Genomic DNA, 57,671 nt, shown 5'->3' with positions numbered 1-57,671 from the left:
GCGCTGATTCAATTTCAGCGGTACCCATACGGTGACCCGACACGTTTAGTACGTCATCAACACGGCCAGTGATCCAGTAGTAGCCGTCTTCGTCACGACGCGCACCATCACTGGTGAAGTACATCCCCTTAAAGGTTGAGAAGTAGGTCTGTTCAAAGCGCTCATGGTCGCCGTAAACCGTGCGCATCTGGCCTGGCCAAGAATCAAGGATAACCAAGTTACCTTCAGCAACGGTATCTTCAAGAATGTTGCCCATATTATCGACAAGAGCAGGCTGGACGCCGAAGAATGGGCGAGTCGCAGAGCCTGGTTTTAGATCGGTTGCCCCTGGTAGTGGCGCAATCAAGATGCCGCCAGTTTCCGTTTGCCACCAAGTATCGACGATAGGTGAGTTCTCGTTACCAATCGTTTTGTAGTACCACTCCCACGCCTCTGGGTTGATTGGTTCGCCCACTGAGCCCATGATGCGCAGGCTTGAACGAGATGTGCCTGCAACCGCTTCATCACCTTTTGCCATTAGCGCACGAATCGCGGTTGGGGCGGTGTATAGAATGTTGACTTGGTGTTTATCAACCACTTCGCTCATACGGCTTGTGCTTGGGTAGTTTGGTACACCTTCGAATAAGATGGTCTTCGCCCCATTTGCAAGTGGACCGTAGATTAGGTAAGTGTGACCGGTAATCCAACCCACGTCCGCGGTACACCAGAAGGTTTCGCCTGGTTGGTAATCGAACACATATTTGAAGGTCATCGCCGCGTAGACGAGGTAACCACCAGTCGTGTGTAGTACACCTTTAGGTTTGCCTGTTGAACCTGAAGTGTAAAGGATGAAGAGCGGATCTTCGGCTTTCATCTCTTCTGGTGGGCAAACGTCAGAAACGTTAGCTGTTGCTTCGTGCCACCAAACATCACGGTGTTCATGCCATTCGACATCACCACCTGTACGTTTAAGCACCAACACTTTATTGATGGTTTTTACGTCTGGGTTAGTTAGTGCTTCGTCCACGTTCTTTTTCAGTGGAACGGCACGCCCGCCGCGCACGCCTTCATCAGCGGTGATCACGACTTTAGCGTCAGAGTCGATGATACGGCCAGAGAGTGCTTCTGGTGAGAAACCGCCAAATACAACGGTATGAACCGCACCGATGCGGGTACAAGCGAGCATAGCCACTGCGGCTTCTGGCACCATTGGCATGTAGAGACAAACCACGTCGCCTTTACGTACGCCTTGCTCTTTCAATGCGTTGGAGAACTTACATACTTCTTTGTGCAGTTCGTTGAAAGTGAGTGTTTTGTCGTCGGCTGGATCATCGCCTTCCCAGATGATTGCGACGTCATCCCCGTGTTCTGCGAGATGACGGTCAATACAGTTCGCCGAGACGTTCAGTGTGCCGTCTTCAAACCAACGAATGTCGACATGACCAGTATCGAAAGAGGTGCTTTTTACTTTGGTGAAAGGTTTGATCCAATCAACGATTTTGCCGTGTTCGTTCCAGAAGCCCTCTGGATCGGTTACCGACTGCTGATACATGGCTAAGTAAGTATCATTATCCGCGTGTGTATGAGTTTTAATATTTTCTTTTACCGGATAAACGTGGGCTTCGCTCATGGCTTCTCTCCTTGTGCCTTATTTCTCGGCCTTACACCAATCTAGATAAGATTTTGAATATGTTTTTGTAGGGCTGTTTTTTGGTTCTAAATAACTTGGTCGTGGTAATGACGACGTTGTGCTTATAACTGTCAGTCACTGCGCGTATTTCCACAATTAGACTTTAGGATGAGAGTGAAGGAAGCGCCGTGAAATCGCTGAAACAAAAGTATTTCTGGGAGCTAGGTCAACTGATTTTTATGTATACGGCGCGGTTAGGTTGGGCAAATCGCCTTTCGTTAAGCGAACAAAGACCAAAGCGGCAGAAATCGCATCTTGTAAAGCGTCGTGTTTATCTTGGATAGGAAGTTCGAGGTGTTTACAAATCGCATCCAGACTTAAGTCGAAATAGGCATTCGGCAAATGTCTTTCCAGCTTGTCGTGATAAATCTGACTGACCTCGATGAGCGGGTTAGGAAGTGGAAAGCCAAGTTGCCTCAGACAAGCAAGATCTAAGATCTTTTTATCGTAACGAATGTGATAGCCGACAAGTGGTCGGTTGCCGATAAAGTCGAGTAGCTCGAGCAGCGCCTCTTTTTCGCTAATCCCGTCGACTAAGTCTTGGTGGCGAATTCGATGAATTTTGACTGAGCCAGAATCGAGCGATTGCGGCGCGCGTAAGCGGACTTCAAATGGCTGGCTAGTGATGATGCGGTTGTCGATGATCTTCGTGGCCGCAATGGTCACCAACTCGGCACGATTTGGATCAAGGCTGGTGGTTTCGCAGTCGAGAGAAACGTATTCTGTTTTATCGGGCGTGCAAAAAAGCGACTGATAAGGAGAGCCTTTCAGTTTGTAGTGCCAGTATTTGCGTTGTAACCAGTTCATTGCTTACGCCTCTGTATGATTTATGAAAATCATGGTTAATCACGAATTTGATAGTGGAAGCCTAAAAATTGCTTAAATTTTTTCACGACATGTAAGCTGTGGCGAAGTAAATCACGCTCGGTTCTATCCAGTTGTTTAATATCAATGTTATTTAATGCTTCTTGCTTTTTGAGTTGTTGATTAAGGCGAACCTTAAAGAACAATTTCAGTGCTTCGTTGAGGTTATCTGCCGTATCAGGCTCTAAGATGCGCTTATTTCTCAGTGCTTCAATGCGCTCAAACGTGTTCTTCTCCTCAATGGCATATTCCAAAGACAAGGTGCGAATGCCGTGCACAATTGGGAAAATACCTCCGCGTTTAATATCTAATCCGTCCTTAGCACTTTTTACGTTGCCAAACAGAGTTAGGGGCACAGAAAACTGCAAGGCAGGGCGAGTAAAATCAGACAGTATCAACATGCGATCTTTCATTGTGTCGCGAAGGTGGGCCGCGATTGGAGCCAGCAGCTCGCGATTCCCCGCAACAGCATGGGCGTCACTGAAAATGGCTAAGTCCATGATTTGTTGTGGTTCGGCTTTGGCTATCCAGCGGTCTAAGGTGTTTATCCACTCTTGCTGCGTTTTGACCCATTTCGGGTTGTTGACCATGACTTTACCCGGGCAGAGTGGGTAGCCGAGCTGTTGTAGAGTGTGCGTGAAGGATTGCATCACTTGTTCGCAATGAGGCCATTCCAAACCATCTTGAATAATTAGAGCATTGTCTTGGTCTGTCTTGAGAATTTGTTCTCCTCGACCTTCTGAGCCGAGCACGATTAAGCAGCAATGATCGTGCAAGGCTGGTGGAACCACTAACTCGAACGCTTTTTCGATAATTTGCTCGTTCACGGCGGAAATCAGCTCCATGATAAAGCGAGTGCGGATGCCGTTTCTCAATAAGCTCTCGACCAATTGACGTTGGCGGTTTGAGGCTAATGCGAGCTCTTCCACACTGCTTGCTCTGGCAATACTGAGCGTTAACACGTGAGAGTGGGTGGAGAACGCGCTGAGAATTTGGGTCATATCCAGCATGCCGACGGCTTGGTTGCCATCACATACCATGAGACGTTTCATTCGATTTCGGGTCATGGTGATCATGGCGTTGAATAAAAAATCACCATCATCAACGTGATAGACAGGAAAGGTGGCGATATCACCAACAGGGGTATTGAGTGCGCTGCCATCTAACATCACGGAGTGCAGCATGTTGGTTCGCGTCACGATGGCGTATGGATGAGACGAGGGCCATTTTTCTAATCGCGGATCGTCATCATTGAGTTTGACAAGTGCTGCATCGATCCCATTTGCTTTTAGGGTGTGCGTCACCTCGTTAATCGGCGTATTTGGCTCAAGGATCATCGGTGGGTGATAAATGCTGCGGTCAACTTTGGTGAGGATAAACTCTGCCAAGTTTTGTTGTTGGTGAGCGGCTTCGATGAGTTCTTGTCGCTTTGATAAATTGTTATCGAAATAGGCCGCAAACTGACCATTCTCGTTGTAAAGCGCCAGAAAGACGTCTTTCGGTAGCAGATAGGAGAGCGTGTCTTCAAGTGCGATGTATTGATGACGTACGTTGTCTTCAAGTAACGAGCGCACATCAAACATATCGTCGTTGGCATAATGCGCGAACACTTCCTGCTGATCTTGGGAGCGCTCTTCTACCGCGCCTTTGATCAGAATATGCAAGTGAGGATTCTTCTGTCCGCAAGATAAAATTACATCTCGAGCTCGATAGTAGGCAACGTCCAGAGACGAGCGCAGTCGTGTCTGTTGTGCTTCGGTTAAGCGGTCGAACGGTGGAGATTGCATGTTAAATTTGTCAGGCATGAGAACACCCAATGATGGAAGGAACACTCTCTAAGTCTGACAAATTTCCTACCGGAAGCCAGACGACTTTGGTCTAAATCACGATGATTTCGCTTTAAGATGGCCAATGTCGCAAAGTTAGTATTCCATCGAGGAAACGATAAGTTGCCTATTCTTCCCTTTTTATAATACGCATAGCGATCCATAATTCCCGGTTCGAACGTTGATGTTCCCGTTTTAGGATATTAGTAATGTTGAAACCTTCTCCGTATGGCTGGATTTCCCAGTACTTTCTCGGATTCTTCTTTGCGTATGGCGTATATCTGCCATTTTGGTCACTTTGGTTTAAGGAGCAAGGTGTCTCTTCGACCGACATCGGTTTGCTAGTTGGGTTAGGTCTTGCGACACGTTGTGTCGCCAATATCGTGATCACCCCACGAGTGCACAAAGTTGAACACCTTATGCCTGCTTTACGTTGGTTGAGTTTCGCTGCCCTCCTTTTTGTTGGATTTCACTTTTTTACAGGTGGCAGTTTTTGGTTAATGGCGTTAGCGACGGTGCTATTTAACCTCTGTTGTGGACCGATTGTTCCATTATCGGATGCGATGGCAAACTACTACGCTCGTCTGAAAATGCTCGATTATGGCCGTACGCGCTTATGGGGCTCGATCGCCTTTATCGCGGGTTCGACGGCCGTGGGTTATCTGGTGGCTGAATTTGGCTCTGATATGATCTTGTACACGGCGATGGCCGGGGTATTAGTTTCGTTGCTATTTTCAATGCGTATGACTAACCCGATGCCCGTTACGCTTGGTGGGCAAAGCGCGGAGCGTCCAAAACTGAGTGCTCTTTTGACTGACAAGCCGATACTTAAATTCTTAGTGTTGGTGTCATTAATTCAGGGCAGTCATGCGGCTTACTACGGTTTTAGCGCTATTCACTGGAAAGCCGCAGGTCATTCGGAAGATGTGATTGGCTATCTGTGGAGCTTGGGTGTTGCAGCCGAAGTGGCAGTGTTTGCGCTGAGCAAGCGTTTATTTGTCGGTTGGTCAATGCGCGCGTTATTTGTTGTTGCTGCCGTTGGTGTGATGATGCGTTGGGGCATTACGGCATCGACAACGTCGATTGTTGCTTTGGTGATTGTTCAATTATTGCATGGCGTGACATTCGCAACGGCACACATTGCTGCGATTCAATATATCCAAAACTCGGAAGAGAATAAGATAGTGGCGCTGCAAGCATTGTATAACGCGATTCCTCTAGGCGCATTCATCGCACTGATGACCGTGTTGAGCGGTTGGGGTTATGAGCACTGGGGACCACTTGTGTTCTGGGGCATGGCCGCGATGGGGTTATTGGCATTGTTCATCAAGCTCGAACCACAAGAGCCACATCATGTGGTCGATGTATCAGACAAGTCACTGGAAACACAGAATTAGACTTCTGTGACAAAGGTTAAAAACTAAGCTTTGTCTCCGTTGTGAAAGCAGTGTTAAATGAAACCTCTCCCTAATGGAGAGGTTTTTTTATTCTCTTGCTTTAAAACGGCAAGACAGGCAAGAAAGGATATCGGATGCAAGGATGGCTGGTGGTTCCCGTTTCTTTGGCGTATTTGGGAGCCTTATTTATCATCGCGTGGTACGGCGACATTCAGAAAAGGTGGTTAGCACGCTGGCGGCCGTGGATTTATAGCCTTTCCATTGCGGTGTACTGTACATCGTGGACCTTCTACGGCACGGTCGGGCAGGCCAGCAGTAACCCTTGGTCTTTCTTGCCCATCTATATTGCCCCCATTTTAGTGTTTACCATCGGATGGCGCGTTTTAGCTCGGCTTATTTTGATTGCTAAACGGGAACACATCACGTCGATTGCTGATTTTATCGGAGCTCGTTACGGCAAATCTCAAGGTTTGGCCGTAGTTGTTACACTCATTGCGGTTGCGGGAATTTTGCCGTACATCGCTTTGCAGTTGCGTGGTATCACCATGGGGCTAGAAATCATTGCCCCAGAACTGGCTACCGATTTTGGTTATCAAAACGATAGCGTGTCGTGGTTTGTCGTGGTCGCACTGGCAATTTTTACCATGCTATTTGGTACCCGGCACATTGATAACACGGAACACCATCGTGGGATGATGATGGCGATTGCCTTCGAATCGATTATCAAACTGTTGGCGTTTTTAGTAGTCGGTGTATTCATTGTTTGGTTGGCGATGAACACCGAGAATTTGAGCTTAGTTGATGTTGCCGCACAGACGTATCAGTCACCAAACATCCCTACCATATTGATTCATACCGTACTCACGATGCTGGCGATTGTTTGTCTTCCACGACAATTCCATACGATGGTGGTGGAGAACGAACGCGCGCAAGATTTGCATGTTGCTCGTTGGTTGTTTCCCATTTATCTGATCTTGATGGGGATTTTTGTTTTACCTATTGCGTGGGTAGGGCAAGGTTTGTTGAGTGGTGCTTCGCCTGATACTTATGTGATCAGTGTGCCGATGTCGGTAGGGGCGAGTGAAATCGCTTTGCTTGCATTTTTAGGCGGCACTTCGGCGGCCAGTGGCATGGTTATCGTGTCGACGATTGCCTTAGCGATCATGGTATCGAACGACTTGGTTATGCCACTACTGTTGCGTCGCATGCGATTGACGCAGCGTAACCATCATCACTTCTCTGAATTATTACTGCGGATCCGCCGTGGTCTGATTTTAGTCCTACTAATTGGCGCTTGGGGTTTTTATCAAGCGTTAGATACCATTCACTCACTCTCAGCGATCGGCTTTCTCTCATTTGCGGCGATCACGCAATTCGCGCCTGCGCTGGTGGGCGGTATGTACTGGCGTCAAGGGAATAAGAAAGGTGTGTATGTTGGCTTGGCGGTAGGCTTTACCATTTGGCTGATTACGTTAATGAGCCAAACGGACATGCTTGCCGGGAATGCCAGTAACAACTTTTTGATTTGGTTGATCACCCCACCAGAGGTATTGGCTGGCTTTGACATTGCGATTTCAGATTGGGGGATGATCCTCAGCGTGGTCGCCAATGCAGTGTGTTTTGTCGTGGTTTCTATGACTACACGACCAAGCCTAAGTGAGCGCTTACAATCGGCGTCATTCGTTGGTACGCCACTGCCTGAAAGCGAAAACATGAGCCTGTACCAGAGTCGTGTTACGGTTGCGGAACTAGAAATGTTAGCGTCTAGGTTTGTTGGGCGAACGCGAGTAAAAGCGGCTTTTCAAGCGTATTGGAGCCAGCAACGAGAAGAGCTAATGCCGAATCAGCAAGCGCCATCTTCTCTGATTCGACATACCGAACGTGTATTAGCCGGGGTATTCGGTGCTTCTTCTGCTAAGTTAGTACTTACTTCTGCCCTGCAGGGAAGAAACATGCAGCTTGAAGAGGTGGCGACTATCGTCGATGAAGCCTCTGAACTGTACGATTTTAGCCGAGGCCTACTTCAAGGGGCGATTGAACATATCGGCCAAGGTATTGCGGTGGTCGATAAGCAACTACGCTTGGTAGCGTGGAACCAACGCTACTTAGAACTCTTTGAATTTCCGCCAGGCCTGATTCAAGTAGGTCGACCGATTGCGGATGTGATTCGGCACAATGCAGAGCAAGGGTTGTGTGGCCCTGGTGACCCTGATGACCACGTCCGTCGCCGTGTTTATCACCTTGAGCAAGGGACTCGGCACACCTCTTCTCGGGTTCGTCCCGATGGTCGCGTGATTGAGGTACAAGGTAACCCAATGCCAGGTGGTGGCTTTGTGATGAGCTTTACCGACATCACCGTATTCCGTGATGCAGAGCAAGCACTGAAAGACGCCAACGAGACATTGGAAGAAAGGGTACGTCTGCGGACTCGAGAATTAGAACAACTTAACAAGCAGCTGGTGGAAGCGACGCAGCGCTCCGATTTGGAATCGAAGTCCAAATCACGGTTCTTGGCGGCAGTAAGCCATGACTTGATGCAGCCACTCAACGCGGCGCGTCTATTCGCCTCTTCACTATCGGAAGTAGCCAAAGACAGCGAAGCTAAAAAGCTGTCGGCTCACATTGAGAGTGCTTTAGAGGCGGCCGAAGACCTGATAGGAGATTTGCTGGATATTTCGCGCTTGGAGTCGGGCAAGCTGGAAGTCAATGTGCACGGTTTTGCGTTAAACGATGTGTTGTCGAATTTGAATGCGGAGTTCAGCGCATTAGCCAAGCAACAAGGTATAGCATTCACCATGATTCCATCCTCACTCATGGTGAAATCGGATCCCAAACTGCTGCGCCGTGTGGTGCAAAACTTCCTGACCAATGCGTTTCGTTATAACCCGAATGGCAAAGTGGCGCTTGGTGTTCGCCGGGTAAAAGGGCGAGTGCGTATTGATGTGTGGGACAACGGTGTAGGTATTGAAGAAGAGAAGCAGCAAGAGATCTTTGAAGAGTTTAATCGCGGAACTCAAGTTCGTTCCGACCAAGGTCTCGGGCTTGGTTTGGCGATTTCCAAGGGAATTGCTCAAGTGCTCGGGCATGAAATTTCGATGCGTTCTTGGGTTGGTAAAGGCAGTGTCTTTTCCATCACGCTTGATAAAGCCGATCATGTGCAGCCGCCCCCAGTTCAAGTCACGACAAGTAACCAATCTGAACTTGGTCATCTAAGAATTCTATGTGTCGATAATGAGCCTGACATTCTAGTCGGCATGGAAAACTTACTGTCTCGATGGGGCTGCGATACGCGAGTGGCGACCGATTTGGTAGAAAGTCTACAAGCTCTCGAGGATGGTTGGATTCCGGACGTGATTTTTTCCGATTACCGACTTGATGATGGTCGTACTGGTTTAGAAGTGCTACAGCAATGCCGCCTGAGATTAGGCCACAGCTTTGAAGGCGTCATCATTAGTGCAGATCGCACCGATGATATGCTTGATGGCATCAAGGCAAATGGGTTCAGCTTTATTGCGAAGCCAGTTAAGCCGCTTAAATTGCGTTCGGTGCTCAACCGCGTCGCATAGATTTAGAGTGTTTTAGCGTTGCTATAAAAGAGACCTCCGAATGGAGGTCTCTGTGTTTGTAATCTTATTTTGGTTTGTAGGCTGAGTTTGCCGCTTATTCCGCAACACCACCTTGGGTGAGTTTTGCGGGATTAAGCAATCGTTCTAGCGTGGCTCTATCTAAATCGGTTTCTTCTTCTGCGACATCAATAATCGCACGACCCTGCTTATAGGCTTTCTTCGCGATTTCTGCCGCTTTCAGGTAGCCAATGACCGGGTTGAGGGCCGTGACCAAAATTGGGTTTTTGGCGAGCGCTACATCCAAGTTATCTTGACGAACTTCGAATGTTGCAATGGCCTTATCGGATAAAGCGGTTGCGCTGTTAGCGAGCAACTCGATGCTCTCCAATATATTATGAGCAATGACAGGTAGCATGACGTTTAGTTGGAAGTTACCAGCTTGGCCCGCGACGGTAATCGTGGTGTCATTACCAATGACTTGCGCTGAGGCCATAGCTGCGGCTTCTGGGATCACAGGGTTTACTTTGCCAGGCATGATGGAAGAACCCGGTTGCAAGCCTTGTAATTCAATCTCACCTAAACCAGCCAATGGGCCTGAATTCATCCAACGAAGATCGTTTGCGATCTTCATGATCGCAACTGCTGCTGTTTTGAGCTGTCCCGACAGAGCGACGATCGCATCTTGACTGCTTAAATTGAAAAAGAAGTTATCACTGGCCGTGAACTGAATACGAGTTGACTGGGTTAGGTTGCTAGCGAATAAGTCTGCAAAGCGTGGATCGGCATTGATCCCCGTGCCAACCGCTGTACCACCTTGGGCTAAGGCTTTTACCGCAGGAAGTGCTTGTTCAATCGCTTGTTTTACGTGCTCGATTTGGAACTGCCAACCGCCAAGCTCTTGAGCAAAGGTAATTGGCATCGCGTCCATTAAGTGGGTGCGACCGGTTTTTACAACATCTTTCAATGCTTGTTGCTTAAACTCTAGTGTTTGGATGAGGTGTGACAGGGCCGGGAAGAGCTGTTTTTCAATGGCTAATGCTGCGCTAACTTGAATTGCGGTTGGCACCACATCGTTGCTGCTTTGTCCCATGTTGACGTGATCATTAGGACTGACGGTACCGCCTAGATGCTGGGAGGCCAGTGTTGCAATCACTTCATTCGCATTCATATTTGAGCTGGTGCCTGATCCGGTTTGAAATACGTCAATTGGAAATTGCTCAATATGATTGCCCTCGATAATCGCCTGAGCTGCGTCAGCAATCGCATTAGCGATATCACCTTCAAGCAGCCCCAATTGTGCGTTGGTGAGTGCCGCAGTCTGCTTGATGTGTGCCAACGCTTGGATGAAGCCAGATGGCATCTTATATTGACTGAATGAGAAGTTATCGACGGCGCGCTGAGTTTGGGCTTGGTAGAGTGCATCTGCTGGGACTTTCACTTCGCCCATACTGTCAGTTTCTATGCGGAATTCGGTGCTCATGGTAGGGATCCTTTTGGTTAATCGAGTGAGATTTGAATCAGGCGTAATTGTTGTTGTAATGCGAGAAATTTCACGTCGCCTTGTTCAAACTGATAGTAATAGCGTTTGAGACAGAATAATGGCGTATGGATAGAATCGAGACAGACACGACGGAAGATGCGACTGCGAGTGGAGTCTTGAATTGCGTCTAGTAGATGGAAATAAACCTGACGCAAAAACAGCTCACACAACAATAGATTTTCTTCATCGGCACCGTGTTCATAGCAGGAAGACAACACCATTCCCCAATGAATATAGTCATGAATTACGTCTGGCTCAAAGCCGTGTGGTGCGGCGAGAAGGAATCTATCTTGTGCTTTAAAAAATGCGTTGAAGATGTCCCGTTTGTTGTCCATAACCACCTCTCGTTTAATGTAATGATAATTATTATCAATTAAGTGGTGGGTTGGCAACCCTTTTTAGAGTAAGAGGTTGTTGAAGAAAGACTTACGGAAACAAAAGCCGACGTAAAAGCGTCGGCAGAGAGGGAATTATTTAGTCCTGAGGTGACAATGAGGTATCGACGTTTTGGATATCGGTGTCTTTATCTGTGGCCATTACTCTGTAAATAAGGTTTCGTACTTCACAAACGCGGTTTGTGTTTCGCCGTAATAAAGTGTGCCTCCAGATTGAATGACGACTCTTAACCAACTTTCTGCGGATGCTGGTCTTGGTAAGGTAATGTACCAACTTTTTCCAGCCTGATCGGCGGGCTTCATATCAATCGGCTGAGCATTTTTCTCTTCGTCATTAACGATCGAAACTTTGACCCCTTCGAGTGGATAGGCGGCATTGAGTGACAATTCTAAGCCATTTTTCGTGAGCTGTTCTGAGCGAAACTTCACTTTAAAGTCGCCATTTTCCATGTCACACAGTCCACTGGTGTAACGACAGTTAGACTTACTCGCGAGTTTGTAAGTTTCCCCTTCTTGTGCCGCGTGGGGTTTCTCGCTGAGTGCCATATCGGTGCCGAAGTAGGCGATCAAAGAAAGAATCGGCGCAATCAGCAGTGCGAGAATAAAGTGCTTGTTTTTGAACATAAAATACTAATTCCATCAATTATCTGTTCATTTTTACTGGCTAAAATCACTAATAACTTCGTTAATGATTTTGAAGGTAGAGCAATTAGCTTGCTGCAATCTTTGCCTTGTTCTAAACGATTGTTTCTGCGGCGTTCCCCGAACATATAACCAATGCCATTCGTGTGCTTCCTTGCTACGGCTCAGGGAATCTAATTATTAGAATAAGTTAGGTGAATAAAAAAGCCCCAAGTGGGGCTTTTGTGGCTTGCGTTATATTTTAGTGATCCACGGCATCGCCTGCACCAACAGGGACACGAACGTGTTCAACAAGATCTTTAACTTCTTGAGGTGTTTCCGCTGTAACTTTCGATACCGCGAATGCCACGATGAAGTTAAATAGGGCGCCGATAGCACCAAACGCGTTTGGCTCAATACCTAGGAACCAGTTGGTTCCCCAGCTTTCTAGATATTTCCAGTCAGCAACGAATAGGATGCCTTTGTGCTGGAATACGTAGAACAGTGTGATACTGATACCGGCAATCATACCGGCGATTGCGCCTTCTTTATTGATGCCTTTGCTGAAGATACCCATCATCAACGCAGGGAAGATGGATGATGCAGCAAGACCAAAGGCGAGCGCCACCGTACCAGCTGCAAAGCCTGGAGGATTCAATCCGAGATAGCCTGCGGCTGCGATTGCTACCGCCATCGAGATTCGGCTGGCAAGCAGCTCCTTCTTCTCGGATATGTTCGGATTTATAACCCCTTTAATTAAGTCATGGGAAATCGCCGACGAAATAGCAAGCAACAGACCCGCTGCTGTGGATAGTGCTGCAGCGAGACCACCAGCGGCTACGAGTGCAATGACCCAGTTTGGTAGCTTAGCGATTTCTGGGTTTGCTAGTACCATGATGTCACGGTCAACTCGCAATTCATTGGTGTCAGGGTTTGAGGTGTACTCGATCAGGCCATCGCCATTCTTATCATCAAAGCCTAATAGACCTGTTGTTTCCCAGTTTTTGAACCAATCAGGGCGCTCATCATACGCAAGGTGCTGACCAGGCGCAGGGTTAACGGTATCCATTAGGTTTAGACGAGCCATTGCTGAAACTGCTGGCGCTGTTGTGTATAGAATAGCGATGAACACAAGTGCCCAGCCTGCAGAAGTACGCGCATCACGTACCTTAGGTACCGTAAAGAAACGGATGATAACGTGTGGTAGACCCGCAGTACCGATCATCAATGACATGGTGTAAACGAACATGTTTAGTGTGCTACCGCGAACCTGCGTAGTGTACTCACTAAAGCCTAGTTCGGTCACCACTTGGTCGAGCCTATCGAGCAGATAAACATCGGTGCCTTGAATGGTACTCCCGAGGCCAATCTGAGGTAGCGGGTTACCTGTAAGTTGCAGAGAGATAAAGATTGCAGGGATAGTGTAAGCAAGAATGAGTACGCAATATTGAGCAATCTGCGTGTATGTGATGCCTTTCATGCCGCCAAGTACGGCGTACATGAATACGATACACATACCAATCAGTAGGCCTGTTGAGTAATCAACTTCTAGGAAGCGACCGAAGGCAACGCCAACGCCTTTCATCTGGCCGATAACATAAGTGACCGATGCGATGATAAGACAGATAACCGCCACGATACGTGCCGTGTTCGAGTAGAAGCGTTCACCAACAAACTCTGGCACCGTAAACTTACCAAACTTACGTAGATAAGGGGCGAGTAACAGTGCAAGCAGTACGTAACCACCCGTCCAACCCATTAGGAATACGGAGCCGCCGTAACCCATAAAGGCAATCAGACCCGCCATTGAGATGAACGATGCCGCCGACATCCAGTCAGCAGCGGTTGCCATACCGTTAGCGATTGGGTTGACCCCGCCACCTGCCACATAGAACTCTTTGGTTGACCCCGCACGCGCCCAGATCGCAATACCGATGTAGAGGACGAAGGTTGCACCAACAACCAGGTAGGTAATAGTTTTCAAATCCATCTGAGTTACTCCTTACTCATCTACGCCGAATTCACGATCGATTTGGCGCATCTTCCATGCGTAATAGAAAATAATACCTAGGAAGGTGTAGATGGAGCCTTGCTGAGCAAACCAGAAACCAAGTTTGTATCCACCTAATTGAAATTGATTAAGTACGTCGACAAATAAAATGCCGCAGCCGAAAGACACTACGAACCAGATGACCATAAGGCCAATCATGAGCTTCACGTTTTTGTCCCAATAGGCTTTGGCTCTTTCTTCGCTTTCAAATGCCATTGCCGTCTCCTTACGATTGGTATTGTTGTTAAAAAAATGTTTCAACATGTACATTAGCAAGGTGTTGGCAAGAACTCTTTTCAACTTTAGTCGGGGTATGAAAAATAAAAAACTCCCGTGATATGGGCGCTTAGAGAAGAGTTAGGGTTATTTGTTAATGTTAAAAAGCTGTTAAATTAGCCAAAGGTCTAAGGAGAGAAATGATAAAAAGCACGAATAAGAGACGTGATTAATTTTTTCTTCATTGATTTTAGCGATCCTTAACAGAAACATTCTGCGTTCTTCTTTTTATCAATCAGCGAAAAAACTGGCGTGAAAACTTCACAAGTAATTTATTTACATAAAGTTTTCGTACCAAATCACCGTTTTAGCGCACAATAAAGTAATATAACTGAGTCATTCTCGTACAACCTCGCGCTTTGGGACGGTTTAAGGAGGAGGCAGATTAAGGCATTAACTTATTAACGAAGTCGCCTTAGCTCATCACAAGCATATCGTTTTTCATTAAGGGAGGGTGAGAATGGACGCAGACACCATTAACAGTTTTTTTCTTATAGGTGCGTTGTTAATCGCACTTAGCGTTCTTTTAAGCCCAGTTTCCTCTAAGTTGGGAATCCCAATTCTTTTGGTATTTTTAGCCGTTGGAATGCTGGCGGGGGAAGACGGTTTAGGCGGTATTTTATTTGATAATTTTTCGATCGCTTACTTGGTCAGTAACCTCGCATTAGCCATCATTTTGCTTGATGGTGGTATGAGAACACGGGTTGCCAGCTTTAGGGTGGCGTTATGGCCTTCGGTGTCTTTAGCAACGTTTGGGGTTGCAATCACCACTATTTTGACCGGGCTGATGGCAACGTGGTTATTCGACTTAGACTTGCTGCAAGGTATATTAGTTGGTGCGATTGTCGGCTCCACTGATGCCGCCGCGGTTTTTTCTCTACTCAAAGGTCGTAGTCTTAACGAACGTGTTGGCTCAACGCTGGAAATTGAATCTGGCACCAATGACCCTATGGCGGTGTTTCTGACTGTTACTCTGATTGCTATTTTAGCGAACCCAGATGCAGATTTGAGTGTGGGCTTTTTGGCGCTCAGTTTTCTTAAGCAGTTTGGTATTGGTGCTTTACTCGGTTTTGCTGGTGGCTGGATTTTGTGGAAGGTCATCAATCGTAATCAACTGCCGGATGGCTTATATTCGATTTTAACCGTCAGTGGTGGCTTGCTGATTTTCGCTTTATCTAATGCATTAGGTGGCAGCGGTATTCTGTCAATTTATCTGGTTGGTTTACTGTTAGGTAATCGTCCAACACGTAGCCGCCATTCCATTCTTCATGTTCTAGATGGCATGACGTGGCTAGCTCAAATCGGTATGTTCCTCGTGCTTGGTTTATTGGTTACGCCTTCCAACTTGCTTTCTATTGCGTTGCCTGGTTTGGCGTTGGCCTTTGGGATGATTTTATTTGCCCGTCCAATCTCGGTTTGGATCGGTTTACTGCCATTCAAGAGTTTCACACCACGTGAAAAGTGGTTTGTTTCTTGGGTGGGCTTGCGCGGTGCTGTCCCAATTATTCTGGCGGTATTTCCAATGATGGCAGGATTGCCAGATGCGCAGTTGTACTTCAATTTGGCGTTTTTCGTGGTAATGGTCTCTTTGATTGTACAAGGTGGCACATTGACTAAAGCGATGTCTCTGGCGAAGGTAGAGCTGCCTTCTAAACCTGAGCCAATTTCACGCACTGGTGTGGAGATTTACCCAACTAGTGAGTGGGAACTGTTTATCTATAAGCTTAAAGCGGATAAATGGTGTATTGGTGAACCATTGCGTAGTCTTTCGATGCCGGATGGAACGCGCATCGCCGCAGTATTTCGCAATAAAGCGTTATTGCATCCGTCAGGTAGTACGCGCCTCGAAGAAGACGATACCTTGTGTGTGTTGGCGCAAGAAAAGGATTTGGATGCTCTGAGCTTGCTATTCAGTGAAGCGCCTGAGAAAGCGTCATTGGCACGATTCTTTGGTGATTTCTTCCTAGATATTGAAGTGAACCTTGCCGATATTGCGATGATGTATGGCCTGAACTTGGGCGATGAGTCACTCGATAAAAGCTTAAGAAACCTTGTAGAAGAACAACTGGGGACTACACCAGTGTTAGGGGACCAATTCGAGTGGCAAGGCTTGCAATGGATCATTGCCGATGTCGTTGACCAACAAGTCACCAAAGTAGGTATCCGTTTGCCAAGCGAGCAAAGCCTGCTCGCTGACGAGGAGTGAACCTAGTCGTTCATCTCCGTTAGCATGATGACGGCTTGTGTGCGGTTTTTTACGCCGAGCTTGCGGAAAATCGCCGTCATGTGCGCTTTGATGGTGGCTTCTGAAACATTCAATTCGTAGGCGATTTGTTTGTTCAGTAAGCCATCTGACAACATCCCCAACACCTTATATTGCTGCGGCGTTAGCGCGGCAATCTTCTCCGCTAAGTCATTACATGCCGCGTTATTGGTGATCAGCCCTTCAGGAAAATACGGGTCGCCATTGAGCACTTGATTGAGCGCATTCACCAATTCGCGCATGTCGCTCGATTTAGGAATAAAACCAAACGCACCATGGCTTTTCACTTGTGTCACGATCGCTGGCTCTTCACTAGCCGAGACGACGACGATTGGTAAGTCTGGGTGTTCTGCTCGCAAGTGAATCAAGCCAGACATACCATTTGCTCCTGGCATTTTGAGATCCAATAGCACCAAATCTGGCTCTTCTTCTCGCTCTAACAAAGCCAGTAGTGCGTCGAGTGAGTCCGCTTCAAGCAAATTTGCCCCACTGATTGCCATGTGGATAGATTGAAACAAGGCATTACGGAAGAGTGGGTGATCATCTGCAATGATGATGGTGTAGGTCGAATCCATGACGTTAAACACTTTTGACTATTTCGTTAAATTTATTATTGTCCAGCTTTGAGATAGTGGACAATATTTATTCGCTAAAAGTCTGAACCAAATCGACTTTTATTAGGAAAATTGCATATAAGCGCAATTTTCTCATTCAAATCTGGGTAATAAAAAACGCCAGTGGTCATCACTGGCGTTTGAATATCTGATGATCAGAATTGTTGGATGTGCTCTAAGAAAGGCTCGGCTTGCATAAAGCCGGTTAAACGCGCGTTTGAAATGTGTTCGCCATTCGCATCCCAGAACTCGATGGTTGGCAAGCCAAGCACGTTCATGTGTTTGAGTAACTCAATATCTTGCACTTGGTTCTTGGTTACATCAGCTTGCAGAAGAACAAAGTCTTTTAGCTTGGCTTCGACGCTTGGATCATGGAAGGTGTACTTCTCAAACTCTTTACACGCCACACACCAATCGGCGTAGAAGTCGAGCATCACAGGTTTGCCAGCTGCTTTGGCTAGCGCTAGTTGTTCTTCCAACTCTGCAACATTGGCAATGCGTGTAAAGCTTACGGAAGTTTGTTGAGCTTGCGTTGCGTTATTACCAAACCAGTAATTTAATACTGGCTGTGCTGACGCGAGCAAACCCAATACGGCGATGATGCCAACGGCGCTTTGTTTCCAGCCACCAAACTCCAAGCTGTTTTTCACATGATACAGCCAACCAAAGGCAGCGATGCCCAGTGTTGACCACAGAATTGTTGACCACATTTCTGGCATGATGCGTTCCAACAAGAAGATAGGCGCAGCAAGCAGAATAAAGCCGAACAGCGTTTTCACGCGGTCCATCCAACCGCCGGCTTTTGGTAGCAACTTGTTGCCAAATACCGCCACAAGGATCAACGGAATCCCCATGCCCATCGCCAGCGCGTAAAGGGCGACTCCACCAGTGAGTAAGTCGCCACTTTGTGCGACGTAAAGCAGCGCACCAGAGAGTGGGGCGGTAGTACACGGAGAACAAACCAAGCCAGATATTGCCCCCATTGCAAACACGCCAGCACTGCTACCACCTTGCTGCTTGTTACTTAAGTTATTCAGCCACGTTTGCACGCTGCTTGGTAACTGCAATGAGTACAGACCAAACATCGACATAGCTAATGCGATGAACAGTACACTCAAACCAATCAGCACATAAGGGTGTTGCATCGCCGCTTGGAACTGCATGCCCGCAGACGCCACTACAAGGCCGAGCAGCGTGTAAGTCAGCGCCATGCCTTGTACGTAAACAAATGACAAACCAAGCGCACGACGTTGGCTCAGCTTGCCACTGCCAAGCACGATGCTGGTCAAAATTGGGTACATCGGCAGTACACAAGGGGTAAATGCTAGACCCACACCAAGTGCCAAAAACAACAACGGCGTCCACCACTTGTCGGCTAGATTCGCGGCTAAGCTATCTTGCTCACTGACTGGTACTGAAGTGGTGGTTGGTTTTGTTGCTGGCTGTGCTTTTTCTGTCGTCGGTGCCTTGGCAGTCGGTGCTACGGTGTCGGAATTGGATGAAGAAAACGCGCTGATTGGAATCTCACGCGTTTCTGGTGGGTAGCAGAAGCCCGCTTTCGCACAGCCTTGATATTGCACAATGACACGTGCGCCCTCTTGCCAATTACTCATTGGGATATTGACAAATAGTGGTGTGGTATAGATATGCACATCACCAAAGAATTCATCTTTATGTGGCGTGCCGTTTTCCATTTGCAGTTCGCCCAGTGAGATGTTCTCACCAGACACAGATAAACGCTCTTGATACAGGTAATAACCATCGCGTACCTGCCAATCGAGCATCAATTTGTCGTCTTGCTGGTAGAAATTAAACGGAAATGCCTGATCGACCGGAACAAAGCTGTCGCTGCTGCTACCAAAACTGTTGTTCTGGCTATTGGTAAACTGGTCTTTGCCAAATAAAGCTAAAGACGGAGTGGAAAAGGTAATGAGCCCTAAGAGTAAAACGGAAAGTAATGCGCGCATAAAAGAGTCAATTCATCTTAGATAATTGCCGTTAGTGTAACTCAATCAGACCCGGAGGCGAGTCAATAAGTTTCATGAAAATGAAGATTTATTGAGCATAAATCAAGACAACAGGCAATAAAAAAGGGAGCCGAAGCTCCCCGAGTAAGACTCTGTTTCTACTAGATCAGTAGACCACCGAATGCGAAGCCAAGTGCTACCGCAGAAGCAATGGTTACCACACCAGGTACAAAGAATGGGTGGTTGAATACGTACTTACCGATACGCGTTGAACCCGTGTCGTCCATCTCAACCGCTGCTAGAAGCGTTGGGTAAGTTGGCAGTACGAATAGCGCACTTACTGCTGCGAAAGATGCAACTGCGGTAAGTGGTGCCACACCGATAGCAAGTGCTGCTGGCATCAGCGCAACCGTGGTTGCACCTTGCGAGTAAAGCAGCATAGACGCGAAGAATAGAACAAGCGCTAGCATCCATGGGTAGTCTGCTAGTAGTGCTCCAGCGACTTCTTTGATGCCGTCAACGTGCGCGTTAACGAACGTAGAACCTAACCATGCCACACCAAGAACACACACACACGCTGTCATACCAGAGCGGAATGTTGCTGCGGCTGGAATTTTGCCAGCGTCGATTTTACAGCTCATTACGATAGCTGCCGCGGCTGCTAGCATTACCGTCATGATAGCTTCGTTACGACCTAGAGCAGGGTTCTCGATAAGGCCAACAGAGCCAGAAATTGCTGCTGCGTAACACACTACGAATGCGATTGCGCCTAGGAAGATGAACGTCGCTTTCTTCGCTGTTGGTAGGATTTCGCGTTTTGCTTCTGTATTTAGCTTGATTAAGCCTTTTTCTAGACGCTCTTGGTATTCAGCATCGTCTTTTAGCTCACAGCCCATGAAGTTCGCCACGAACGCACCGATCATGCACGCGATGAACGTCGTTGGGATACAGATTGCTAGTAGTGTTAGGTAGTCAACGCCAAATGGGTGCAGCATTGCCGCAAACGCGACAACAGCCGCTGAGATTGGTGATGCAGTGATCGCGATTTGCGATGCCACTACTGCGATAGACAGTGGACGAGAAGGACGCACGCCTTGGCCTTTCGCGACTTCTGCAATCACTGGCAACGTAGAGAATGCCGTGTGGCCAGTACCGGCCATCAGCGTCATTAGGTAAGTTACGATAGGCGCATAAAAGGTGATGCGCTCAGGATGCTTGCGCAAAAAGTTTTCAGCAACTTGCACCATCCAGTCTAAACCACCTGCCACTTGCATTGCTGCGATAGCCGTGATGACAGACATGATGATCAAAATTACGTCAACTGGGATGTAAGCTTGGCTTGTTGGCACACCTAAGATCAAAGACAACGCAATGACCCCAGCACCACCAGCAAAACCAATGCCGATACCGCCGATTCTAGCCCCCAAATAGATGAAGAGCAGAACCACGAAGAGTTCGACCATGACCATATTGATACCTCTTTAGTTTTTTATTGATTCTGATTTTTTGAACACTCAGGAACAGGAGTAAATGCTCAGAGAATTAGAACCCAGTGGCCTAATGGCAATAAAAGCATATAAAAAATGTGGTTAACCGTATGAGAGCCTAAAAAAGGGGCCTGAGTGGCCCCCTTCGAATTAGTTATTACTCGTAGCGTTTCGCTTTGTAAGTTGGATGCATGAAGTTTTCTACTGACAAGATTTCATCAAGCTCTTCTGCGGTTAGCAGGCCGCGCTCTAGCACAACTTCGCGAACACTCTTACCGGTTTCCGCACAAATCTTACCTACGATGTCACCTTCGTGGTGGCCGATGTATGGGTTTAGGTAAGTGACGATACCGATTGAGTTGTAAACGTAGTTTTCACAAGTCTCTTTATTGACTGTGATGCCGTCGATACATTTATCACGTAGGTTCACACACGCATTGTGTAGTAGAGAGATAGACTCAAACATGCTTTGTGCGATAACTGGTTCCATTACGTTTAGCTGTAGCTGACCGCCTTCTGCTGCGAAAGAAACCGTGTTGTCGTTACCTAGAACTTTAAAGCAAACTTGGTTTACTACTTCTGGGATAACTGGGTTTACTTTTGCTGGCATGATTGAAGAACCTGCTTGCATTTCAGGTAGGTTCAATTCATTTAGACCAGCGCGTGGGCCAGAAGAAAGTAGACGAAGGTCGTTACAGATCTTCGATAGTTTCACCGCTAGACGTTTTAGTGCACTGTGCGTCATTACGTATGCGCCACAGTCAGAAGTCGCTTCGATAAGGTCTTCTGCCGCAACAACGTCAAGACCTGTTACTTCCGCTAGGTGTTTTACTGCAAGCGCTTGGTAGCCAGTCGGTGTATTTAGACCTGTACCGATTGCGGTTGCGCCTAGGTTGATTTCTAGGAGTAGTTTAGAGGTGTAATCTAGAGCACGAATCTCTTCGTTTAGTGTTACTGCCCAAGCGTGGAACTCTTGACCTACAGTCATTGGTACCGCGTCTTGTAGCTGAGTACGACCCATTTTCAGTACATCTTTAAACTCAATTGCTTTAAGTTCGAATGCGCCTTTTAGGTACTCAATTGCTTCCATTAGTTTGTGTACGCTGTTGTAAACCGCGATACGGAAACCTGTTGGGTACGCACAGTTGGTTGATTGGCTCTTGTTTACGTGGTCATTTGGGTTAACAAATTCGTATTGACCTTTCTCTTTACCCATTAGCTCAAGCGCAACGTTTGCGATCACTTCGTTTGTGTTCATGTTCACGGAAGTGCCCGCACCACCTTGGAATACGTCTGATGGGAACTGATCCATGCACTTGCCAGTTTCTAGGATCAAATCACACGCTTCGATGATGTAGTTTGCAACGTCTTTTGGAATCGCACCAAGTTCTTTGTTTGCCAACGCCGCTGCTTTTTTGGTCATTACCATACCGCGTACAAATTCTGGTACGTCAGAGATGGTCATATTAGAGATGTTGAAGTTCTCGATCGCACGTAGCGTATGAATACCGTAGTACGCATCTGCAGGGACATGACGTTGACCTAATAGATCTTCTTCAATACGAGTGGCTGGGTTTGCTGTTTTTGGAGCATCAGATAGGGTAGCCATAGCAGGATCCTTAGATGATAATTCTGATAATAAAGTTATTTATTAGCCATTTCTGCAATCTAGAATCCATTCATCAGAATTTTTGGCTGGAAAATCCGTCCTGACTTATGTGGCACATGATACTGCACCTAGCGCATAAAAATAGTAACTAGATCACCTTTTTCGTTTTTCATGAGTCAATAATTTGCAAAGTATGAACGGGTTATTAATAACCCTTTATGGGTACTCGATTTTCCTCGACAAACATGGGTTTTTAGAGTTCGAAATTAGCACTTTAAAAGCACGAAAAAATCGGTATGCAATTGAATGAAACACTCCACTACCACTTTTTCTGAGTAGGAAGAGACCAGTATGAACACGCTTTTTTACAACGATTCGTTTGAGCTTAGTCCGCTTTTACCATTACACTGAATTAAACAAAGGAGGGCGTGTGTTTCCTATCTTATTATTGGCATTTATTTTTGTCCCGATCATTGAAATCGGCTTATTTATTCAGGTGGGCGGCTTTTTAGGTTTGTGGCCGACTATCGCATTAGTATTAATCACGGCATTTGTCGGTGCATCGTTGGTGCGCAGCCAAGGCATCCAAACTCTGATGTCTGTGCAGGGGCGTCTGGAACAAGGTGAAATTCCAGCCCAGCAAATTTTTGAAGGCGTAATGCTAGCGGTGGCTGGCGTGCTGCTGTTAACACCGGGCTTTATGACCGATGCTCTTGGTATGCTGGTGTTGCTTCCTGCGCCACGCGCCGCGATTGCCAAATACTTGATGAGTAAAATGGTGGTGAAAACCATGCATGGTGGTGGCTTCCAAGGTGGTTTCTCTAACCAAGGGCCATTTGAGCAAGACCCGTTCCGCCGTGACCCATTTGATTCCCAGTCAGACGATGGCAATACCTTTGAAGGGGAATACGAGCGTAAAGACGATGATGATCGCAACAAGCTCAACTGATTGAGTCAGAGAGTAAAGAAAACAAAAGGGCGCACGAGCGCCCTTTTTTGTGTCTGAAAATCGTGGTGCTTACAACGCGCCTTCAAACCCCATTTGACGCCATGCTTCAAAAGCAATGATCGCAACGGCGTTCGAAAGGTTTAGGCTGCGCGCATCTGGCATCATTGGAATGCGGATACGCTGCTCCATTGGCAAACTATCGATGATTTCAGCAGGCAAGCCACGAGTTTCTGGACCAAACATCAATACGTCACCTGCTTGGTATTGTGCATCAACGTGGTGACCTGTGGTTTTGGTGGTGCAGGCAAACAATCGGTAGTTACCTTGTTTCTCTTTCTCTAAATATTCTAAGAATGCTTGATAGTTCTTATGACGCGTTACGCGAGCTAAATCATGGTAATCCAAACCAGCGCGGCGGACTTTCTTCTCTTCAAGATCGAAACCCAGAGGTTCAATTAAGTGAAGGTTTGCACCGCAGTTGGCACAAAGTCGAATGATGTTGCCGGTGTTCGGCGCGATTTCTGGTTCGTATAAAGCGATATCAAACATGGTATTGAAATAGAGTTGGTCAAATAGAGGGGCAGTATATACCCAAGTCAGCAAGATATGCGAGATTCAGCAAGATTGACCTGGGTATGAAAGCAGTCATTAGCGCGGACGCTAATACCGTAAGTATCGATGCTCTTTATAATAGAGCGTGAGCGTAATTTTCTTCAACCGCTCGCCAGTTGACGACGTTCCACCATGCGTCAATGTATTCTGGGCGACGGTTTTGGTAGCTGATGTAATACGCGTGCTCCCACACGTCTAATGCGAGGATTGGTTCGCCGCGTACATCCACTACGTCCATCAGAGGGTTGTCTTGATTGCTGGTGGACGTAATGTGAATCTCACCATCTTTTACGATCAACCATGCAAAGCCAGAACCAAAGGTATTAATCGCGGCTTGGGCAAACGCTTCTTTAAATTGCGCAAAGCTACCAAATTTATCGTTAATTGCCTGAGCAAGTGCGCCTTGAGGCTCACCGCCACCGTTTGGAGACATGCAATTCCAATAAATGATGTGGTTGTAGTAGCCGCCGCCATTATTACGCACTGTAGGGCTGAGCTTAGAGATATTGTCAAAGATCTCGTCTAGCGACTGAGTTTCGAGCTCGCTCCCTTCAACGGCACTTACGAACTTATCGAAATAAGTCTTGTGATGTTTGCTGTAGTGCACTTCCATGGTTTTCGCGTCGATGTACGGCTCTAGTGAATCGTACGGGTAAGGCAGAGCGGGAAATGTATGTGACATAGTAAATCCTCCTTAATTGGAAAATTTACTTTAATGCTAACGATAATTATTATCAACTTTGATCTTTGTAAGGGTATTCGAAGGCGTTCCCATCCAATTTCTAAAGTGAAGATGAAGCCGTGAATCTCTCACTCTAGAAATAGGGTGTGGCTTACTGTTAGCTCATCGGCTTGAAGTTAACGATTGATAGGTAAGGTGATACTCATACGCAATCCGCCTAACGGACTTCGACTGGCGACGATCGTTCCACTGTGCTGGCGGATGGCACTTTCGGTAATGGTTAGGCCGAGACCCGTGCCGCCGGAGTGGCGATCGCGGGCAGTCGAAACGCGATAAAACGGGCGAAAAATCGCGGCTAATTCTTCTTCTGGAACGCCCTCGCCATTGTCATCAACCGTGATATGCAGCGTATCATCATCGGCCTTGATGTCGATTTGCACCTCATCTTTCCCGTAATAAATGGCGTTACGAACGATGTTTTCCACCGCACTCATCAGCAATTTAGGATTGCCGGAGATACTTCGTTTTGGCAGTTCAGAATAGTGTAGGTGCTTGCCCATTTGCTCAGCTTCAAACTGCGCATCTTTTATGATCTCTTCCCACAAACTTTCTAGTGGCTGCGTTTCGCGAGTCATATGGCTGTTCGCCTGCATGCGAGACAGTTCAAGCAATTCGCTGATCATCTGTTCCAAGCGCTGCGCTTCGATATCGATACGAGTCAGTTCTGGGCTTTCACCCTGCTTACGCGTCGCTAATGCGCTCGCCATGCGCAGGCGAGTTAAAGGTGAGCGTAACTCGTGAGAGATGTCGGATAGCAGGCGTTGTTGTCCTGAAATCATCTGATTGACCGCCTCGACCATCTGGTTGAAGCTGCTGCCAGCCTGACGAAACTCTGCCGTGCCTTTTTCTAAATTTGGGTCTGTGACAAATTCGCCTTTCGCGACACGTTGAGCGGCGGCTTCAAGACGCCGCGCTGGCTGACTTAGTGCCCAAGCAAGCCATAACAGCAAGGGTGTACTAACCAGCATGACCGCGAGCAACAGCTGGAATGGGTGATCAAACAGACGCAAGAGTAGTGGTGGTGGCTCATTCCACTTGAAGCCTACATACATCAAGATATCGGAGCCAGCCAAAGTAATTGGGATTGGACCTGCAATCATGTATCGACCATACAGTTTCTGCTTTGGCTGGTTGTAATCTTCGATACTGGTGACAAAGTTTTGCATGGCACGCAATTGGAAGTTACTGCGTTTTTCTGTCGTAAGAACATTACCGCTGTAGTCAGAAAAAAATACGCGCGGACGAGGGTCATGCTTACCGTGACGGTTACCCTCGATACGAAATAGTATTCGTCCTAAATCAGTTTGCTGGCTGTATTTTTGTTGGATTGCGTCACGCGTTTCTACCATACGTTTATAGTGCTCTTTTGGAATGTCGCGAGCTTTGCGAGGGTCCAAATGTGGCAGTGATAGCACAGCTATCAACACCAATAACATAGTGAACCAAAAAATGGCAAAGATGCGTCCATACAAGCTATTGATGTTTGGCAGTTTGATGCGTGATAGGCGCATTAATCCTCCTCAAGCAGCATGTAGCCACGACCACGCAGGGTTTTGATTCGCGGCTTGCCATTGCTCTGATCTGGTAATTTTTTACGTAAGTTCGAAACATGCATATCGATCGCGCGATCAAAAGCGGCGAGTCGTTTACCAAGCACATCTAAGCTCAATGTTTCTTTAGTTAGCACTTGTCCTGGGTTTTGCACAAAGTGGGTCAACAGAGCAAACTCGGTTGCTGTGAGATCGAGCAACTGTTGATCGCAGTATGCTTCTTGTTTACCTGGGTAAAGACGGAGCTCTTGATACTCAATGCAATCGCTGTTTTTGGTGTTTTTCTGTGTGCTGCTGGTACGGCGTAAGATCGCACGGATACGTGCTAACAGTTCACGGTCACTAAAAGGTTTCGGTAAATAATCATCCGCGCCTAGCTCTAAGCCGATCACGCGGTCAATTTCTTCCCCTTTAGCGGTCAGCATCAAGACAGGGGTTTCCCAGTTTTCACGCAAGCGTTTAAGGGTTTCCATGCCATTTAGCTTCGGCATCATGACATCCAACAAAATCAAATCAATCTTATCATTGACCGCAGCTAAGCCTGCTTCGCCATCATTTGCTTCGCTGACGTCAAATCCTTCGAAACTGAGTACTTCTTTTAATAAGCTGGTTAGCTCGATATCGTCATCAATTAAAAGAATGTTTGCCATGGGGGCACCTATAGTAAGTTACCGATAGCTTAATATTACATTGGAATGATGTGCTGCGAAGAGGGTAAAAATCACTCTTTACGATTCTTTACGCTCCCTATACGTCGCTTTACCTAGTGGGTCGTATTCTATACTCAAGCGCTGTGAGAACAGCTCAGAAGAATCACTCACCTGTGTAAGGAATCAAATTATGAAATCTGCAAAAAAACTTGTGTTAGCTGCTGTTGTTCTACCTCTTACTCTCGGCGCAGCAAGCGCATTCGCTTACGGTGGAAAAAACCATCATCAAGGCCCGCGTGATGAATGTGGCATGGGAATGGACCGCGGCATTATGCGTGATTTGAATTTGACGGATGCTCAAAAAGATCAGCTTAAGTCTTTCCGTGAAGCAAACCGCGCACAGATGAAAGGCAAATATTCTGAAAATCGCGAAGCTCGTATGGCTGAGCGACAAGCACACCACGCAAAAATGCAGTCACTCTTACTAGCGGATAGTTTTGATGAAGCGCAAGCGACCGCATTAGCAAAAGAAATGGTTGAGCGCCAAACTGAGCACCGTGTGCAAATGCTAGAAAGAAAGCACCAAATGCTGAGCGTATTAACGCCAGAACAAAAAGCAGAGTTTGTGAAGTTGCAAAATGAACGCATGCAAGAGTGTGGCGACAGAATGCATAAGCGAATGGAAAAATACCGCAATAATTAAGTCATGAATTGATGTTATATAAAGAGGCAGCCATTGGTTGCCTCTTTTTTGATCTGGTTATTTCATGGGCATTCAATATACTCAACGTATGGTTTGAGTTAACTCTTTGATTATGAAACAGCAATATGCACGTTTAGTGACGACCGCAGCTTGGACTGCAACTATTGTGGCGACTCTTCTCTTGATTGTAAAAGTCATCACGTGGTGGGTAACCGGCTCAGTTAGCCTATTGGCATCACTTATCGACTCAATGTTGGATATCGCCGCGTCGGTGGTAAATCTCGTTGTTGTCCGTTATGCCTTACAACCAGCAGACCGCGAACATACGTTTGGGCATGGTAAAGCTGAGTCTTTAGCGGCCTTAGCTCAGGCTATGTTTATTTCGGGGTCGGCGGTATTTTTGATCCTGAACGGGATTGACCGATTTTTCCGTCCACACGCACTGCATGCGCCGGAGCTCGGTGTTTATGTATCGCTGTTTGCGATTGTGGTCACACTTGGCTTGGTGATGTTCCAAAAACATGTGGTACGCGTGACAGGGAGCCAAGCAATCGCGGCGGATTCTCTGCATTATCAGACTGATTTGTATATGAACGCTGCGATCATGGTGGCTCTGGGACTCAGCTACTTTGGCGTGACGCAAGCGGATGCGGTGTTTGCGATTGGCATTGGTGTCTTCATTCTTTACAGCGCCTTCAAAATGGTCAGCGAAGCGATTCAGACGTTATTAGACCGAAAGCTGCCGGATTCCGAATTGGAGCAAATCCGCAATGAATGTTTGAATGTGAAAGGGGTTCTTGGGGTTCATCAACTGCGTACCCGTATGTCAGGGCCGACACGCTTTATTCAGTTGCACTTGGAGCTAGACGATAACTTACGTTTAATCGAAGCGCACTATATTGCCGATAAAGTTGAGGAAAACCTTTTAGCTTTGTTTCCTGATGCGGATGTTTTGATCCATCAAGATCCATTGTCTGTCGTTTTTGGGCCAGAGAAAGAGCAAAAAGCGCAAGATTGGTAGGGCTCGAAAAATCAATAAGTGCCTGACGACAAACAGGCACTTATTGACTATCTTTCCATCAATACTTATTAAGATTCGTGATCCTGATGTGAATCAACAAAGTTTCATAGAGAAACTGTAATACTCTTACATAAGTAGAAAAGTTACATAAAAAAGTGCGTTTTCATTGGTAATCCTGTAGAGGAAATGTAACATAACGCACAGTTCTGGATTATGCAGGTTGCTTGGTAACAAGGGGCCTAAAAGAAAATTAAATAATTGATTGCCAAAGATCGAGGGTGAGCATGATTAAGAAGATCGGTGTTTTAACAAGTGGCGGTGACGCACCTGGTATGAACGCGGCGATACGCGGCGTAGTACGTACAGCACTATCCGAGGGATTGGAAGTATTCGGTGTGTACGACGGCTACCTAGGCCTATACGAAGGCCGCATCGAGAAGCTAGATCGTTCTAGCGTTTCAGATGTGATCAACAAAGGTGGTACGTTCCTAGGTTCTGCACGTTTCCCTGAATTTAAAGAAGTGGAAGTGCGTGAAAAAGCGATTGAGAACCTGAAAAAGCATGGTATCGATGCACTAGTCGTGATCGGTGGTGACGGTTCGTACATGGGTGCGAAGAAACTGACTGAAATGGGTTACCCATGTATCGGTCTACCAGGCACAATCGACAACGATATCGCTGGTACTGACTACACAGTGGGCTACCTAAGTGCACTAAACACAGTTATCGATGCGATCGACCGTCTACGTGATACTTCTTCATCTCACCAACGTATTTCAATTGTAGAAATCATGGGTCGTCACTGTGGTGACCTAACTCTGATGTCTGCAATCGCGGGTGGTTGTGAGTACATCATCACTCCAGAAACTGGTCTAGACAAAGACAAGCTGATCAGCAACATCCAAGACGGCATCGCAAAAGGTAAGAAACACGCAATCATCGCGTTGACTGAGCTAATGATGGATGCCAATGAACTGGCTCGTGACATCGAAGCGGCGACAGGTCGTGAAACTCGTGCAACAGTACTTGGTCACATCCAACGTGGTGGTCGTCCAACGGCATTTGACCGCGTTCTAGCATCTCGCATGGGTAACTACGCTGTTCACCTACTGCTTGAAGGTCATGGCGGTCGCTGTGTAGGTATCGTGAAAGAGCAACTTGTTCACCACGACATCATCGACGCGATCGAAAACATGAAGCGTCCAGTACGCAACGATCTATACAAAGTTGCTGAAGAACTGTTCTAAGCAAGTTTGAAATAGATAAAGAAAAACCGCGGCTTTCCGCGGTTTTTTTGTATTTGAGTATCAGCAAAAGGAAGCTGACGCATCGGACAAAATCTTACGAAGCGCTGCTCTGTTCAATGAGCGTCAATTTACGTTCGCGCAGTGCAAACATATAGCCAAGTAGGCCACCTAACGTATTCCCCACTGCGATACCTATAAACAAGCCTTCAATACTGTAAATTTGGCTTCCGATCCATGCTGATGGCAGGGTAAACACGAACAGACGCATAAAGCTCCATTGGAATGCTCGTAATGGTTTGTGCATCGCATTCAAACCACTGATTAACATCATCACAATGCCTTGAAAACCATAACTGAACGGCACCACAAGCAGGTAATGCCACAGCAGATTTTTTACCGCTTCTTCCTGCGAGAATAACGCCGCTAGAGGAATACTCAATGGCACCATCATCAAGAAGATAAACCCTTGGAACACGACCGCAAAACGCATGCTGATAAATAAGCCGGAAAAGGCACGTTGAGGGTTTTTCGCCCCTAAGTTTTGTGCCATGAATGGCGTGAGTGCTGAGGTCAGAGACATCAAGACTAGGATCAAAATAGACTCAATACGCTGCGCCGCACCGTAAGCCGCAACCGCTGCCGTACCGTGGCTGGATAAGAGCATCATCAAAATTGCGCCCGACAGTGGATTCATCGCGTTCGACAGTGCGGCAGGAGTGCCGATTTTTAACGTTTGCTGCCAATCTTGTTTCAGCAAGGACCATTGGGGTTGAGCGAGCAACTTTTCGCGTTTAACTAGCACATAGAATGAGCCACATAGTGCACCTAACCAGCTAAAAGCACTGGCTATTGCCGCCCCTTGGATGCCAAGCTCGGGGAATGGGCCAAGTCCGAAGATCAGTAGTGGATCGAGCATGCCGTTAATCAAGCCCGCCAACATCATGATTTTGGCAGGTGTTTTTGTATCCCCAGATGCTCGTATCGCGCTATTGCCCGCCATTGGGATCACCAACAATGGAATGGTGAGATACCACACCTGCATGTACTCTTCGATGAGTGGAATTAGGTCGTCGGCTGCGCCAAGAAAGCGGAACAGTGGTGCAATAGTGGCAAAGCCAATCGAAGAGGCGATAGCCACGAGTAACACCGCTAACAACAAACCGTGAGTGGTAAACCGAGCGGCTTGTGGGGCGTGACCTTGTCCAAGTAAGCGACCAATATTGGTCGATAGACCCATCCCTATTCCCATCGTGATGCAGTTAACCGCAAAGGTTACAGGGAAGGTATAGCTGATCGCCGCTAGCGCTTGAGTACCAAGCAACGAGATAAAAAACGTGTCCACCAAGTTAAACATCAAAATCGCGATCATGCCCATGGTCATGGGGACGGTCATTTTCCGCAGCGTTTCAGGAATGGGTGCGGTCAACAAACCATGCTTATCGGTCGCTTGGGGTTCCAGCTTGTTATTTTCCTGCATGTATGACAACTATGTGGTGAGCAAACTGCAAGGATACAAGAAAGCGAGATGCTGGGCGAGTGAGCATTTCGAACGCAAACCGTTGCTTAGTTGTTCGTTATTTTAACTAAGTCACAAAAATTTTGTGCCACCCCCTTGGGATCGCTGCTTCGACCCCTTATATAGGGATCACGTGTCTGGGGCTACAGTCCCTAAGGACAATTATCAAATAAACATGGAAATTTTCAGGAGAGACGACCGATGAACATTCGTCCATTACATGACCGAGTTATCGTTGAACGTAAAGAAGTTGAATCTAAGTCTGCTGGTGGCATCGTTCTCACTGGTTCTGCTGCAGAAAAATCAACTCGCGGTGTTGTTCTAGCTGTGGGTAAAGGCCGCATCCTAGAAAACGGCACAGTACTGCCGCTGGACGTTAAAGTTGGTGATACTGTTATCTTCGCTGAAGGTTACGGTACAAAAACTGAAAAAATCGACGGTAAAGAAGTGCTTGTCATGTCTGAAAACGACATCATGGCGATCGTTGAATAATAGCAATCATTGAGTAATTTTTTGCTCAGATTCAATTACGAAATTACACACAAAGAATTTTAGAAAGGAAATCAAAGATGGCTGCTAAAGACGTTAAATTTGGTAATGACGCACGAGTTAAAATGCTAGAAGGTGTAAACGTTCTGGCTGACGCAGTAAAAGTAACACTGGGTCCTAAAGGACGTAATGTCGTTCTAGACAAATCTTTTGGTGCACCGACTATCACGAAAGATGGTGTATCAGTAGCGCGTGAAATTGAACTGGAAGATAAATTCCAGAACATGGGCGCACAAATGGTTAAAGAAGTTGCGTCTAAAGCAAACGACGCGGCAGGTGACGGTACAACAACAGCAACAGTACTAGCACAATCTATCGTAAACGAAGGTCTAAAAGCAGTCGCAGCGGGTATGAACCCAATGGACCTTAAGCGTGGTATCGACAAAGCAGTAGCTGCAGCAGTAGAGCAACTAAAAGAGCTTTCTGTTGAATGTAACGACACGAAAGCGATCGCACAGGTTGGTACTATCTCTGCAAACTCAGACGCAAGCGTAGGTAACATCATTGCTGAAGCAATGGAGCGTGTGGGCCGTGATGGCGTTATCACTGTTGAAGAAGGTCAGGCGCTACAAGATGAGCTAGACGTAGTTGAAGGTATGCAGTTCGACCGCGGTTACCTATCTCCTTACTTCATCAACAACCAAGAGTCAGGCAGTGTTGATCTAGAAAACCCATTCATCTTGCTAGTTGATAAGAAGATCTCAAACATTCGTGAACTTCTTCCAACGCTAGAAGCTGTAGCGAAAGCGTCTCGTCCACTGCTTATCATCGCAGAAGATGTAGAAGGCGAAGCGCTAGCAACATTGGTTGTCAACAACATGCGTGGCATCGTGAAAGTTGCAGCGGTGAAAGCACCTGGCTTCGGTGACCGTCGTAAAGCAATGCTACAAGACATCGCTATCCTAACAGGCGGCACTGTGATTTCTGAAGAAATCGGTCTAGAGCTTGAAAAAGTAGCACTAGAAGATCTAGGTCAAGCGAAGCGTGTTTCTATCACGAAAGAAAACACGACTATCATCGATGGTATCGGTGAAGAAGAGATGATCTCTGGTCGCGTAGCTCAAATTCGTCAACAAATCGAAGACGCAACCTCAGATTACGACAAAGAGAAACTACAAGAGCGCGTAGCGAAACTGGCTGGCGGTGTTGCAGTAATCAAAGTTGGTGCAGCAACTGAAGTTGAAATGAAAGAGAAGAAAGACCGTGTAGAAGATGCGCTAGCCGCAACTCGTGCAGCGGTTGAAGAAGGTGTTGTTGCTGGTGGTGGTGTTGCACTTATCCGCGCGGCATCTAAGATTGCTCACCTAACGGGTGACAACGAAGAGCAAAACGTTGGTATCCGCGTTGCACTACGTGCAATGGAAGCGCCAATCCGTCAAATCACGAAGAACGCAGGTGAGGAAGACTCAGTGGTTGCGAACAACGTGAAAGCGGGTGAAGGCTCTTACGGTTACAACGCGGCAACAGGCGAATACGGCGACATGCTAGAGATGGGTATTCTAGACCCAACGAAAGTAACTCGTTCTGCGCTACAGTTCGCAGCATCGGTTGCGGGTCTGATGATCACGACTGAAGCAATGGTTACTGACCTACCGCAAAAAGACGCACCAGCGATGCCTGACATGGGCGGCATGGGTGGCATGGGCGGTATGGGTGGCATGATGTAAGCCAGCTTATCTCTTTGCTCTAAGGGAATCCTTATAGCGGAAAGATAACCGACCAAACCTTTAAAAGTCGAGGCATTTGCCTCGACTTTTTTATGCGCGTTATCCGAGAAATATAGCATTCTGGTGTGGCTTCGATTGTGAGAGGCGAGTTCAAGAAATGTCAGTGGAAAAACATGAAAATAGAAGCGATAAAATTTTTTCTTTTGAGTCAGATGGTTAAATCTGACCTACCGCTAACACTTTTTGAACGTGGATAGCGCAAAATCTGAACATTACACTATGTTGTAAATTGTTGCTTCCCATCATGGAGATGAAAATGAAAAAGCTTATGACGTCATTGGCGGTTGCAGCCGCTATCGCATCACCAGTTGCTCTTGCTGACAGTACACCTGTGATGTTCTCTACTATCGACAACACAAACGCACCTTCTAACTCGTCAGTTGGTGGTGTTCGTTTAGCCGTGTTGCATGGACAGGTGAATGAGGTTAAAGGTGTCGACTTTTCACTGCTTGGTATGTCAGAAACGGATCGTACGACAGGAGTGAACTTCGGTCTGTTTTTTGGTGCAGCAAAAGTAAATCAAGAAATGAAAGGCGCGTCTTTAGGCTTAGTTAACTGGAACCAAGGTCAGACGACGGGTGTTAACTTGGGTGCTGTCAACATTACGAACAATGTAAAAGGCTTGAACTGGAGCGCGGTGAACTATTCTGAAGGCTACACCATGGCGGATGTGGGCTTGGCGAGTATCTCTAAAAAGTCTAACTTCCAGTTTGGTTTTTTCAACATGACCGATCAAATTGATGGCGTACAAATTGGTCTTTTGAACTGTGCGGATAACGGTTTCTTCAAGTGTTTCCCACTCATCAACTTCGCTAAATAATCCCTGAGCAAGTCAGAATCTTTAGATACCGAAAGCCCTCGATATTCGTCGAGGGCTTTTTAATTACTGATGGGGGGAAGCGAGTTATCGGCGCGTTAACTATTTAATTAAGCGGGATGAGGTTTTGCGTTGTTGAATTCTTTGGTGAACCCCTCGGCGCAATGCTTTGATGTGGTTTTCTGCTTTATCCACGCCCAGCAACACCGTTAAAGCCAGTAGGGTAATGACCACCGACTGCGTTAAATAACCCAAACCGATCATCAACCCTAATCCTGCCAGTACCCAAATAACCGCTGCGGATGTTACGCCGTGGATTTTTCCATCGAGTGTCATCATCACCCCTGCACCTAAGAAGCCGACGCCAGTAATAATCTGACCAAGCACGCGTGCTTGATCGAGTGTATTTGGCGATAACGATACTGCCATCGACATAAACAGGTAAGTGCCTGAAATAATAAGAATTGCCGTGCGAATGCCAACAGGTTTACCACGAGTTTGGCGTTCGATACCGATCATTAGCCCATTAATGGCACAGCATAGTAGGGCAGGCCAGCTGAATGGGCCAAGATCGAAAATTTGTTCGAGTGCTGTATGCATCTTGACCTCCAAAAGAGCGGAGTATGCATAGACTTACCGTGCAAAGCGAACAAAAAGGAACGGTCGTGACGACAAATTTAATTGAGCGTCAGGACCTATTCTAAATGCAAATCCAACGGCGTTTTACTTGGCCTGCCACCAATTTCTCGTGTGAGTTTTGGTACCAGATAACCCGATACACGTGTGATGAGTCCGCGCATAATAGCTTTTGCTTCTTCGTCTGAAATAAAGTAGTGCGCTGCGCCTTGCACTTTATCAAGAACGTGGAGGTAATAGGGCAAGATACCCACGTCAAATAAGGCCTCACTTAACGCCACTTGAGCTTCTACCGAATCATTCACGCCTTTCAGCAGAACGCCTTGGTTTAGAAGCGTAACGCCTGCTCTTTTGAGCTTGAACATCTGTTCAGCAAATTCGTCATTGATTTCGTTGGCATGGTTGATGTGAGTCACGAGGATGATTTGTAACCTTGATGCTTGCAGCAGTTGGCATAGTTCATCAGTGACGCGAGCTGGAATCACCACAGGTAAACGGCTATGAATACGCAGACGTTTGATGTGAGGTATGTGAGCAATGTGTTCCAAAAGCCAATGAATTTCATCGTCTTTTGCCATTAATGGGTCACCACCTGAGAAGATGACTTCGTTCAACTCTGGTTGCTGCGCCATGTACTCTAAGCACTTTGTCCATGCTTGTTTCCCGCTTTTATTTTCTTGATAAGGGAAGTGACGACGAAAACAGTAACGGCAATTTACCGCGCAGCCACCTTTGACAATCATTAGGGCGCGGTTGCGATACTTGTGTAGCAGACCAGGGACTTCATTATCCTGCTCTTCTAACGGATCGTTGGAATAGCCCGGATGTACTTCAAATTCGTCACTTAATGGTAAAACCTGACGTAAAAGAGGGTCTTTAGGGTTGCCTTTCTCCATCCTATCGACAAAACTTTGCGGTACACGCTGTGCAAACAGCTTGCGCGCGGCAAACCCGTCTTGCCACGGTGAAGGATCAATTTCCAGTATTTCGAGCAATTTTGCAGGATCAGAGATCCCATTCGCCAACTGTTTGAGCCAGTTTTGCTCAACAGATTCGACTTTTCGGGTTATTATGTGCGGCATTGAATTTAGCTCTAAGAATGTAAGAGGAAAAAATGGCTACAGTTAGCACCAATGAATTTAAAGGCGGTCTTAAGTTAATGCTTGATAACGAGCCTTGTGTAATTCTGGAAAACGAATACGTTAAACCAGGTAAAGGCCAAGCGTTCAACCGCGTTAAAATTCGTAAACTTCTTTCTGGTAAAGTGCTAGAGAAAACATTCAAGTCTGGTGACACTTGTGAAGTGGCAGACGTAATGGATATCGACCTAGATTATCTATATTCAGACGGCGAATTCTACCACTTTATGAACAGTGAAACGTTTGAACAGATCGCAGCGGACGCAAAAGCAGTAGGTGACAACGCTAAGTGGTTGGTAGAAAACAACACTTGTATGATCACTCTTTGGAACGGTAACCCAATTACTGTTACTCCACCAAACTTCGTTGAGCTAGAAGTGGTAGACACAGATCCAGGCCTGAAAGGTGATACTCAAGGTACTGGTGGTAAACCAGCTACGCTATCAACTGGCGCTGTTGTTCGTGTTCCTCTGTTCATCTCAATTGGTGAAGTGATTCGCGTTGATACTCGTACGGCTGAATACGTAGGCCGTGTGAAGTAAGTACTTTAGATTGATTGTTTGAAAGGTCGCTTCGGCGGCCTTTTTTATTGCCTGTAATTCTCTCTTGAATGTTCCTGCATAGAAAATCGATATCCTCCGCAAATTTTCGATGATTTTGTATTATTCGTAAAAATCTTATTTATTTCATGAATCTGTCGATTATTCCTTAATGTAACATTTTGATACATTAGTTCTTGTTGTTGAGTTGCATAGCAATCTGATTTTTATCGATTTAACTCAGTAACAATCCAAAAAGGAGAACAAAATGGAAAGCAGAGGCTTAGGAAGGGGTTTAAAGGTGGAAGAAAGACGTCAGTTACTACACAAAGGATTGAAAGCTGCGGTGTTTGGCGTACCGCTGTTGGCAATAGGCTTAACGATTAATAGCTCTGTGCTGATGACCGATGCAGGTTACAGCTACGTGCATCAGAACAATATCACTGGTGAGTTGGATGTGTTTACTGAACCTGGCATTCATTTTCGTATGCCATTTCTGTCCAAAATCACCAAGTATGACCAAGTGATCACTGTGTCATTCGGTAACAGCAAGGGCGAAGATTTTTATCAACGTCTTGATGCGATTCAGGTTCGATTTGCCGACACCTACATTGGTCAGATCCCCGTAACATTCCGCTTCAAGCTCAGTAATGACCCTGAAGCGGTGAAGAAGATGCACAAAGAGTTCCGCAACAATAGTAACTTGATTGATGCGTTGCTTGTAAAGAACGCACGTAACGTGACGGTGATTACTGCTACCCAATACACGGGTGAAGAGTTTTTCCAAGGTGGTTTGAACCAGTTCAAATCGAAACTTGGCGATCAGTTGCGAGAGGGGATTTATCTAACAGAGCGACGTCAGGTTGAAGTGGAAGAGTTGGATCTTGCGCCTGTTGGGGCGAATCAGGCCAATGCGAACCAACTACAGCGCACCAATCAACTGGTTTGGAAAACGGTGCCAGTTGTAGATAAAACCGGGCAACCAATTCGTCAAGACAACCCGTTACAACAATACGGTATTCAAGTGACGCAGGTGACCATTGGTGATCCACAGCCAGAAAAGCAGTTAGATCAGCTATTGGCGGATAAAAAGCGTTTAGTGGCGGATCGTATTCGCGCGATTCAGGAACAAGAAACGTCGAAAGCACAGGCGGAGACCGAGCAGTTACGCAAAGAGATTCAACGAACACGTGAAGTGCAAGACGCTCAGCGTGGTAAAGAACTCGCTATTATTGCTCAGCAAAAAGAAGTGGAAGTTGCACGTCAGATTGCAGAGCGTGAAATCGTTGAAGTGGAAAAAACCAAACGACTTGCTGAAGTCGAGAAGGAGAAAGAGCTAGCTATCGCAGAGGCTAACTTAGCCATTCAAAAGGCGAACGCACTTTCTGCTGAGTTTGAAGCGAAAGCGATATTAGCGAAAGGTCGTGCAGAATCTGAGGTCCTAAAAGCGAAGTACTCGGCGTTAGGGGCAAACCGTGAAGTTTATTTGGCAGAGTTGAATCGAGACGTAGCGAACTCGTTGTACAACAACTTGCAAAACTTCCAAGTTCAGATGCCACAAAACTACATTGGTGGTAGCGAAGAAACGGGCTTGAAAACAAACCTAGATGTGATTACTGGCTTTGGTGCCCTGGGTCTTATGGACCAAACGAAGAAGGTCATACAGCAATAAGATCATGGGTGGTCAAAAGCTTAAAAAGCAAAAAGATCATGGGTAACCCAAAGCAATAAAAAAAGCTGGCATAGAGCCAGCTTTTTCTTTTTTAGTCAGTATCTTAAATCATGAAGATAAAGATAACGGCTAGTGCAGTAATGAGGCCTGCAAATGCATAGCATGCAATTTTACCTATCACACCAGTGTGGAATTTAAGGTCGTGCATGCCGTGGTGTACACGGTGCATCGCATGCCACATTGGTAGAGCTAGGGTGCCAATGATGAATAGCGCACCGATGATACTGGTTGCGAATTCGGAGACACGCTCGTAGCTCATCGCTTCTGCATCAATCACGCCTAGTGGGACCAAGATACCTAGCACCAATACCGTGATTGGCGTGATCATCGCGAACCAAGTACCGCCAGCACCAAATAGACCCCACCAGATTGGCTCATCAGAACGTTTTGGTGATGTGTTTACACTATAATTCGGTTTCATGCTCAGCTCCTTACACCACGATGAGAACGATCAGTGAGATGAACGCAACCGCGGCCCACTGAGTCAATACGATGATTTTCTTGTCCACCAGTTTGCCTTTCAAACGAATTGGCATTACTTGCGGCATCATGCTGAAGAAAGTTTGAGCGTGGAATAGGCTACCTAGTAGTGCAACGATGTTGATTGCGACTACGATTGGGTTTGCCATAAAATCCAACCAACCTTGCCATGCTTCAGGGCCTTTCACCAAGCAACCTAAACCGAAAGTTAGGAACAGAGTGAATAGGACCAAAGGCAGCACAGTCGCTTCACGTAGCATGTAGAAGCGGTAGAAAGGATGGTTCTTCCACCAAGTGCGTTTTACTTCACGAACGTAAGGTTTACGATTGCTCATCCTTATGCCTCCACTTTCTTTGGTGAACCATCAGGTTTCAACATAGCAATCACGAAGTCCATAGAAGACTCCACTTTGCCTTGGTTTACTGCCGCTGCTGGGTCAACGTTCTTCGGACAAACTTCAGAACAGTAACCAACAAACGTACAACCCCAAGCACCGTTTTCACCGTTGATAAGCTTCATGCGCTCATCTTTACCGTTGTCACGGCTGTCTAGGTTGTAGCGGTGCGCTAGCGTTAGTGCCGCAGGACCGATGAATTCAGGGTTTAGACCAAACTGAGGACACGCCGCGTAGCATAGACCGCAGTTGATACAACCAGCGAACTGCTTGTATTTCGCCATTTGCTCTGGCGTTTGCAAGTTCGTACCGTCTTCTGGTTTACGGTCGTTACCAATGATGTACGGTTTGATTGCTTCAAGACGTTCGATGAACGGCGTCATATCAACAATCAAGTCTTTCTCGATTGGGAAGTTCGCTAGAGGCTCGATAGTCACACCGTCTGGGTAATCACGTAGGAAGCTCTTACAAGCAAGTTTCGGTACGTTGTTCACCATGATGCCGCAAGAACCACAGATCGCCATACGGCAAGACCAACGGTAAGACAGATCTTTGTCTAGGTGATCTTTAATGTAGCCCAGTGCGTCAAGCACAGACATGGTTTCATCGAATGGCACTTCGAATGTTTGCTTGTATGGTTCTGCATCTTTTTCTGGGTCATAACGCAGAATGTCTACTTTTTGAATGCGATTTGCTGACATTATGCTTGCTCCTCTGCGTTCTTCTCTTCAGCTGCGGCTTTTTCTGCTGCTTCACCGTATAGACGAGCTTTTGGTTGTGACTTAGTGATAGTCACATTGCTGTAATCGATACTTGGCGCTGAATCTGGTTTGTAGAAAGCAAGTGAGTGTTTTAGGAAGTTCACGTCATCACGTTCTGTACAACCGTCGTCCAGACGTTGGTGCGCGCCGCGAGACTCTTTACGTAGAATCGCAGAGTGAACCATCGCTTCTGCGACTTCTAGGCCGTAACCCACTTCAATTGCGTACAGAAGATCAGTGTTAAACACCTTGCCTTTGTCTTTAATGCTGATGCGTTTGTAGCGTTCTTTTAGTTCGGTGATCTTGTTAATGGTTTCTTGCATCAAATCTTCTTGACGGTAGATACCACAACCCGCTTCCATGGTATGACCCATTTCAGTACGGATGTTTGCCCAGTTCTCATCACCTTCTTGGTTCATCAGTTTGGCGATACGCTCTTCAACTGCTTTCACTTGAGCATCGATTGCAGACTCGTTCCAACCTTTGAATTCTTCAGCGCGTTTCACTGCGTTTTCACCCGCTACGCGACCAAATACCACGAACTCAGCCAGTGAGTTAGAACCTAGACGGTTTGCACCGTGAAGACCAACAGACGCACATTCACCAACCGCGAATAGACCTTTAATGCGAGTTTCACAGCCGCCGTTTGTCTCGATACCACCCATGGTGTAGTGAACCGTTGGACGAATTGGAATTGGCTCTTTTGCAGGGTCTACGTTCACGTAAGCTTTTGCTAGCTCACAGATGAATGGTAGACGCTCTTGTAGGTACTCTTCACCTAGGTGGCGAAGATCAAGGTGTACCACATCACCAAGAGGGTGTTTGATGGTGTTGCCTTTCTGTTGTTCGTGCCAGAAAGCTTGAGAAACCTTGTCACGAGGACCCAGTTCCATGTATTTGTTCTTCGGTTGGCCAACTGGAGTTTCAGGGCCCATGCCGTAATCTTGTAGGTAACGGTAGCCGTTCTTGTTAACGATGATACCGCCTTCACCACGACAACCTTCCGTCATCAGGATACCTGTGCCAGGAAGACCGGTTGGATGGTATTGAACGAATTCCATATCACGTAGAGGAACGCCGTGACGGTAAGCCATTGCCATACCATCGCCCGTTACGATACCGCCGTTGGTGTTACAGTGGTAAACTCGGCCCGCGCCACCTGTTGCTAGAACAACAGATTTTGCTTTGATAGTAACAAGCTCGCCTTCAGACATGTGAATAGCAATCAAACCTTGAACTTCGCCTTCATCAACAAGCAGATCCACCACAAAGTATTCATCAAAGCGTTTGATGTTGCTGTACTTCATGGATGTCTGGAATAGCGTATGAAGCATGTGGAAGCCAGTTTTATCTGCAGCGAACCAAGTACGTTCAACCTTCATACCACCAAAGCGGCGTACGTTGACTTCACCGTTCTCTTTACGACTCCATGGGCAACCCCATTGCTCCATTTGGATCATTTCGCGAGTCGCGTTCTCTACAAAGTATTCAACAACGTCCTGTTCACATAGCCAGTCACCACCGCCAACAGTGTCGTTGAAGTGGTTGTCTAAGCTATCTTCATCCTTGATAACTGCTGCTGAGCCACCCTCTGCAGCGACCGTGTGGGAGCGCATTGGATAAACTTTAGAAATCAGAGCGACTTCTAAGTCTGGGTTTGCTTCAGCCGCTGCAATAGCAGTACGAAGACCAGCGCCGCCTGCGCCGATGACTGCGATATCTGTGGTGATAATTTGCACAGTTATCCTCCAGTGTGTGATTGCGGAAATCCGCTTGTTATTGTCATTACGAGGCGCTCTTTAAAAAGAACTCCCCAAAAGTAGTAGGGTTAGTGTAGATGAGCCACATGGCAGAAAAATTGATGTAATTGGGTTTTTGCTTCGGTAATGCACTTAAGGGCATAGAATTTATAGGTTATGTGACTGCTATCACGGCATCGAGGTTTTGGCCCTCAAGCATTAACATTAGGGATGTTAAACCTGTGTTGCGTGACATTAACCGCATGGATAATAGGATTTTAACTGAGTGTTTTTTGTGCTGCGGCACGAGTAATACTTGCCTCAAATAGGCGAGCACGTTAGTAAAAAGAAGAAGGGATATTCCTCTCTTCTTGAAGAGTAAAAAGCATGTAGAATGAGACTTTCCTCGCTGAATTAAAGTTTGAGAGACTTGTTATGCAAACCAACTGGCAACCTACTGCTTCCATTGACCAACTTCGTCAACGTGCGACGTTAATCGCGTCGATTCGCCAATTCTTCGCTGATCGACAGGTGATGGAAGTCGACACGCCAGCCATGAGTCACGCAACCGTGACCGACATTCATTTGCATACTTTCCAAACCGAGTTTGTTGGCCCGGGTTACGCCGATGGTAGCAAGCTGTTCTTTATGACCAGCCCTGAATTCCACATGAAGCGCCTGCTGGCGGCTGGCAGCGGTTGTATTTATCAAATCAACAAAGCATTTCGTAACGAAGAAAATGGTCGTTACCACAATCCAGAATTCACGATGTTGGAGTGGTATCGCGTTGGCTTTGACCATCATAAATTGATGGATGAAATGGATGATCTGTTGCAACTGGTATTGAAGTGTGGCGCAGCGCAGCGCATGACGTATCAACAAGCCTTCATTGATGTGTTGGGTGTGTGCCCACTAGAAGGCTCGATGACGGAGCTGAAAACAGCGGCAAGCAAGCTGGGTTTGAGTGACATTGCAGAGCCTGAAGAAGATCGCGATACGTTACTGCAATTGCTATTTAGCGTGGGAGTCGAACACAAAATTGGTCAGGATGTGCCTGCTTTCGTGTACGACTTCCCGGCATCACAGGCGGCGCTTGCGAAAATCAATCCTCAAGACCATCGTGTTGCGGATCGCTTTGAGGTGTATTTTAAGGGAATTGAGCTGGCAAATGGGTTCCATGAACTCGATAACCCGAAAGAGCAACTGGCGCGTTTTGAACAAGATAACGCGAAGCGTCTCGACATGGGTTTAAAACCGCAGCCAATCGACTATCATTTGATCTCCGCATTGGAGGCAGGGTTGCCAGATTGTGCGGGTGTTGCGTTAGGCATCGATCGTTTGATCATGCTAGCGCTCGGCTGTGACCACATTGATCAAGTGACGGCTTTTCCATTCCCAATCGCATAGGATATTCAATGAACTTGGCTGCTGCACGTTTGGTCATTCTCAGCTACGCAATACTGATCGCTTACTTATCGTTGAGCTCGGGAGAGTTGCAAGATTGGGGCAACATTGCGTATCTTGATAAAATGCAGCACGCCATGGCGTACAGCGGATTTGCGTTTTTAGGTTGCTTTTGCGTGTGGCGTTGGCGTCAACGTTGGGCGGTGGCGATTGGTATCTTATTATTTAGTGCTGCCATCGAATGGCTACAAGGGTATGTCGGAAGACAAACTTCTTGGTTAGACCTTGTCGCCAACTCAACGGGTATTCTAACTGGTCTGTTATGTTACCGTATTTGGAGCCTCTATCGACCTAGGTTGGTGAAGTCGCTATACTCGATTCGTTAATGAAGAGGGAACACGATAACAATGAAAACGCGCGACAAAATCGTCTACGCGGCACTGGAGTTGTTCAACCAACATGGTGAACGCAACATCACCACCAATCACATTGCCGATCACATCGAAATTAGCCCAGGTAATCTGTATTACCACTTCCGTAATAAGCAAGAAATCGTTCGTGAGATCTTTGCGCTTTATTCAGCAGAACTTTTAGAAAGATTTACCCCTATTCAAGGCTCACAAGAAAGCCTGACTATGCTGAAGAGCTACCTAGACTCCATCTTTACGCTAATGTGGAAATACCGCTTTTTCTACGCGAATCTACCTGAGATCTTGTCACGAGATGAGCAGTTACATGAGCAGTACATCGATGTGCAAGAAAAGCTGCAAGCGAACCTCATTGCGATCATGCAAGAGTTTGTATCGCTAAAGCTGCTTAATGTTGATCAACAGCAGTTGAAGTCACTGGTGTGTACGTTGCATTTGATTGCGTGTAGCTGGTTGGCATATCAATCTGCAATGGCTTCGAAAACCAGCATCACTGAGCAAATGGTGAAGCAAGGGATGTTGCAGATGCTTAATGTCGTTAAGCCATTAGCAACTGAGCAGGGGTTAGAGCAGCTACTGTTACTGGAAGATGCAGTCAGCAATCTACACAGTTAAACGTCAAACTGCTTAATATTTCGAGAGTCACTCTCATTTTCGAGTCGTGGCTCGAGTTGACTTGTCAAATATGCCACGCACAATAGTCCTCATACCGTTCAGCCCTCTCTGGGATATGACTCTCGATAAAGGAACTATCGCTCCATGAATTACGACATTTTTAATGGCGATGCTGATGGCATCATTGCGCTTCTACAATTACGCTTGGCTGATCCTATCGAGGCTCAGTTAATTACTGGTGTAAAGCGCGATATCAAGCTGGTGGAAAAAGTAGACGTGCAAGCGGGTGATGAGCTAACGGTGTTAGACATTTCGATGGAAAAGAACATGGTAGGCCTAGAGCAAGCATTGGCTCAAGGCGCGCACGTGTTTTACGCCGATCACCATAAGGCGGGTGATATTCCTCAGCATGGCAACTTGGATGCGCACATCGATCTCGATGCCAACATGTGTACGGCGTTGATTGTCGATCAATTGCTAAATGGACGTTTTCACATATGGGCGATTACGGCGGCTTATGGCGATAACATGATCGCGAAAGCAGATGAATTGGCTGACAAGGTCGGATTGTCACACGATCAGAAAGCGCAGCTTAAAGAGCTTGGCACTTTGATTAATTACAACGGTTACGGTTCGAAAGTGGATGACTTACATTTCCATCCTGCGGGTTTGTACCAAGCCTTGCTGAAGTACACGTCGCCATTTGATGTAATTGAAGATAAAACTTCGCCTTACTACCAACTGCAGTCTGCTTACCTACAAGATATGGATGCCGCTCTGGCAGTGCCTGCCACGCATGAGAGCGGTAAGCTAAAGCTGTTCGAGCTACCAAACACGGCCGCATCACGTCGAATCAGCGGTGTGTATGGCAACTGGCTGGCAAATCAAAACCCAGATTCTGCTCATGCAGTACTCACCGAAAATGCAGATGGCACTTACACGGTCTCTCTACGTGCCCCGTTGAACAACAAACAAGGCGCCGTTGCCGTGTGTGGACAGTTTCCAACTGGTGGCGGCCGAGAAGCGGCGGCAGGCATCAACACATTAAGCAAAGATGATGTAAGTGCTTTTATTGATGCGGTAGAAACGTACTACGCATAGCATTTGCCAAAATATGAATACAAAAAAGGAGCCGAGTGGCTCCTTTTTTATTATAAGTCGATGAGTCAGATAATCAGCGCTTCAACCAAGATTTCGGGTTTTGCGCTTCACTGTTGCGGCGAATTTCGAAGTAGAGTGATGCACGATCTTGCCCGCCAGTATCACCCGCAAGAGCGATCACTTCGCCAGCGGTCACGCGATCGCCTTCTTTTTTCGTCAACGCTTGGTTGTAGCCGTAGAGCGTCATGTCACCTTTGCCGTGGTCAAGCAATACCACTAAGCCATAACCGCGTAAATACTCCGCAAATACGACAGTACCAGGATAAACGGCTTTCACTTGTTGACCATAATTGGCCGCAAGCACCATGCCCTTCCAGTTTACTTGCCCGGTTTGGCGAGTACCGAAGTTGTGTAATACACGACCTTTGAGTGGCCATGGCAGTTTACCGCGCTGTTTGCCCAGTCCGTCCATTGGCACGGCATTACGCTTAGCCGCTTTGGCGATCTCGGCTTTTAGGCGTGTTTCGTTGCGCTGCAGTTCAGCAAGGTAGCGTTTATCGTTCTTGATACTGCTCTGAATTTTATTCAGGGTTTGCTTACGTTTGGATTGTGTACTTGCCAGCGCCGTACGTTTCTCAGATTGCTGTTTGAGTAACGTCTCGATTTGCTCTTTTTCTAGCTCAAGCTGGTTTTTGTTGTGTGCCAATTCTTGAGTGGTTTTGGTGATTGCATCAATCACTTCCGCACGCGCTTTGGCTAAGTGCTGGAAGTATTGACTCATGCGGTCTTCTTCCACACCTTGATTCAACAAGTGCCCATTGGCTTTTGCTCGTTCAGTCACGTAATACGTTTGCAGCAACTGTTTGAGCTCTTCCTCTTGCTCTTGGCGCTGCGCTTCTTGCAAGGCAATTTTCTCTTCTAGCTTGTCTATGTTTTTGTCTGCTTGTGCCAGCTCAGATTTGGTTTGTCTTATTTCGCGCTCAAGTTTAGAAATGCCAAGTTCTTGCTCTTTGAGCGATTTTTGTAGCTCATTGAGTTGCTTTTCTTGGGAAGAGAGAGATTTGCGTTGACGGCTTATCTCACTTGATACGCCTTTGAGCTCTTGTTGACTAGCGGCAGAAGAGGCGAGGGGATATGTGGCAGATAAAGCACAAGTTAATAAAATAGCCGAGCGTAGAACAGGGTGATTTTGTTTTCGCACTTGAGATTTACCTACCACGTTGTTGTCAAAAGGTTTGTTGACGATTAAATACCATCTCCATGGATAAAGCTTTGTGATTTACCATTAAAGCCTTGATCCATATCGAGAGAAGGTTTGTCCGTTTTTGGACGACCGACGATTTTTGCAGGAACCCCCGCCACAGTTGTGTGTGGTGGTACTGCTTGCAATACCACAGAGCAAGAGCCGATTTTCGCGCCTTCGCCCACTTCGATATTGCCAAGAATTTTTGCACCTGCACCAATCATCACACCTTCACGGATTTTCGGGTGACGATCGCCGCACTCTTTACCCGTACCGCCTAAGGTAACGTCTTGTAGAATTGAGACGTCATTATCGATAACCGCAGTTTCACCGATGACGATCCCCGTTGCGTGGTCGAGCATGATGCCGCTACCAATGCGTGCTGCCGGGTGAATGTCTACCTGACACGCAACCGAAATTTGGTTTTGCAGGTAGGTGGCCAGTGCATGGCGCCCTTGTTTCCATAGCCAGTTTGCCACGCGGTAGCCTTGCAGAGCGTGGTAGCCCTTTAAGTACAGCAGCGGCATAGAGTACATCGAAACTGCAGGGTCGCGATTAACCGTGGCACAAATGTCACAAGCGGCACAATCGGTAATGGTTGGGTCGGCAGAGAACGCTTCTTCTACCACTTCACGTACTGCCATTGCTGGCATCGATGCCGTGTTTAACTTGTTTGCCAAAATGTAGCTGAGCGCGGCACAGAAACTTTCATGCTTGATGATGGTGGCATGGTAAAAGCTGGCCAGCATTGGCTCTTGCTCTGACATTTCGCGGGCTTCTGAGACAATTCTGTTCCAGACTTTTTGTTTTTCGCAGTGTTTCATTCTCAATATCCTGAGTGGTTCTTCCGTGACCCGACAACTTCTATTCTTCTCAGATGAGGTGCGAAGGGGCGTAGAGTGCTACTTTCCTTCGGCTTTTTTGTCACGAGCAAGTAAATCTTGCGCTGCCAGGCGTGCATCCTTCCCTTGATACAATACTTGATAAATTTGATCAACAATTGGCATCTCAACACCCATGCGTTGAGAGAGCATCCATACTTCTTTCGTGTTGCGGTAGCCTTCTACGACTTGGCCAATTTCTTCTTGTGCCGTGTCGACGTCTTTACCTTGACCTAGCGCTAAACCAAAGCGGCGGTTACGTGACTGGTTGTCGGTACACGTAAGAACTAAGTCACCTAAACCAGCCATACCCATGAAGGTTTCTGGTTTGGCACCAAGTGCAGCGCCAAGGCGGCTCATTTCAGCCAAGCCACGGGTAATCAACGCAGTACGTGCGTTTGCACCAAAACCGATGCCGTCTGACATACCTGCGCCAATTGCGATAACGTTTTTCACTGCACCGCCAAGTTGCATGCCGATGAAGTCGTTGTTCGCGTACACGCGGAAGGTTTTGCTACAGTGGATTTTCTCTTGCAGATCCGCCACAAATTCCGCATCTGGAGAGGCAACGGAAATCGCAGTTGGTAGACCCATCGCGAGCTCTTTGGCGAACGTTGGGCCAGACAATACAGCCAGTGAGTAGTTTTCACCGATAATGTCATAAGCGACGTCTTTCAGCAGACGACCCGTTTCTGGCTCAAGACCTTTGGTTGCCCAGCAGATACGAGAGTCTTCACGTAAGAAAGGCTTACAGCTGTTCAGTACGATGCCAAAAACATGGCTTGGAACCACAACCAATAAATCTCGGCTTGCTTGTACGGCTTTTTCTAAATCCGATTCAATGATCAAGCTTTCAGGGAAATCAACACCAGGTAAGAAAGCGTGGTTCGCGCGATCCGCTTCTAAACGTGCCATGTGCTCAGGCTCGTGTCCCCAAAGGACTACGTTCGCGCCGTTACGAGCGAGTGAGATCGCCAGAGAGGTACCGTATGAACCTGCGCCAATCACCGTCATTGCGATGTCTTTACCGTAAGCATTGTTTGTATTTGCTTGTGTCATGCTACCGCCTAATTGTCTTTCTACTAGTAGAATCTAGTTCCTAATCGTCAAATTTTACGCCTTCTGGCGATTAGGAACTAGGAACTTTTGTCAGAAATAAAAAATGCACATTGCATCGGATGGTAGACGCTCTGTGCATTTTATTAGAGTCGGTGACGTCAGCACTCAGGCTATTCGTCACTTACAAAACGTGAATTACGCTTCAGCTTCGCCTTGTTGAGCTTGCTGTTGTAGGTAGTTCATGAATAGCGCGTCGAAGTTAACTGGCGCTAGGTTCAGTTGAGGGAACGTACCTTTAACCACTAGGCTTGATATAGTTTCACGAGCGTATGGGAATAGGATGTTCGGGCAGAATGCGCCTAGGCAATGTGCAAGTTGGCCTGCTTCCATTTGCTCAGCAGTGAAGATACCACCTTGTTGAACTTCACATAGGAACGCTGTCTCTTCTTCGTTCTTCACAGTAACGGTTAGACGTAGAACCACTTCGTAAACGCCTTCACCAAGCTCACGGCTTTGAGTGTCTAGGTCTAGTTTAACGTCTGGGTTCCATTCTTTTTGGAAGATTACTGGAGAGTTTGGCGCTTCGAAAGAAACGTCTTTTAGGAAGATGCGTTGAATTGCGAAGTTTTGTTGTGCTTCTTGAGGTGCTGCTTCAGCCATTTTTTAATCCTTAAATAAATATTTGTAGAGCCTAGAAACGTCTAAGCTCAGAAAACTGGTATGTCCCGAGACTAACTGAGCCAATCTACCTTGACTAGATGAAGCGTGTATTACGTGCAAAGCGTCACAACTTAATGCTTCAACTGCTTTCAATTTGCTCAGTTTATTATCCACGAAGCTTGGCAAAAACACGCTTGAATGCGTACCTTGTCTTTTGCCTCTGCCACGTTATCGAAGCTGCCGGGTATTACTTTTTACCACGTACTAAAGGCAGGTTCGCTTCGTTCCATGCAATCAAGCCGTTCTTCAGTAGGCTTACTTTTTCAAAGCCTGCTTTTACTAATAGGTTCGCGCTTTCTTGAGCGTTTTGCCCTGTCTTGCATACCACAATGATTGGGTCTGATTTGTGGTTTTCAAGGCTACCAAAGTTACCCGCTTTGATATCTGACGGTAAAATGTGAAGTGAGTCGGTGATATGACCTTTTTTGAACTCGTCCTTTGTGCGGATATCCACTACAACGCCGTTTTCACGGTTCATAAGATGAGTCAGTTGGTTTACGTTGATTTCTTTGTATGCGGCCGTCGCTGACTTCACGATGTTCATGATAAAGGCGACAAGAAGACCTACCCAAACCAAAGATAGAATCATGTTCTGTTGGAAAAATTCAATGTACTCTTGCATGTCTTGAGCTCTTACGCTGTTGGCGGAAAAATAAAGCAGGAGTATAGCGGGGTTAAGCCTCTTAGGCGAGAGGGTTAAAATTTTCTAACGAATAATTGAGATCTCTATAAACCCTTTATGTTATTGCCATCCGTGCCTTGGACTATGGTAGCTTGATTGTTTTTGCCTATTGGATTTATCGACTTAAGTGACTTTTGTTTTACCGAAAAAAGCGAACAATAGGAACTAACCAATCTTGTTCGATCATGCGTTAAATAAGCGCTGTTTCAGGTGCAAAAACAAGAATCAGAAGCGTAAGAAAACCGAACCTAGACTGGGGTGTACAAAGCGTATTAGGAATGACTATGCTTGTGGAACACGTTTGTCGGCACTGACTCGTTGTTCGCTTAACTTGTAAGATAGCAACAATAAATCGCAAACATTATTTGATCTTAACCTACAGTTTTGGTTAAAAAGTGTAGTAAAATTACGCTAGTTTTGTTTCAAGGTTAGATAGGGCAGCGAGGCCCTACGCCAAAAGTTACTTAAATTTGATGAGGTCATCACTATGTCAGCTAAGAAGCCACTGGCTCTAGTTATCCTTGACGGTTACGGTTACCGTGAAGACACAGCAAGTAACGCAATTGCGAATGCGAAAACACCAGTAATGGATGCTCTGATTGCGAATAACCCACACACTCTAATCTCTGCTTCAGGCATGGATGTTGGCCTTCCTGATGGTCAAATGGGTAACTCAGAAGTTGGTCACACTAACATTGGCGCAGGTCGCGTTGTATACCAAGATCTAACTCGTATCACTAAATCGATCGCTGACGGTGAGTTCGCTGAAACACCAGCGCTTGTTGAAGCAGTTGATGCTGCTGTTAAAGCAGAGAAAGCGGTACACATCATGGGTCTGATGTCTCCAGGTGGCGTACACTCTCATGAAGACCATATCTACGCAGCGGTTGAAATGGCAGCGGCTCGTGGCGCTGAGAAAATCTACCTACACTGTTTCCTAGACGGTCGTGACACGCCACCACGTAGTGCTGAAAACTCGCTACAACGTTTCCAAGATCTATTCGCGAAACTAGGTAAAGGTCGTGTTGCTTCTCTAGTAGGTCGCTACTACGCTATGGACCGTGACAACAACTGGGATCGCGTTCAAGTGGCTTACGATCTTCTGACTCAAGCGAAAGCTGAGTTTACAGCAGAAACCGCCGTTGCTGGTCTAGAAGCCGCTTACGCTCGTGAAGAGAACGATGAGTTCGTGAAAGCGACAGCAATTAAAGCGGAAGGCGAAGAAGACGCAATCATGCAAGACGGTGATGCGGTTATCTTCATGAACTACCGTGCTGACCGTGCTCGTCAAATCACTCGCGCATTCGTGCCTGACTTTGATGGTTTTGAGCGTGCGGTATTCCCGGCAGTTAACTTCGTTATGTTGACTCAATACGCGGCAGATATCCCTCTAGCAATCGCATTCCCACCAGCGTCTCTAGAAAACACGTACGGTGAGTGGCTGTCTAAGCAAGGTCAAACTCAGCTACGTATCTCTGAAACAGAGAAATACGCACACGTGACTTTCTTCTTCAACGGCGGTGTTGAAAACGAATTTGAAGGCGAAGAGCGCCAGCTTGTTGCTTCTCCAAAAGTAGCCACTTACGACCTTCAGCCAGAAATGAGCTCCCCTGAGCTTACAGAGAAACTGGTTGCGGCGATCAAGTCTGGTAAGTTCGACACTATCATCTGTAACTACCCGAACGCAGATATGGTTGGTCACACTGGCGTTTACGAAGCAGCTGAGAAAGCAATCGAAGCGCTAGATGAAAGTGTTGGCAAAGTAGTTGAAGCAATCAAAGAAGTTGGCGGTCAGCTACTGATCACTGCGGACCACGGTAACGCAGAAATGATGGTTGACCCAGAAACGGGTGGTACTCACACAGCGCACACTAACCTACCGGTTCCTCTTATTTACGTAGGTGATAAAGCGGTTGAGTTCAAAGAAGGCGGCAAACTGTCTGACCTTGCACCAACCATGCTTTCTCTAGCAGGTCTAGAAATCCCAGCAGAAATGACGGGTGAAGTGCTAGTTAAATAATTAACTAACTGCTCAGAATGACAAAAGCCCGAGTTTAAACTCGGGCTTTTTTGTATCTGGCAACAAGGGCTGGTCTGTAAGGTTATTGAACCAAAATGCCAGCACCAATCACAGCTAGGGCTGCGCCCAACCATGCAAATCGGTTTGGTCGGCGTTTAGTGTAAATCCAGAGTAGCGGTAGCAACATAATTGGCGTGGTTGAAGATAGCAGTGCAACCATACCTACATTTCCTTCTTGCAGTGCGTATAAGATCAGCGTCATGCCGACGGCCATCGCCAAGAAACCGTTAAGCGCAGTAATACCAAATACTCGCCAAGTAATGTGTTGTGTCGAGCGAGCGACTTTGACCCCTAGAACTAACAACATGCTGTGGGCGAAAAATGCACTGATCATTCGAATAGCAGAAGCCGCAACGGGGTCAATGCTGGTTTGCATTACTGGCTTGGCGATGATGCCGCCCAATGCTTGGCACATTGCTGCGGTTAAGCCAAGTCCAATGCCCACCCAGATGTTACCTTTAATTTCTTCCAAGACGTTATTCACTTGGCCTCTTCGACCAAAGAATATCGCCATCACTACGCCGCTAAATACCAAGGATGCGCCCAGTAGTTCTATTGTGGTCATGACTTCGCTAAATAAGAAGTAGCCCAAAATGGCAGAGAATACCGCATGGCAGGAAAATAGTAGTCCGGCTTGTCTTGGTCCCATACGATTCAAGCACGCAAACAGAGCGGTATCACCGATGAAAATTCCAATCAGACCCGACGCCATCATTGGCGTTACATGTTCCCCAGAAACCGTTAACCAGCCGCCAGTTATCCAGGCCATTGTTGATAAGATTACGGCCGTACAGCCCATGCGCCAGCGGCTGTAAGAAAAAGCGCCTAGGTGTTGTGCAGGAATGACAGAAATAAGGCTAGAAACTGCCCACAGAAAAGCGGCACATAAAGCAAGCCATTCGTAACCCATGATGTGTCGACGTCCTTGTAGATTTGAGGAGTCTTAATATGCACGAAATTTAATGGATGTAAAAGCTGCTCTGTGAGGGTAATAGCTGGCGAACAGCTCCATGACAACAAGCTCTGTCACGGAGCTTATCGATTAAAACAGCACCAGAACTGCGCCATACACGATAAATAGACCAATCAAACCAAGAATCAGCCCCACTTTCGCCATGTCTTTGCTCTCGATTAGGCCTGTTGAATAAGCCAAAGAGTTTGGTGGCGTGGAAACCGGTAAGATCATGCCAAGTGATGCGGAGAATGCGACGACAACCAGTAAACCTTGTAGGCCACCAACCGCAATAAGGCTTGGCATGGATGTACCAATAGCGGCAGCAATAGGCATTAATAAGTTTGCCGTTGCGGTATTAGACATAAAGTTCGCCATTAACCAACATACGACCGATAGGGCAAAGACAACGGCAAATGGTGATAGTAAGCTGTAATCAATGGCGTGTGCTAATGCTTCGGCTAAGCCTGTTTTGTCTAAGGCAATACCAATTGCGATACCACCGGCAACCAGCCATAAAACATCCCAGTTAATCAGCTTGAGTTCTTCTTTGCCCATAATGCCCGTTAAGGTGAAGACCGCAAGCGGGATAATCGCAACAACATACGTGTTCATGCCGTGCACTTTTGTCGTCATCCAAAGCACAATGGTTAGTGCAAAAGTGATGTAGACGACGATCGCGCGCCAGCTCTTTTTGAACGTACCATCCAGCTTTAGTTTCATTTCTGGTTCGCTGGACGGAAACAGCTTCTGCAACAAAAACCAAGCAACAGTGAGTTGTATCAGCACAAATGGTAGGCCCATTGTCATCCAAGATAAGAAGTCTATGGCGTTTTCTCCGGTGAGGTATTGGAGCGCTATTGCGTTAGGTGGCGTACCTATCGGAGTTGCAATGCCGCCAGTATTCGCGGCAATTGGAATGCACAGCACCAGCGCTTTAATCCCTAAATCCCCTTTAGGTGCAGAAGCGACGATTGGACCAAGCAGCGCCAACATCATGACCGTCGTGGCAGTGTTGGACATGAACATTGAAAAAACGGCGGTAATGAGCATCAAACCCAGCATGATGAACTTAGGTTGTGTGCCGAATGGTTTTAGTAGCACTCGGGCGAGATTGTTGTCGAGTTCGTATTTGGAAGCCGCGATGGCGAGGGCAAACCCACCCATAAAAAGAATAATGATCGGTGAAGAGAAAGCAGAGAAAATATCGGTGTAAGCAATTAACTCTCCTAAATCATGCCCCGCTGGTGGATTGCGAAATAGATGCAAACCTTTATCCGATATCATGATCAGTTCAAGAGCGATAATAAGAATGGACGTAGCAAAAACGGGGACCGGCTCAAGAACCCAAAGTAGGGCAGCAAGCAGAAAAATAGCCAACAGGCGATGCTGAATTAAAGTAAGATCATCAATAGGAATAGCATCAATCGGCATCATCAAAACACCGAGCGGAATTAAAAAGCACACCAGCAATTTCGCCAGCGTGTTTACACTCATCTTTGGCATTGGCTGCCCCTCTAAATATTCATCCTAAGTGCAGGATAATTGATTGTGGAATGAAGGTCTTAGAGGCAGGTATGAGTTTGAGAAATAGAGGCTAAATTTTGAACGGAATTTTGCTTTTTATCAATAAAAAGAGCCCTTGAAAAAGGGCTCTTTTAACGGGATTTTGCTTATTTTTTCAAGGCGTAAGGTGTGCCCATTACGGTTGGCTTACCGTTTTCCATGCTTGCGTCAAACTCAATCGCGTCTTTGGCAAACAGGTTAATAACAGTAGAACCCAGTTTGAAGCGGCCCATCTCTTCGCCTTTTTTCAAGATCACGGCCTTGTCACCCTCAGCTGGGTAATCCCATTTGTAGACAGTATTGCCACGAGGCGGAGTGATCGTGCCAGCCCACACTTGCTCAATGCTGCCAACAATTGTCGCACCAACAAGCACTTGTGCCATTGGACCAAACTCAGTGTCAAAGATACACACCACACGCTCGTTACGTGCGAATAGATTTGGAACGTTTTCTGCCGTAAGTGGGTTTACCGAGAACAGGTCACCAGGCACGTAAATCATTTGGCGCAGTGTGCCGTCACACGGCATGTGTACACGATGGTAATCGCGCGGAGACAGGTACAGCGTGGCAAAAGATCCATCTTTAAATTCGTTTGCTAAATTCGCGTCACCGCCCAGCAGTTCTTGCGCTGAGAAGTGATGACCTTTTGCTTGGATAAGTTGACCATCTTCAATAGGGCCAAATTGGCTAACACAAGCGTCGGCTGGGTGAGTGATGACGTTTTCGCCTTCAGAAATTGGGCGTGCGCCCTCTTTTAGCTCACGAATGAAAAACTCGTTGAACGTTTTAAAATGCTTAGGATCTGAGTGCTTCGCCTCATCCATGTTCACATTGTATTGTTTGATAAACCAACGAATAACTGCTGTTGTTAGACCGCCAGCTTTTGCTGAAGCCAGTTTACCCATTAGGCGAGTGAGGCCGTGTTGTGGGATCCAGTACTGCAGTCCAACTTTAAACTTGTCCATCTTTAATTCCGATACTTCTGTTAGATTCGCGCTTTAGGGCGCGTGATGTTACTGAAATTTAATTTGCTTGTCAGTATTAGGTGAAGACTTTTTACACAGTTACAGTCTTAACTTAATTACAGATCGGCTTTCTTATTGCGTGAATACTGACGGTTTGCTTTGTTTTCAACCATGCTTTCCAAAATGCGATGGTAGTTTTCAAAGCGAGTTTCGTTGATTTCCCCTTTCTCAACAGCTTCACGTAGAAGGCAGCCAGGGTCGTCATTGTGCTTACAATCTCTGAACTTACAACCGCCTAAGTATGGTCGGAATTCAACGAATGCTTTCGTTACTTCTTCTGCTTCCAAATGCCAAAGCCCAAATTCACGCACTCCAGGCGAGTCGATCAAGTCGCCACCCGTCGGAATATGATACAAGCGCGCTGCTGTCGTGGTGTGTTGGCCTAAGCCAGAGTTCTCGGAAACTTCGCCTTCTTCCACTTCGCTCTCTAGTTCCGGCATTAACGCGTTGACTAAGCTGGATTTCCCTACGCCTGATTGACCAACAAAGATATTAATTCGGTCACGCAGCAGAGTTTCTAGTTCAGCAATGCCTTCTCCAGACTTCTTGCTTACCAGAAGCACTTTATAGCCAATGCGTTCATATTCTTTGAGCCATTCTTCATACATTGCACGATCATCGGCTTCTAGAAGATCGACTTTGTTTAAGACCAGCAATGGTGCGATATTCAGTGTTTCTGATGCTACGAGGTAACGGTCAATAATATTCAGTGATAGCTCGGGCAGTACCGAGGAGACAATGACCATTTGATCAATATTGGCAGCTACGGGCTTTAGGCCATCGTAGTAATCTGGACGAGTGAGCACTGAAGAACGAGGTTCTACCGCTTCAACAACGCCAGAAATGCCAGCCATAGACTCCAAGCCTTCGCGCCATAAAACTCGATCGCCAGATACTAAAGATTCGATACCACGGCGAAGGTTACAGCGTTGAATCTCGCCTGTTTCAAGGTCTTCAATATCCGCGTGCTGGCCAAAACGAGTGATCACGAGACCTTGTTTGCTTGCGCCTAGCATGTTTTCATCCCACTGGATGGACTCTTCTTGCTTTTTTAAACGCTTTTGTTGGTTGCTGCGTACGCGTCGCACTTGACCTTTGGTTAACTTTTTCTTCTTTGCCACAATTCTGTACTTTATGTGAATTTACTCAAATGGTTGAGCCGTGATCTTGGCTCTGAGTGAGTATCGTGTTTCCCGTATTTTGAGGTATAGTACCTCTTTTATCGATAAACAAATAGGCGGCGTAACCATGTCCTTTAGCGATCAAAACCTAATTTGGGTTGATTTAGAGATGACAGGGCTTGATCCTGAAACGCACAAAATCATTGAAATTGCTTCTATTGTCACGGATAGCGAGCTAAATATTTTGGCTGAAGGTCCAGTATTAGCGATTCATCAGCCGGAAGAAGAGCTAGCGAAAATGGACGATTGGTGCACCAATACGCATACGGCAAGCGGCTTGGTGGAACGCGTTCGCAACAGTAAAATCTCAGAACAAGATGCGGTCGCACAAACCATTGAATTCTTAGAAAAATGGGTGCCGAAAGGGGCGTCGCCAATATGTGGTAACAGCATTGGGCAGGATCGTCGCTTCTTGTACAAACACATGCCGGAATTAGAAGAGTTCTTTCATTACCGATATGTTGACGTCAGCACTCTTAAAGAATTGGCGCGTCGTTGGCAACCTGAAGTATTAAATGGGTTCACAAAACAGGGAACACATTTGGCCTTGGACGACATTCGCGAGTCGATTGCAGAACTTAAGTACTATCGTGGTACTATTTTCAAGATTTAACTGTTAAGGTTGCGATCCAAATTGTTGTAATTTATATCGCTTTTGATTGCTTTTTCATCGTTCAGTAAAAAAATAAAGTTTTTTTGAAGGAAGGACTTGCATCACAAAAAAATGCTCTTATAATTCGCAGCCCTAAACAGCGGAAACGTTGTTGATGCGACACTAGCTCAGTTGGTAGAGCGCAACCTTGCCAAGGTTGAGGTCACGAGTTCGAACCTCGTGTGTCGCTCCAGTTTTATAGTTCTCACGGTACTTAACGGTGACACAATACGGACGCGGGGTGGAGCAGCTTGGTAGCTCGTCGGGCTCATAACCCGAAGGTCGTCGGTTCAAATCCGGCCCCCGCAACCAAATTCTATCAATAGCGACTGCTGTTGATATGCGACACTAGCTCAGTTGGTAGAGCGCAACCTTGCCAAGGTTGAGGTCACGAGTTCGAACCTCGTGTGTCGCTCCAGTTTTATAGTTCTCAC

50 protein-coding genes and 3 tRNA genes (1 of these 53 running past the window's edge) are annotated in these 57,671 nt (G+C 46.7%); 21 read left to right on the top strand and 32 right to left on the bottom strand.

Translation table 11 applies throughout. The features are described 5' to 3' along the window. The 3 genes from acs to NDJ01_RS15555 form a co-directional block, all read right to left on the bottom strand. Positions 1–1,609: the 5' portion of an acetate--CoA ligase gene (gene acs, locus NDJ01_RS15565; protein WP_006742998.1), read on the bottom strand. Its footprint begins 344 nt before the window's first position; the window shows 1,609 of its 1,953 coding nt (coding positions 1–1,609); it begins with the start codon at positions 1,607–1,609; its stop codon lies off the left edge, out of view. A gap of 237 nt (positions 1,610–1,846) precedes the next feature. Then, complete coding sequence (locus NDJ01_RS15560) at positions 1,847–2,476, bottom strand: 3'-5' exonuclease (protein ID WP_005382363.1); 630 nt, start codon at positions 2,474–2,476, stop codon at positions 1,847–1,849. A 35-nt stretch (positions 2,477–2,511) separates the two neighbouring features. Further along, entirely contained in the window at positions 2,512–4,338 is a 1,827-nt protein-coding gene (locus NDJ01_RS15555; protein WP_257888888.1) for a DUF294 nucleotidyltransferase-like domain-containing protein, read from the bottom strand. 230 nt (positions 4,339–4,568) lie between these two features. On the opposite strand from NDJ01_RS15555, the gene NDJ01_RS15550 reads away from it, so the two are divergent. Beyond that, entirely contained in the window at positions 4,569–5,756 is a 1,188-nt protein-coding gene (locus NDJ01_RS15550) for a 3-phenylpropionate MFS transporter (RefSeq protein ID WP_005397849.1), read from the top strand. Positions 5,757–5,890: 134 nt separating this feature from the next. Then, positions 5,891–9,322 (top strand): PAS-domain containing protein, encoded by a 3,432-nt coding sequence (locus NDJ01_RS15545; protein ID WP_257888887.1) that lies wholly within the window; start codon positions 5,891–5,893, stop codon positions 9,320–9,322. Between the two features lie 94 nt (positions 9,323–9,416). Here the strand turns inward: NDJ01_RS15545 and NDJ01_RS15540 are convergent, their stop codons facing one another. The 5 genes from NDJ01_RS15540 to NDJ01_RS15520 all read right to left on the bottom strand — a co-directional run bounded on the left by NDJ01_RS15540 (position 9,417) and on the right by NDJ01_RS15520 (position 14,144). Continuing rightward, positions 9,417–10,802 carry a lyase family protein gene (locus NDJ01_RS15540; protein WP_170892587.1) on the bottom strand — a complete coding sequence of 462 codons (1,386 nt, stop codon included), beginning with the start codon at positions 10,800–10,802 and terminating at the stop codon, positions 9,417–9,419. Between the two features lie 17 nt (positions 10,803–10,819). Further along, on the bottom strand, positions 10,820–11,197 hold the full coding sequence (locus NDJ01_RS15535) for a hypothetical protein (RefSeq protein ID WP_012841320.1): 378 nt from the start codon (positions 11,195–11,197) through the stop codon (positions 10,820–10,822). Positions 11,198–11,398: 201 nt separating this feature from the next. After that, a complete protein-coding gene (locus tag NDJ01_RS15530; protein ID WP_012841321.1) occupies positions 11,399–11,881 on the bottom strand; it encodes a hypothetical protein in 483 nt (160 codons plus the stop codon). 259 nt (positions 11,882–12,140) lie between these two features. Further along, positions 12,141–13,868 (bottom strand): sodium:solute symporter family protein, encoded by a 1,728-nt coding sequence (locus NDJ01_RS15525; protein ID WP_005397550.1) that lies wholly within the window; start codon positions 13,866–13,868, stop codon positions 12,141–12,143. A 12-nt stretch (positions 13,869–13,880) separates the two neighbouring features. Next, entirely contained in the window at positions 13,881–14,144 is a 264-nt protein-coding gene (locus tag NDJ01_RS15520) for a DUF4212 domain-containing protein (RefSeq protein ID WP_005397548.1), read from the bottom strand. Between the two features lie 520 nt (positions 14,145–14,664). On the opposite strand from NDJ01_RS15520, the gene NDJ01_RS15515 reads away from it, so the two are divergent. Next, a complete protein-coding gene (locus NDJ01_RS15515) occupies positions 14,665–16,410 on the top strand; it encodes a potassium/proton antiporter (protein WP_005397543.1) in 1,746 nt (581 codons plus the stop codon). Between the two features lie 2 nt (positions 16,411–16,412). Here NDJ01_RS15515 and NDJ01_RS15510 read toward each other — a convergent pair whose 3' ends face one another. The 4 genes from NDJ01_RS15510 to aspA form a co-directional block, all read right to left on the bottom strand. Beyond that, on the bottom strand, positions 16,413–17,042 hold the full coding sequence (locus NDJ01_RS15510) for a response regulator transcription factor (RefSeq protein WP_005397542.1): 630 nt from the start codon (positions 17,040–17,042) through the stop codon (positions 16,413–16,415). 194 nt (positions 17,043–17,236) lie between these two features. Continuing rightward, positions 17,237–19,048: a protein-disulfide reductase DsbD gene (locus NDJ01_RS15505; RefSeq protein ID WP_257888886.1), complete on the bottom strand. Its 1,812-nt coding sequence runs from the start codon at positions 19,046–19,048 to the stop codon at positions 17,237–17,239. 161 nt (positions 19,049–19,209) lie between these two features. Beyond that, complete coding sequence (locus NDJ01_RS15500; protein WP_005382378.1) at positions 19,210–20,517, bottom strand: anaerobic C4-dicarboxylate transporter; 1,308 nt, start codon at positions 20,515–20,517, stop codon at positions 19,210–19,212. Between the two features lie 175 nt (positions 20,518–20,692). Further along, positions 20,693–22,144, bottom strand: coding sequence for an aspartate ammonia-lyase (gene aspA, locus NDJ01_RS15495; RefSeq protein WP_005397540.1), 1,452 nt, complete (start codon positions 22,142–22,144; stop codon positions 20,693–20,695). Positions 22,145–22,574: 430 nt separating this feature from the next. Here aspA and NDJ01_RS15490 point away from each other — a divergent pair, with 430 nt between their 5' ends. Continuing rightward, entirely contained in the window at positions 22,575–23,093 is a 519-nt protein-coding gene (locus NDJ01_RS15490) for an FxsA family protein (RefSeq protein WP_005397539.1), read from the top strand. Positions 23,094–23,162: 69 nt separating this feature from the next. Here the strand turns inward: NDJ01_RS15490 and trmL are convergent, their stop codons facing one another. From trmL to NDJ01_RS15470, 4 genes are all read right to left on the bottom strand, one after another. Beyond that, positions 23,163–23,642, bottom strand: a complete 480-nt coding sequence (trmL, locus tag NDJ01_RS15485) for a tRNA (uridine(34)/cytosine(34)/5-carboxymethylaminomethyluridine(34)-2'-O)-methyltransferase TrmL (RefSeq protein ID WP_005382381.1) — start codon at positions 23,640–23,642, stop codon at positions 23,163–23,165. A gap of 136 nt (positions 23,643–23,778) precedes the next feature. Continuing rightward, a complete protein-coding gene (locus NDJ01_RS15480; RefSeq protein WP_258586942.1) occupies positions 23,779–24,387 on the bottom strand; it encodes a superoxide dismutase in 609 nt (202 codons plus the stop codon). A 176-nt stretch (positions 24,388–24,563) separates the two neighbouring features. Next, positions 24,564–25,958 carry an envelope stress sensor histidine kinase CpxA gene (gene cpxA, locus NDJ01_RS15475; protein ID WP_258586941.1) on the bottom strand — a complete coding sequence of 465 codons (1,395 nt, stop codon included), beginning with the start codon at positions 25,956–25,958 and terminating at the stop codon, positions 24,564–24,566. Then, a complete protein-coding gene (locus tag NDJ01_RS15470; RefSeq protein ID WP_005397534.1) occupies positions 25,958–26,647 on the bottom strand; it encodes a response regulator in 690 nt (229 codons plus the stop codon). The genes cpxA and NDJ01_RS15470 overlap by 1 nt, the downstream gene beginning before the upstream one ends. Positions 26,648–26,837: 190 nt before the next feature. Here NDJ01_RS15470 and NDJ01_RS15465 point away from each other — a divergent pair, with 190 nt between their 5' ends. The 3 genes from NDJ01_RS15465 to pfkA all read left to right on the top strand — a co-directional run bounded on the left by NDJ01_RS15465 (position 26,838) and on the right by pfkA (position 29,618). Beyond that, complete coding sequence (locus NDJ01_RS15465; RefSeq protein WP_005397532.1) at positions 26,838–27,350, top strand: CpxP family protein; 513 nt, start codon at positions 26,838–26,840, stop codon at positions 27,348–27,350. A 112-nt stretch (positions 27,351–27,462) separates the two neighbouring features. Then, complete coding sequence (gene fieF / locus NDJ01_RS15460) at positions 27,463–28,371, top strand: CDF family cation-efflux transporter FieF (RefSeq protein ID WP_005397530.1); 909 nt, start codon at positions 27,463–27,465, stop codon at positions 28,369–28,371. 284 nt (positions 28,372–28,655) lie between these two features. Further along, entirely contained in the window at positions 28,656–29,618 is a 963-nt protein-coding gene (pfkA, locus tag NDJ01_RS15455; protein WP_048626679.1) for a 6-phosphofructokinase, read from the top strand. Positions 29,619–29,712: 94 nt separating this feature from the next. Here the strand turns inward: pfkA and NDJ01_RS15450 are convergent, their stop codons facing one another. Beyond that, positions 29,713–31,095, bottom strand: coding sequence for an MATE family efflux transporter (locus tag NDJ01_RS15450; protein ID WP_104974720.1), 1,383 nt, complete (start codon positions 31,093–31,095; stop codon positions 29,713–29,715). Between the two features lie 240 nt (positions 31,096–31,335). Here NDJ01_RS15450 and NDJ01_RS15445 point away from each other — a divergent pair, with 240 nt between their 5' ends. The 3 genes from NDJ01_RS15445 to NDJ01_RS15435 all read left to right on the top strand — a co-directional run bounded on the left by NDJ01_RS15445 (position 31,336) and on the right by NDJ01_RS15435 (position 34,230). Continuing rightward, positions 31,336–31,626, top strand: coding sequence for a co-chaperone GroES (locus NDJ01_RS15445; RefSeq protein WP_005381516.1), 291 nt, complete (start codon positions 31,336–31,338; stop codon positions 31,624–31,626). A gap of 77 nt (positions 31,627–31,703) precedes the next feature. Beyond that, on the top strand, positions 31,704–33,350 hold the full coding sequence (groL, locus tag NDJ01_RS15440) for a chaperonin GroEL (RefSeq protein WP_005381509.1): 1,647 nt from the start codon (positions 31,704–31,706) through the stop codon (positions 33,348–33,350). 316 nt (positions 33,351–33,666) lie between these two features. After that, positions 33,667–34,230: a VC2662 family protein gene (locus NDJ01_RS15435; RefSeq protein WP_005395435.1), complete on the top strand. Its 564-nt coding sequence runs from the start codon at positions 33,667–33,669 to the stop codon at positions 34,228–34,230. 99 nt (positions 34,231–34,329) lie between these two features. Here NDJ01_RS15435 and NDJ01_RS15430 read toward each other — a convergent pair whose 3' ends face one another. Beyond that, positions 34,330–34,827 carry an MgtC/SapB family protein gene (locus NDJ01_RS15430; protein ID WP_005395427.1) on the bottom strand — a complete coding sequence of 166 codons (498 nt, stop codon included), beginning with the start codon at positions 34,825–34,827 and terminating at the stop codon, positions 34,330–34,332. Between the two features lie 95 nt (positions 34,828–34,922). Beyond that, the gene (gene epmB, locus NDJ01_RS15425) at positions 34,923–35,945 is read right to left on the bottom strand and encodes an EF-P beta-lysylation protein EpmB (protein ID WP_104974721.1); all 1,023 of its coding nucleotides are present in this window, start codon (positions 35,943–35,945) and stop codon (positions 34,923–34,925) included. Between the two features lie 32 nt (positions 35,946–35,977). On the opposite strand from epmB, the gene efp reads away from it, so the two are divergent. Both efp and NDJ01_RS15415 read left to right on the top strand, forming a co-directional pair. Next, complete coding sequence (gene efp / locus NDJ01_RS15420) at positions 35,978–36,544, top strand: elongation factor P (protein WP_005395425.1); 567 nt, start codon at positions 35,978–35,980, stop codon at positions 36,542–36,544. 265 nt (positions 36,545–36,809) lie between these two features. After that, positions 36,810–38,213, top strand: a complete 1,404-nt coding sequence (locus tag NDJ01_RS15415; RefSeq protein ID WP_005395423.1) for an SPFH domain-containing protein — start codon at positions 36,810–36,812, stop codon at positions 38,211–38,213. 103 nt (positions 38,214–38,316) lie between these two features. On the opposite strand, the gene frdD is transcribed toward NDJ01_RS15415, so the two are convergent. The 4 genes from frdD to frdA are packed head-to-tail and all read right to left on the bottom strand — an operon-like array spanning position 38,317 to position 41,648. Further along, positions 38,317–38,694 carry a fumarate reductase subunit FrdD gene (gene frdD / locus NDJ01_RS15410; protein WP_005395421.1) on the bottom strand — a complete coding sequence of 126 codons (378 nt, stop codon included), beginning with the start codon at positions 38,692–38,694 and terminating at the stop codon, positions 38,317–38,319. Between the two features lie 10 nt (positions 38,695–38,704). Further along, on the bottom strand, positions 38,705–39,088 hold the full coding sequence (frdC, locus tag NDJ01_RS15405) for a fumarate reductase subunit FrdC (RefSeq protein WP_012841328.1): 384 nt from the start codon (positions 39,086–39,088) through the stop codon (positions 38,705–38,707). Between the two features lie 2 nt (positions 39,089–39,090). Further along, positions 39,091–39,849 (bottom strand): succinate dehydrogenase/fumarate reductase iron-sulfur subunit, encoded by a 759-nt coding sequence (locus tag NDJ01_RS15400; RefSeq protein ID WP_005381489.1) that lies wholly within the window; start codon positions 39,847–39,849, stop codon positions 39,091–39,093. Continuing rightward, positions 39,849–41,648, bottom strand: coding sequence for a fumarate reductase (quinol) flavoprotein subunit (gene frdA, locus NDJ01_RS15395; RefSeq protein ID WP_047010259.1), 1,800 nt, complete (start codon positions 41,646–41,648; stop codon positions 39,849–39,851). The genes NDJ01_RS15400 and frdA overlap by 1 nt, the downstream gene beginning before the upstream one ends. A gap of 435 nt (positions 41,649–42,083) precedes the next feature. Here frdA and epmA point away from each other — a divergent pair, with 435 nt between their 5' ends. From epmA to NDJ01_RS15375, 4 genes are all read left to right on the top strand, one after another. Continuing rightward, positions 42,084–43,055: an elongation factor P--(R)-beta-lysine ligase gene (gene epmA / locus NDJ01_RS15390; RefSeq protein WP_054868158.1), complete on the top strand. Its 972-nt coding sequence runs from the start codon at positions 42,084–42,086 to the stop codon at positions 43,053–43,055. An 8-nt stretch (positions 43,056–43,063) separates the two neighbouring features. Continuing rightward, the gene (locus NDJ01_RS15385) at positions 43,064–43,438 is read left to right on the top strand and encodes a VanZ family protein (RefSeq protein ID WP_005395414.1); all 375 of its coding nucleotides are present in this window, start codon (positions 43,064–43,066) and stop codon (positions 43,436–43,438) included. 21 nt (positions 43,439–43,459) lie between these two features. Beyond that, positions 43,460–44,095 carry a TetR/AcrR family transcriptional regulator gene (locus NDJ01_RS15380; RefSeq protein ID WP_005395413.1) on the top strand — a complete coding sequence of 212 codons (636 nt, stop codon included), beginning with the start codon at positions 43,460–43,462 and terminating at the stop codon, positions 44,093–44,095. A 144-nt stretch (positions 44,096–44,239) separates the two neighbouring features. After that, positions 44,240–45,196 (top strand): DHH family phosphoesterase, encoded by a 957-nt coding sequence (locus NDJ01_RS15375; RefSeq protein WP_258586940.1) that lies wholly within the window; start codon positions 44,240–44,242, stop codon positions 45,194–45,196. Positions 45,197–45,269: 73 nt separating this feature from the next. On the opposite strand, the gene NDJ01_RS15370 is transcribed toward NDJ01_RS15375, so the two are convergent. The 5 genes from NDJ01_RS15370 to NDJ01_RS15350 form a co-directional block, all read right to left on the bottom strand. Beyond that, positions 45,270–46,415 (bottom strand): murein hydrolase activator EnvC, encoded by a 1,146-nt coding sequence (locus tag NDJ01_RS15370; protein ID WP_048626686.1) that lies wholly within the window; start codon positions 46,413–46,415, stop codon positions 45,270–45,272. A 26-nt stretch (positions 46,416–46,441) separates the two neighbouring features. Continuing rightward, complete coding sequence (gene cysE, locus NDJ01_RS15365; protein WP_005395410.1) at positions 46,442–47,263, bottom strand: serine O-acetyltransferase; 822 nt, start codon at positions 47,261–47,263, stop codon at positions 46,442–46,444. Between the two features lie 78 nt (positions 47,264–47,341). Beyond that, the gene (gene gpsA, locus NDJ01_RS15360) at positions 47,342–48,379 is read right to left on the bottom strand and encodes an NAD(P)H-dependent glycerol-3-phosphate dehydrogenase (protein ID WP_005496473.1); all 1,038 of its coding nucleotides are present in this window, start codon (positions 48,377–48,379) and stop codon (positions 47,342–47,344) included. A gap of 195 nt (positions 48,380–48,574) precedes the next feature. After that, on the bottom strand, positions 48,575–49,039 hold the full coding sequence (gene secB / locus NDJ01_RS15355; protein ID WP_005395400.1) for a protein-export chaperone SecB: 465 nt from the start codon (positions 49,037–49,039) through the stop codon (positions 48,575–48,577). 247 nt (positions 49,040–49,286) lie between these two features. After that, the gene (locus NDJ01_RS15350; RefSeq protein WP_005395399.1) at positions 49,287–49,721 is read right to left on the bottom strand and encodes a rhodanese-like domain-containing protein; all 435 of its coding nucleotides are present in this window, start codon (positions 49,719–49,721) and stop codon (positions 49,287–49,289) included. A gap of 547 nt (positions 49,722–50,268) precedes the next feature. Here NDJ01_RS15350 and gpmM point away from each other — a divergent pair. After that, positions 50,269–51,801, top strand: a complete 1,533-nt coding sequence (gpmM, locus tag NDJ01_RS15345) for a 2,3-bisphosphoglycerate-independent phosphoglycerate mutase (protein ID WP_005395398.1) — start codon at positions 50,269–50,271, stop codon at positions 51,799–51,801. Between the two features lie 82 nt (positions 51,802–51,883). On the opposite strand, the gene NDJ01_RS15340 is transcribed toward gpmM, so the two are convergent. The 4 genes from NDJ01_RS15340 to rsgA all read right to left on the bottom strand — a co-directional run bounded on the left by NDJ01_RS15340 (position 51,884) and on the right by rsgA (position 56,525). Beyond that, positions 51,884–52,771 (bottom strand): DMT family transporter, encoded by an 888-nt coding sequence (locus NDJ01_RS15340; RefSeq protein ID WP_258586939.1) that lies wholly within the window; start codon positions 52,769–52,771, stop codon positions 51,884–51,886. A 132-nt stretch (positions 52,772–52,903) separates the two neighbouring features. Continuing rightward, entirely contained in the window at positions 52,904–54,319 is a 1,416-nt protein-coding gene (locus tag NDJ01_RS15335; RefSeq protein WP_012841332.1) for a DASS family sodium-coupled anion symporter, read from the bottom strand. Positions 54,320–54,486: 167 nt separating this feature from the next. Next, the gene (asd, locus tag NDJ01_RS15330) at positions 54,487–55,344 is read right to left on the bottom strand and encodes an archaetidylserine decarboxylase (protein WP_258586938.1); all 858 of its coding nucleotides are present in this window, start codon (positions 55,342–55,344) and stop codon (positions 54,487–54,489) included. A 116-nt stretch (positions 55,345–55,460) separates the two neighbouring features. Then, a complete protein-coding gene (gene rsgA, locus NDJ01_RS15325) occupies positions 55,461–56,525 on the bottom strand; it encodes a small ribosomal subunit biogenesis GTPase RsgA (RefSeq protein ID WP_005395388.1) in 1,065 nt (354 codons plus the stop codon). 127 nt (positions 56,526–56,652) lie between these two features. Between rsgA and orn the strand changes: the two genes are divergently transcribed. From orn to NDJ01_RS15305, 4 genes are all read left to right on the top strand, one after another. Next, positions 56,653–57,198 (top strand): oligoribonuclease, encoded by a 546-nt coding sequence (orn, locus tag NDJ01_RS15320; protein ID WP_005395387.1) that lies wholly within the window; start codon positions 56,653–56,655, stop codon positions 57,196–57,198. Positions 57,199–57,354: 156 nt separating this feature from the next. Continuing rightward, positions 57,355–57,430, top strand: a tRNA-Gly gene (locus NDJ01_RS15315). A 42-nt stretch (positions 57,431–57,472) separates the two neighbouring features. Further along, positions 57,473–57,549, top strand: a tRNA-Met gene (locus NDJ01_RS15310). Between the two features lie 30 nt (positions 57,550–57,579). Then, positions 57,580–57,655, top strand: a tRNA-Gly gene (locus NDJ01_RS15305). Positions 57,656–57,671: the final 16 nt, after the last annotated feature.

This window comes from Vibrio sp. HS-50-1, from assembly GCF_024747315.1.
Classification (GTDB): domain Bacteria; phylum Pseudomonadota; class Gammaproteobacteria; order Enterobacterales; family Vibrionaceae; genus Vibrio; species Vibrio diabolicus.
The sequence above is the reverse complement of the archived record's forward strand: the minus strand, read 5'-3'. Positions and strand labels throughout refer to the sequence as shown.

Coding starts and splice junctions, on each gene's coding strand:
- NDJ01_RS15560 (WP_005382363.1), bottom strand. CDS start 2,476: ATGAACTGGTTACAACGCAAATACTGGCACTACAAACTGAAAGGCTCT.
- NDJ01_RS15555 (WP_257888888.1), bottom strand. CDS start 4,338: ATGCCTGACAAATTTAACATGCAATCTCCACCGTTCGACCGCTTAACC.
- NDJ01_RS15550 (WP_005397849.1), top strand. CDS start 4,569: ATGTTGAAACCTTCTCCGTATGGCTGGATTTCCCAGTACTTTCTCGGA.
- NDJ01_RS15545 (WP_257888887.1), top strand. CDS start 5,891: ATGCAAGGATGGCTGGTGGTTCCCGTTTCTTTGGCGTATTTGGGAGCC.
- NDJ01_RS15540 (WP_170892587.1), bottom strand. CDS start 10,802: ATGAGCACCGAATTCCGCATAGAAACTGACAGTATGGGCGAAGTGAAA.
- NDJ01_RS15535 (WP_012841320.1), bottom strand. CDS start 11,197: ATGGACAACAAACGGGACATCTTCAACGCATTTTTTAAAGCACAAGAT.
- NDJ01_RS15530 (WP_012841321.1), bottom strand. CDS start 11,881: ATGTTCAAAAACAAGCACTTTATTCTCGCACTGCTGATTGCGCCGATT.
- NDJ01_RS15525 (WP_005397550.1), bottom strand. CDS start 13,868: ATGGATTTGAAAACTATTACCTACCTGGTTGTTGGTGCAACCTTCGTC.
- NDJ01_RS15520 (WP_005397548.1), bottom strand. CDS start 14,144: ATGGCATTTGAAAGCGAAGAAAGAGCCAAAGCCTATTGGGACAAAAAC.
- NDJ01_RS15515 (WP_005397543.1), top strand. CDS start 14,665: ATGGACGCAGACACCATTAACAGTTTTTTTCTTATAGGTGCGTTGTTA.
- NDJ01_RS15510 (WP_005397542.1), bottom strand. CDS start 17,042: ATGGATTCGACCTACACCATCATCATTGCAGATGATCACCCACTCTTC.
- NDJ01_RS15505 (WP_257888886.1), bottom strand. CDS start 19,048: ATGCGCGCATTACTTTCCGTTTTACTCTTAGGGCTCATTACCTTTTCC.
- NDJ01_RS15500 (WP_005382378.1), bottom strand. CDS start 20,517: ATGGTCATGGTCGAACTCTTCGTGGTTCTGCTCTTCATCTATTTGGGG.
- aspA (WP_005397540.1), bottom strand. CDS start 22,144: ATGGCTACCCTATCTGATGCTCCAAAAACAGCAAACCCAGCCACTCGT.
- trmL (WP_005382381.1), bottom strand. CDS start 23,642: ATGTTTGATATCGCTTTATACGAACCAGAAATCGCGCCGAACACCGGC.
- NDJ01_RS15480 (WP_258586942.1), bottom strand. CDS start 24,387: ATGTCACATACATTTCCCGCTCTGCCTTACCCGTACGATTCACTAGAG.
- cpxA (WP_258586941.1), bottom strand. CDS start 25,958: ATGCGCCTATCACGCATCAAACTGCCAAACATCAATAGCTTGTATGGA.
- NDJ01_RS15470 (WP_005397534.1), bottom strand. CDS start 26,647: ATGGCAAACATTCTTTTAATTGATGACGATATCGAGCTAACCAGCTTA.
- NDJ01_RS15465 (WP_005397532.1), top strand. CDS start 26,838: ATGAAATCTGCAAAAAAACTTGTGTTAGCTGCTGTTGTTCTACCTCTT.
- fieF (WP_005397530.1), top strand. CDS start 27,463: ATGAAACAGCAATATGCACGTTTAGTGACGACCGCAGCTTGGACTGCA.
- pfkA (WP_048626679.1), top strand. CDS start 28,656: ATGATTAAGAAGATCGGTGTTTTAACAAGTGGCGGTGACGCACCTGGT.
- NDJ01_RS15450 (WP_104974720.1), bottom strand. CDS start 31,095: ATGCAGGAAAATAACAAGCTGGAACCCCAAGCGACCGATAAGCATGGT.
- NDJ01_RS15445 (WP_005381516.1), top strand. CDS start 31,336: ATGAACATTCGTCCATTACATGACCGAGTTATCGTTGAACGTAAAGAA.
- groL (WP_005381509.1), top strand. CDS start 31,704: ATGGCTGCTAAAGACGTTAAATTTGGTAATGACGCACGAGTTAAAATG.
- NDJ01_RS15435 (WP_005395435.1), top strand. CDS start 33,667: ATGAAAAAGCTTATGACGTCATTGGCGGTTGCAGCCGCTATCGCATCA.
- NDJ01_RS15430 (WP_005395427.1), bottom strand. CDS start 34,827: ATGCATACAGCACTCGAACAAATTTTCGATCTTGGCCCATTCAGCTGG.
- epmB (WP_104974721.1), bottom strand. CDS start 35,945: ATGCCGCACATAATAACCCGAAAAGTCGAATCTGTTGAGCAAAACTGG.
- efp (WP_005395425.1), top strand. CDS start 35,978: ATGGCTACAGTTAGCACCAATGAATTTAAAGGCGGTCTTAAGTTAATG.
- NDJ01_RS15415 (WP_005395423.1), top strand. CDS start 36,810: ATGGAAAGCAGAGGCTTAGGAAGGGGTTTAAAGGTGGAAGAAAGACGT.
- frdD (WP_005395421.1), bottom strand. CDS start 38,694: ATGAAACCGAATTATAGTGTAAACACATCACCAAAACGTTCTGATGAG.
- frdC (WP_012841328.1), bottom strand. CDS start 39,088: ATGAGCAATCGTAAACCTTACGTTCGTGAAGTAAAACGCACTTGGTGG.
- NDJ01_RS15400 (WP_005381489.1), bottom strand. CDS start 39,849: ATGTCAGCAAATCGCATTCAAAAAGTAGACATTCTGCGTTATGACCCA.
- epmA (WP_054868158.1), top strand. CDS start 42,084: ATGCAAACCAACTGGCAACCTACTGCTTCCATTGACCAACTTCGTCAA.
- NDJ01_RS15385 (WP_005395414.1), top strand. CDS start 43,064: ATGAACTTGGCTGCTGCACGTTTGGTCATTCTCAGCTACGCAATACTG.
- NDJ01_RS15380 (WP_005395413.1), top strand. CDS start 43,460: ATGAAAACGCGCGACAAAATCGTCTACGCGGCACTGGAGTTGTTCAAC.
- NDJ01_RS15375 (WP_258586940.1), top strand. CDS start 44,240: ATGAATTACGACATTTTTAATGGCGATGCTGATGGCATCATTGCGCTT.
- cysE (WP_005395410.1), bottom strand. CDS start 47,263: ATGAAACACTGCGAAAAACAAAAAGTCTGGAACAGAATTGTCTCAGAA.
- gpsA (WP_005496473.1), bottom strand. CDS start 48,379: ATGACACAAGCAAATACAAACAATGCTTACGGTAAAGACATCGCAATG.
- secB (WP_005395400.1), bottom strand. CDS start 49,039: ATGGCTGAAGCAGCACCTCAAGAAGCACAACAAAACTTCGCAATTCAA.
- NDJ01_RS15350 (WP_005395399.1), bottom strand. CDS start 49,721: ATGCAAGAGTACATTGAATTTTTCCAACAGAACATGATTCTATCTTTG.
- gpmM (WP_005395398.1), top strand. CDS start 50,269: ATGTCAGCTAAGAAGCCACTGGCTCTAGTTATCCTTGACGGTTACGGT.
- NDJ01_RS15340 (WP_258586939.1), bottom strand. CDS start 52,771: ATGGGTTACGAATGGCTTGCTTTATGTGCCGCTTTTCTGTGGGCAGTT.
- NDJ01_RS15335 (WP_012841332.1), bottom strand. CDS start 54,319: ATGCCAAAGATGAGTGTAAACACGCTGGCGAAATTGCTGGTGTGCTTT.
- asd (WP_258586938.1), bottom strand. CDS start 55,344: ATGGACAAGTTTAAAGTTGGACTGCAGTACTGGATCCCACAACACGGC.
- orn (WP_005395387.1), top strand. CDS start 56,653: ATGTCCTTTAGCGATCAAAACCTAATTTGGGTTGATTTAGAGATGACA.